Annotated in this window: 39 protein-coding genes, 1 tRNA gene and 1 pseudogene; 22 read left to right on the top strand and 19 right to left on the bottom strand. The window is 38.2% G+C overall.

Features of this window, described 5'->3' with window-relative positions:
• From DV63_RS12970 to DV63_RS12960, 3 genes are all read left to right on the top strand, one after another.
• Positions 1–965 (top strand): DNA adenine methylase (locus tag DV63_RS12970; protein ID WP_020982412.1); only part of this gene is annotated, 965 nt, incomplete at its 5' end.
• Positions 962–1,861: a Dam family site-specific DNA-(adenine-N6)-methyltransferase gene (locus DV63_RS12965; protein WP_000715382.1), complete on the top strand. Its 900-nt coding sequence runs from the start codon at positions 962–964 to the stop codon at positions 1,859–1,861. The genes DV63_RS12970 and DV63_RS12965, both read left to right, overlap by 4 nt.
• Positions 1,862–1,867: 6 nt before the next feature.
• Positions 1,868–3,484 carry an AlwI family type II restriction endonuclease gene (locus DV63_RS12960; RefSeq protein ID WP_000162927.1) on the top strand — a complete coding sequence of 539 codons (1,617 nt, stop codon included), beginning with the start codon at positions 1,868–1,870 and terminating at the stop codon, positions 3,482–3,484.
• A 62-nt stretch (positions 3,485–3,546) separates the two neighbouring features.
• Here the strand turns inward: DV63_RS12960 and DV63_RS12955 are convergent, their stop codons facing one another.
• Positions 3,547–4,704 (bottom strand): outer membrane protein, encoded by a 1,158-nt coding sequence (locus DV63_RS12955; protein WP_031202337.1) that lies wholly within the window; start codon positions 4,702–4,704, stop codon positions 3,547–3,549.
• A 181-nt stretch (positions 4,705–4,885) separates the two neighbouring features.
• Here DV63_RS12955 and DV63_RS12950 point away from each other — a divergent pair, with 181 nt between their 5' ends.
• Entirely contained in the window at positions 4,886–5,323 is a 438-nt protein-coding gene (locus DV63_RS12950) for a CopD family copper resistance protein (protein ID WP_000338864.1), read from the top strand.
• On the opposite strand, the gene DV63_RS12945 is transcribed toward DV63_RS12950, so the two are convergent.
• Genes DV63_RS12945 through gltS form a run of 4 tightly spaced genes read right to left on the bottom strand, consistent with a single transcriptional unit; the run spans position 5,320 to position 10,651 of the window.
• Positions 5,320–7,671 carry a heavy metal translocating P-type ATPase gene (locus DV63_RS12945; RefSeq protein ID WP_000650212.1) on the bottom strand — a complete coding sequence of 784 codons (2,352 nt, stop codon included), beginning with the start codon at positions 7,669–7,671 and terminating at the stop codon, positions 5,320–5,322. The two genes, DV63_RS12950 and DV63_RS12945, sit on opposite strands and share 4 nt — an antisense overlap.
• Positions 7,672–7,695: 24 nt before the next feature.
• Complete coding sequence (locus tag DV63_RS12940) at positions 7,696–8,412, bottom strand: tRNA1(Val) (adenine(37)-N6)-methyltransferase (protein WP_020982411.1); 717 nt, start codon at positions 8,410–8,412, stop codon at positions 7,696–7,698.
• Positions 8,394–9,428: a bifunctional diaminohydroxyphosphoribosylaminopyrimidine deaminase/5-amino-6-(5-phosphoribosylamino)uracil reductase gene (locus DV63_RS12935; RefSeq protein WP_001242019.1), complete on the bottom strand. Its 1,035-nt coding sequence runs from the start codon at positions 9,426–9,428 to the stop codon at positions 8,394–8,396. The genes DV63_RS12940 and DV63_RS12935 overlap by 19 nt, the downstream gene beginning before the upstream one ends.
• Entirely contained in the window at positions 9,425–10,651 is a 1,227-nt protein-coding gene (gene gltS, locus DV63_RS12930; protein WP_001155969.1) for a sodium/glutamate symporter, read from the bottom strand. The genes DV63_RS12935 and gltS overlap by 4 nt, the downstream gene beginning before the upstream one ends.
• 85 nt (positions 10,652–10,736) lie before the next feature.
• Between gltS and DV63_RS12925 the strand changes: the two genes are divergently transcribed.
• Positions 10,737–11,936, top strand: coding sequence for a saccharopine dehydrogenase family protein (locus DV63_RS12925; RefSeq protein WP_020982410.1), 1,200 nt, complete (start codon positions 10,737–10,739; stop codon positions 11,934–11,936).
• A 9-nt stretch (positions 11,937–11,945) separates the two neighbouring features.
• On the opposite strand, the gene ccoG is transcribed toward DV63_RS12925, so the two are convergent.
• Entirely contained in the window at positions 11,946–13,322 is a 1,377-nt protein-coding gene (gene ccoG, locus DV63_RS12920; RefSeq protein WP_000894215.1) for a cytochrome c oxidase accessory protein CcoG, read from the bottom strand.
• A 105-nt stretch (positions 13,323–13,427) separates the two neighbouring features.
• Between ccoG and plsY the strand changes: the two genes are divergently transcribed.
• The 6 genes from plsY to nusA all read left to right on the top strand — a co-directional run bounded on the left by plsY (position 13,428) and on the right by nusA (position 20,232).
• A complete protein-coding gene (gene plsY / locus DV63_RS12915) occupies positions 13,428–14,090 on the top strand; it encodes a glycerol-3-phosphate 1-O-acyltransferase PlsY (protein WP_031202336.1) in 663 nt (220 codons plus the stop codon).
• Positions 14,087–14,440, top strand: coding sequence for a FolB domain-containing protein (locus DV63_RS12910; protein WP_000850871.1), 354 nt, complete (start codon positions 14,087–14,089; stop codon positions 14,438–14,440). Before plsY ends, DV63_RS12910 begins: the two co-directional genes overlap by 4 nt.
• The gene (locus DV63_RS12905; protein WP_000848495.1) at positions 14,424–14,723 is read left to right on the top strand and encodes a hypothetical protein; all 300 of its coding nucleotides are present in this window, start codon (positions 14,424–14,426) and stop codon (positions 14,721–14,723) included. The genes DV63_RS12910 and DV63_RS12905 overlap by 17 nt, the downstream gene beginning before the upstream one ends.
• Positions 14,724–14,928: 205 nt before the next feature.
• On the top strand, positions 14,929–17,568 hold the full coding sequence (locus DV63_RS12900; protein ID WP_020982409.1) for a TonB-dependent receptor: 2,640 nt from the start codon (positions 14,929–14,931) through the stop codon (positions 17,566–17,568).
• Positions 17,569–17,787: 219 nt separating this feature from the next.
• A complete protein-coding gene (locus DV63_RS12895) occupies positions 17,788–18,948 on the top strand; it encodes an L-seryl-tRNA(Sec) selenium transferase (protein WP_000807136.1) in 1,161 nt (386 codons plus the stop codon).
• A 96-nt stretch (positions 18,949–19,044) separates the two neighbouring features.
• The gene (nusA, locus tag DV63_RS12890; RefSeq protein ID WP_000411622.1) at positions 19,045–20,232 is read left to right on the top strand and encodes a transcription termination factor NusA; all 1,188 of its coding nucleotides are present in this window, start codon (positions 19,045–19,047) and stop codon (positions 20,230–20,232) included.
• An 809-nt stretch (positions 20,233–21,041) separates the two neighbouring features.
• On the opposite strand, the pseudogene DV63_RS12885 reads toward nusA, so the two are convergent.
• The 5 genes and pseudogenes from DV63_RS12885 to recG form a co-directional block, all read right to left on the bottom strand.
• Positions 21,042–24,798 (bottom strand): annotated as a pseudogene (locus tag DV63_RS12885) (type IIG restriction enzyme/methyltransferase).
• A 106-nt stretch (positions 24,799–24,904) separates the two neighbouring features.
• Positions 24,905–27,814: a type III restriction-modification system endonuclease gene (locus DV63_RS12880; RefSeq protein WP_000693699.1), complete on the bottom strand. Its 2,910-nt coding sequence runs from the start codon at positions 27,812–27,814 to the stop codon at positions 24,905–24,907.
• 2 nt (positions 27,815–27,816) lie between these two features.
• Positions 27,817–28,404 (bottom strand): site-specific DNA-methyltransferase, encoded by a 588-nt coding sequence (locus tag DV63_RS12875; protein ID WP_000990482.1) that lies wholly within the window; start codon positions 28,402–28,404, stop codon positions 27,817–27,819.
• Positions 28,401–29,792, bottom strand: a complete 1,392-nt coding sequence (locus DV63_RS12870; protein ID WP_020982408.1) for a site-specific DNA-methyltransferase — start codon at positions 29,790–29,792, stop codon at positions 28,401–28,403. The genes DV63_RS12875 and DV63_RS12870 overlap by 4 nt, the downstream gene beginning before the upstream one ends.
• Before the next feature lie 48 nt (positions 29,793–29,840).
• Complete coding sequence (gene recG, locus DV63_RS12865) at positions 29,841–31,706, bottom strand: ATP-dependent DNA helicase RecG (protein ID WP_001158415.1); 1,866 nt, start codon at positions 31,704–31,706, stop codon at positions 29,841–29,843.
• Positions 31,707–31,787: 81 nt separating this feature from the next.
• On the opposite strand from recG, the gene DV63_RS12860 reads away from it, so the two are divergent.
• Both DV63_RS12860 and DV63_RS12855 read left to right on the top strand, forming a co-directional pair.
• On the top strand, positions 31,788–32,135 hold the full coding sequence (locus tag DV63_RS12860; protein ID WP_000837026.1) for a hypothetical protein: 348 nt from the start codon (positions 31,788–31,790) through the stop codon (positions 32,133–32,135).
• A 3-nt stretch (positions 32,136–32,138) separates the two neighbouring features.
• Positions 32,139–32,774: an outer membrane protein gene (locus DV63_RS12855; RefSeq protein ID WP_000668034.1), complete on the top strand. Its 636-nt coding sequence runs from the start codon at positions 32,139–32,141 to the stop codon at positions 32,772–32,774.
• Here DV63_RS12855 and DV63_RS12850 read toward each other — a convergent pair.
• On the bottom strand, positions 32,771–33,523 hold the full coding sequence (locus tag DV63_RS12850) for an exodeoxyribonuclease III (protein ID WP_000780322.1): 753 nt from the start codon (positions 33,521–33,523) through the stop codon (positions 32,771–32,773). The two genes, DV63_RS12855 and DV63_RS12850, sit on opposite strands and share 4 nt — an antisense overlap.
• A gap of 101 nt (positions 33,524–33,624) precedes the next feature.
• On the opposite strand from DV63_RS12850, the gene DV63_RS12845 reads away from it, so the two are divergent.
• Positions 33,625–33,700 (top strand) — tRNA-Phe (locus DV63_RS12845).
• A 2-nt stretch (positions 33,701–33,702) separates the two neighbouring features.
• Here the strand turns inward: DV63_RS12845 and DV63_RS12840 are convergent.
• Both DV63_RS12840 and dnaA read right to left on the bottom strand, forming a co-directional pair.
• Positions 33,703–35,142, bottom strand: a complete 1,440-nt coding sequence (locus tag DV63_RS12840) for a hypothetical protein (protein ID WP_000751658.1) — start codon at positions 35,140–35,142, stop codon at positions 33,703–33,705.
• 229 nt (positions 35,143–35,371) lie between these two features.
• A complete protein-coding gene (dnaA, locus tag DV63_RS12835; protein ID WP_000380560.1) occupies positions 35,372–36,739 on the bottom strand; it encodes a chromosomal replication initiator protein DnaA in 1,368 nt (455 codons plus the stop codon).
• Between the two features lie 152 nt (positions 36,740–36,891).
• Here dnaA and DV63_RS12830 point away from each other — a divergent pair, with 152 nt between their 5' ends.
• The 5 genes from DV63_RS12830 to aapA3 all read left to right on the top strand — a co-directional run bounded on the left by DV63_RS12830 (position 36,892) and on the right by aapA3 (position 40,404).
• Positions 36,892–37,434: a nucleoside phosphorylase-I family protein gene (locus tag DV63_RS12830; RefSeq protein ID WP_031202335.1), complete on the top strand. Its 543-nt coding sequence runs from the start codon at positions 36,892–36,894 to the stop codon at positions 37,432–37,434.
• Between the two features lie 35 nt (positions 37,435–37,469).
• On the top strand, positions 37,470–37,709 hold the full coding sequence (locus tag DV63_RS12825) for a DUF2443 domain-containing protein (RefSeq protein WP_000462049.1): 240 nt from the start codon (positions 37,470–37,472) through the stop codon (positions 37,707–37,709).
• On the top strand, positions 37,710–39,503 hold the full coding sequence (glmS, locus tag DV63_RS12820; RefSeq protein ID WP_000334425.1) for a glutamine--fructose-6-phosphate transaminase (isomerizing): 1,794 nt from the start codon (positions 37,710–37,712) through the stop codon (positions 39,501–39,503).
• Positions 39,504–39,526: 23 nt separating this feature from the next.
• Positions 39,527–40,153 (top strand): FAD-dependent thymidylate synthase, encoded by a 627-nt coding sequence (thyX, locus tag DV63_RS12815; RefSeq protein WP_000451946.1) that lies wholly within the window; start codon positions 39,527–39,529, stop codon positions 40,151–40,153.
• A gap of 158 nt (positions 40,154–40,311) precedes the next feature.
• Positions 40,312–40,404, top strand: a complete 93-nt coding sequence (gene aapA3, locus DV63_RS18755) for a hypothetical protein (RefSeq protein ID WP_001126950.1) — start codon at positions 40,312–40,314, stop codon at positions 40,402–40,404.
• A 233-nt stretch (positions 40,405–40,637) separates the two neighbouring features.
• Here the strand turns inward: aapA3 and DV63_RS12810 are convergent, their stop codons facing one another.
• From DV63_RS12810 to DV63_RS12800, 3 genes are all read right to left on the bottom strand, one after another.
• Positions 40,638–41,771 carry a restriction endonuclease subunit S gene (locus DV63_RS12810; RefSeq protein WP_000339332.1) on the bottom strand — a complete coding sequence of 378 codons (1,134 nt, stop codon included), beginning with the start codon at positions 41,769–41,771 and terminating at the stop codon, positions 40,638–40,640.
• Entirely contained in the window at positions 41,759–42,535 is a 777-nt protein-coding gene (locus DV63_RS12805; protein ID WP_000418213.1) for a hypothetical protein, read from the bottom strand. Before DV63_RS12805 ends, DV63_RS12810 begins: the two co-directional genes overlap by 13 nt.
• An 86-nt stretch (positions 42,536–42,621) precedes the next feature.
• Entirely contained in the window at positions 42,622–45,087 is a 2,466-nt protein-coding gene (locus DV63_RS12800) for a type I restriction-modification system subunit M (protein ID WP_000985392.1), read from the bottom strand.
• 66 nt (positions 45,088–45,153) lie between these two features.
• Between DV63_RS12800 and DV63_RS12795 the strand changes: the two genes are divergently transcribed.
• The gene (locus DV63_RS12795) at positions 45,154–48,135 is read left to right on the top strand and encodes a type I restriction endonuclease subunit R (protein ID WP_000241124.1); all 2,982 of its coding nucleotides are present in this window, start codon (positions 45,154–45,156) and stop codon (positions 48,133–48,135) included.
• Entirely contained in the window at positions 48,135–48,842 is a 708-nt protein-coding gene (locus tag DV63_RS12790; RefSeq protein ID WP_000995222.1) for a YgjP family zinc-dependent metalloprotease, read from the top strand. The genes DV63_RS12795 and DV63_RS12790 overlap by 1 nt, the downstream gene beginning before the upstream one ends.
• Before the next feature lie 89 nt (positions 48,843–48,931).
• Here DV63_RS12790 and DV63_RS12785 read toward each other — a convergent pair whose 3' ends face one another.
• Together DV63_RS12785 and rocF are read right to left on the bottom strand one after the other, a co-directional pair.
• Complete coding sequence (locus tag DV63_RS12785; protein WP_031202332.1) at positions 48,932–51,457, bottom strand: TonB-dependent receptor family protein; 2,526 nt, start codon at positions 51,455–51,457, stop codon at positions 48,932–48,934.
• Positions 51,458–51,818: 361 nt separating this feature from the next.
• On the bottom strand, positions 51,819–52,787 hold the full coding sequence (rocF, locus tag DV63_RS12780; protein ID WP_000604380.1) for an arginase: 969 nt from the start codon (positions 52,785–52,787) through the stop codon (positions 51,819–51,821).
• A 204-nt stretch (positions 52,788–52,991) separates the two neighbouring features.
• Between rocF and DV63_RS12775 the strand changes: the two genes are divergently transcribed.
• A partial coding sequence (locus DV63_RS12775) for an NAD-binding protein (RefSeq protein WP_020982406.1) occupies positions 52,992–53,805 on the top strand: 814 nt, incomplete at its 3' end.

The following is a 53,805-nucleotide window of genomic DNA, read 5'->3' as shown; positions in this document are numbered from 1 at the left end:
GCTCGAAAACCAAGCTTATAGAGTGGGTATTTGGGAATTTAAAATTAAATAATATCAAAAGCGTGTGCGATATTTTTGCCGGAAGTGGGGTAGTGGCTGGTCAATTTGCCACTATTCCTAACATTAAAAACATTATTATAAACGATATTTTATTTTCTAATGAAATCATTTATCATGCTTTTTTTATGGGGCAAGACGCTGATTTTAAGGTGCTTAAAGAGCTGAAAGAATATTATACTCAAGCTTTAAAGCTAGAAGAAAATTATTTTAGCCAACATTTTAGCGACAAATTTTTCAGCTATAAAGATTGCGTCAAAATCGGTAGCATTAGAGAGCATATAGAAAGCTTGAATTTAGATAAATTAAATAAAGATATTTTATTAACAAGCTTGATTTATTCAATGGATAAAATAGCTAACACAGTAGGGCATTATGAAGCTTATAGGAAAAAAGAGATTTTGCAAGATAGATTTATTTTTGAGCTTATTAGCCCTATAAAACATGATAAAAACATCATGATAGAGAGAAAAAACGCTAACGAATTGGCTAAAACCTTAAAAATAGACTTAGTCTTTATTGATCCTCCATACAATTCAAGGCAATACAGCCGATTTTATCATCTCTACGAAAACTTGGTGCAGTGGAAAAAACCCAAACTCTATGGAACAGCTTTAAAGCCATCATGCGAGAACATGAGCGAATATTGTCGCTCTAATGCCAAGAAAGAATTGAGCGATTTGATTGAAAAACTAGATTGTAAAAGGATTGCTTTAACTTATAATAATACCTATAATTCTAAGTCTAGCTCTTCGCAAAATAAAATAGGTTTTAAAGATTTAGTGGAAATTTTGAGTCAAAAAGGAAAATTAAGCGTTAAAGAAAAGGCTCATGGTTTTTTTAATTCAGGAAAAACTGATTTTAAAGAGCATAAAGAATTTTTATTTATAGTGGAAGTGAAACCTTGAAAAAAGGTATTCGTTCTCCCTTTTTCTATGTAGGGGATAAATATAAACTTATGCCACAACTCAGTAAGCTATTCCCCAATAACATTAATCAATTTATTGAGCCTTTTGTGGGTGGGGGTAGCGTGTTTTTAAACACTAAGGCTAAAAGATACTTAGCTAATGACATAGATACTAATATTATCAATTTACATAAAACTTTAAGCAAGTTCAATACTTGTGAGCTTTTTGATGAATTGTCTAAAATCATCATTCATTATGGTTTGTCTTTCTCTTTTAAGGGGATTACGGCCCCTGATGAATTAAAAAAACAATATATAAAAACTTACTACGCCAAATACAATAAAATAGCTTATGAAAAACTAAGGGCTGATTTTAACTCCAATCAAAACAACATGCTCTATTTGTATTTACTTTTAATTTATGGGTTTAATCACATGATTAGATTTAATTCTAAAGGGCTTTTTAATTTACCTGTGGGTAATGTGGATTTCAATGAAAATGTTTATAATGCCCTAAAAAACTACATAGATTTTATACAGCAAAACACCATTATTTTTCACAATGATGATTATATTGATTTCCTTAACCACACCACTTATTTAAAAGATGATTATGTTTATTTTGACCCCCCTTATTTAATCTCCAATAGTGAATACAACAAGTTATGGGATAGCGATAATGAGATAGCCTTATATGGCGTTTTAGATAGCCTAGATAAAAAGGGAGTTTTATTTGGTATAACTAATCTTATTTATCACAAGGGAGAGACTAATTTTATTTTAAAAGAATGGGCTAAAAAATATTATATTTTTAATATCAAAAGTAATTATATCAGTTATAATGACAACACTATTAAAGAAGATAGTCAAGAAATCTTTGTAACTAATTATAGGTGATTAATTATGACTAAAAAACCGGCACGAAAAATTTTAAGCTTTTCAACCACTATGCGAAACCCTAAAAGAATAGGACAATTTTTAGCTGTTTTAGGAAAATTTGAAAATCAAATCCTTAAATCTTCAACAATCATGCAAATTGTCAAATCCGTTTTGGCTCATAGGCTTTATAGACCTACTTCTATCAATCAAAATAAAGAATTGAAAGAAAAATTTGACTCCAATGAATATGTCTTTAGCGATGAAGAATTAGAACGCATTATAGAAATATCCCCACAGCAACATAAAGAAATGGGCTTTGAGCATGGATGGGAAAGTCGGTTTGACACTTGGTATAAGCTTATGTGTGAGTTTGGTTTTTGCTACTATGCAAAATATGAGAAAATACTCATCAGCGATAGCGCTAAGATGCTTATTCTTGCTTATTACGATAAAGAAAACGATACTTTTAAAGAAAGCGTTGATGGAAGCGTAGTTGGGGCTATATTTTTAAACGCTCTGTCTAAATATGAAGTAGGAAACCCTTACAAAAAGAATTTAAACCATAACAACCCTTTCAAACTATTGCTCTCGCTTTTAAAACGACTCAAAAATGCCCATCTAACTCCCCTATCTGTCAAAGAAATCCCTATTTTACTTTGTTGGAAAGATGATAACGCCAATGGGCTTTATGACTACATTATTCATTTAAGACAAGAAGTCGTTACTATCAATAAAACAGAATTCAGCTACTCAGATGAATTTATCTATGAAAAATGCCTAAATCTTTTAGAAAGCACCAATAAAACACGATTTAAAATGAGCCAAATCACTAATGAAGCCGTTGATGAATACATTAGAAAAATGCGTATTACAGGACTTATTTCATTGCGTGGTAATGGTAGGTTTATTGATATTAATACTAATGAAAATAATAAAATAGATTACATTTTACAAACTCATAAGGCTTTTAAAGGGGATTATTCAAACGACACTCAAGCTAACAAACTCGCTTTTTTTAACTACATGGCGATCGTGGATAGCTTTCTTGTTAGTGTTACTCCAATCAGCGCTGATGAGAGCGTTAAATCAAGCAAATTGAATGAACTAGCAAACACTTATACTAAAGATTTTATCAAGCAAGAATTACTCATTACTTGTAACAAGCAAGAATCAAAAGATATTTTTTTAAGACTCATTGATAAACCTTTACGCTTGGAATTTTTAAGCGCTATTTTCTTGAAACAACATTTTGAAAATTTAAGCGTGATACCCAATTATAAAAGCGATGATGAAGGCTTGCCCGTATACACAGCAAGCGGTAACAAACCTGATATTGTAGCTATGGACACAAAAGCCCAAAGTTATATAGAAGTGAGCTTGATTAGAGATAGAAGTCAAAGTACCTTGGAAATGATACCTATTGCCAGGCATTTAAAAGAATTGATTAAAAATAGCACTGATATTAGAGAGAAATTTAGTGTTTTTGTAGCTCCAAATATCCATGATGACGCCAAAGAATATGCGGAATTTGCCCAATTCAAAGACAATATTAATATATGCTGTTATGCTATTAATGATTTTATCAAAAAAGTAGAAAACAGCATAGAGTTATTACAGCTCAATGACAACCCTAAAGCTTGACAAATCAAGCTTTCATATATCCATATATAAGCTATAAGCCCTGCCTAAAAACCCTACCAAACTTAAAAAGTATAAACGTAGCGCAAATACATAGAATACTGACGGCGTAAGGTTTGGGTTAAGCTGAAATTGGTTTCTACTCCGGTGATAGTGGTCGGTTGGCCATTCTCTAGCGGGCCTTGTTTTTTCGCTCTTATAGTAGTAGAGCCTTTGAAAAAGTGATTAGGGAGCGTGGGGATTTTGATACCAAACTCAATGCCATGGTGTTCAAAAATATTAGTCCTAACGCCCACATTCACTAAAAATTGGAAAATCGTGTGGTTCACTTTAGCGTTTAATTTTCCTGTGGTATAGACACTATTAGGGTTAATCCCCACATTGCAACTCGCCGGCGTCGTGTCCCCGCAAGTGATTGTGCCATCAGCGTTAGTCATGTAAGCGTCAGCGTCCGTATTGACGCCATAAACATACCCGTTCTTAAAATACCCCACACGATTATTAGTCCAAGTGTTACCCGCAAAATTCACGCCTAGAAAAAACCCGGCCGTGGCTTTAGGCTTATCTATAATGTTAAAAAGCATGTCTGTGCCAAAACCATAAGTATACATGTCCGCTTTTTGATCGCTCAAATAAAAAGGCGATATAGCGTTAGCGGCTCTGGAGTTAGAGAAATTGGTATGCCCATAATCAAAAAAGCCGTAATAACGCAACCCAAACCACCTTTTTTTACCGACAAAATGCTTATAGCCTGTCATCACGCCTAGCCCATACATCGGCTGGTTACGGCCAGGAATGTTTTTATTGGTGCTAAGCATGGTGCGAGAAGTCCAATTGACCACGCAGTTAGCTTTAGTGTAGCCTGGCGTTCCTGGCGTCCCTGAAGCTGGCTGACAGCCACCGGTCTGCCCGTCAGGAACTTTGCCATCATCATTAGCCGAAACATCGCCAAAAGGCACTTGAAACAACTCGCCGTTTTTATAAGCGTTTGTCTTTTGATCAGCCCTACCCACTTCCAAGCTAATCCCCACAAACGCGCCATTCTTTTCATGGGCATTTAAGGGGTTTGTCAGCCATAACGAACTCAAAAGAGCGCCTAAAATTACCGAGCCTTTTTTAGAGACAGATTGAGCCATCAAAACAGATTCCTTACGATTAAAATTTTTACAAACCATTTTGCAATCTTGCATTCTATTTTTCTTCTTTGTCATAAAATTGAGCATCACTCTCTAGGGTCTCCGCTTAAGTATTACTTTTTTAATTATTTTATTATAGCTAATTGCAATCTTAAAAGTCAAACAAAAACCACCCCTAAAATTCCCATAATAGTGGGATACTTGACAATAAAATCCTTTTATAGTAGATTAAAAACTCTTTAATTTTCCCATGAATAAAGGATTTTAAATGGATGCGATTTATCCTTATGTGTTGGTTGTTCATTTATTGTGCGCCATTATTTTTATTGGCTACTTGTTTTTTGATGGGGTAATTTTCCCTAATGTGAAGAAAATGTTTGGCGAAGAGTTTGCCAATAAAGCGAATACAGGAATCGCTCAAAGAGCGATCAAAATCATGCCCTTATGCGTTTTAGGGCTTGTCTTAACAGGGGGCATGATGCTTAGTCAATACATGGGGGGCGATAAAGGCTGGTGTGAAACCCCTTTTCAAAAAATACTCATGCTTAAAGTGATCTTAGCGTTAAGCATTTTTCTTTTGGTGCTTTTTTCTTTATCGTGTAAGTTTTTGGGCAAGAAAAACCCTATTGGTAAATATATCCACCCTATCGCTCTAACTTTTGGCTTTTTAATCGCCATTTTAGCCAAAACGATGTGGTTTGTTTAAGAGCGTTTCAACCTCAAAGAATTTAAAACCACCAAGAGTGAGCTAGCGCTCATGCTCAAACTCGCTATTAAAGGGTTGATGTATCCTAGCATAGCGACTGGGATTAAAACAGCGTTATAAATCAAGCTCAAAACAATGTTTTGCAACACCACTTGATAGACTTTTTGAGCGTTATGAAACGCTTTTTCTAGCAAACTCAAATCCTCTTCTAAAAGCAAAATATCGCATGCGCTTTTACTCAAAGCGCTTTTTTCAAACCCTAAAGAAACGCTCGCTTGTTTTAAGGCTAGCGCGTCATTATTGCCATCGCCTACCATCGCGCACACGCCCTTATAAGATCTGATGGTTTGAGCCTTATCTTCAGGGGTCAAATTGGCATGATATTTAGAAATCCCTAATTTTTTCGCGCACTCCTTAACCGAGTTTTCATTATCCCCGCTTAAAATCTCTAATTCTAATCCTTTATTGTGTAAAGCCTGAATGACTTCTTTAGCGTTAGCTTTCAAACGCTCTTCTAAAATGAATAACGCGCATAAGGTCTTATTTTTCGCAAAGCCTACCATGATATTAGCGTTCTCTTTAGCCCTTATATCAACCCCCATAGCGTTTAAAAATTTCAAACTCCCCACTAGCAGGGTTTCATTGTGATAGCTCGCTTTCAGGCCATGAGTGAAAAACTCTATCGTTTCTAAATTAACCTCATCGCTATCTAATGTTTTAAGAATCGCGCTATGGGCTAAATGCTCCCTAGTTTTTAAAAGACTCTTTAAAAGCCTTTCATCAAATTCTTTATAAATGATTTTTTCTTTTAAAAGGACTTCTTTTTGCGTGAGCGTGCCGGTTTTGTCTATAAAGATTTTTTTCACTTTAGCCAGAGTTTCTAAAAACAACGCTTCTTTAAACACGATTAAAGGGTTTTTAAACACCCCTATCACTAACGCAATGGGCGTAGCTAAAGCGAACGCGCAAGGGCAGCTGATGACTAACACGCTAATACACACCATTAAGGCTTTTTCAAAATTACCCCCCAAACCAAATTGCCATAATAAAAAGCTTACAAAGGCTAAAAACAACACCGCTTTAGAAAAAATATCCGCAATTTGATTCGCGCTGCTCTCAATCAAGGGCTTTTCTAAAAAACTCTTTTTTAAAGTTTCTAACAAACTAGAAAGGCGTGAGTTTTGAAAAGTCGCGCTCACTTGATAGCTAAAAGGCACGCCCACATTCACATAACCCCCTAAAATTGGATCATTAACCCCCAATTCCAAAGGCTTAAACTCCCCGCTGATCAAAGATGCATCCACGCTCGCGTTATTTAAAAGCACGCCATCTAGTGCGATTTTAGCCCCGCTTGGCACCCAAACAACAGAGCCTATCGCCACATCTTTAGGGTGTTTTTCTATCTGTTTGTCCTTTTCTACAATAATCACGCTATGGATTTCATGCGATTCTAGGGCCAAACATTTTTCATTCGCAAACAGCCTAGCTTTTAATTCCAAAAACTTAGAGCCAAAAACAAGCGTTAAAATCGTGCTGCTCGCTTCAAAATAAGTCTCTTGGGACACCAACATGGCATAAAGAGAATAAACAAACGCCGATAACGCCCCAAAAGACACGCTCAAATCCATGCCCAAAACGCCATTTTTTAGCCCATAAAACGCCCCCTTAATGAAAAAACGCCCCACCACCACTAGCACCAACAAGCTTAAAAAGAGCGATACGAGATCCAAATTCCTTTGCATGAGCTTATCCATACCGCTACCATAACTCGCGCCACCATAACTTGCGTATTTGGCAATGGCAATAAACATCAAATTCATAGTAGCAAAAAACCCCACGCTTAAAGTGAGCAAGTAGGAGCGCTGCTCTTTTTGGGCTTTTAGAGCGTAATTTTTTGCGTTATAGATTTTAGCCCCATAACCCAAACTTTCAATTTTTTGAATAATCTCTTTAGGGTCTAAGGACTTCTCAAACACGATTTGCAAGTGGTGGGTGGTGAAATTCACGCTCACTTTTTTAACCCCCTTTAAGCGCTCTAAAACCTTTTGATTGAGCCACAAGCAAGCGTTACAATGCGTTTTTTCTAGCAAAAGATTAAGGATAAAATCGCTTTTATTGTTTTCTTCAAGGGCTTGTTCTAATTCCAAAGCGCTCATTGAATCTTGGGGCGTTACGGGGGCTAAAGTGGAATCGTTTAATTTGTCATAAAAGCTCTCTAAATTCAAATCTAGTAATAACGCATACACCCTAGCGCACCCCGTGCAGCAAAAATATAATTCCTTATGATGGATCACCTCTTTAAAAAGCTCACTTTCTTTAAACTCCAACTGGCAATGCGAACATTTCATTTTTTAATCCTTAATTTAAGGGTGCTAATTGAGAAGCGCTTTGATAGAATAAGTGTTACAAATTTGATAGATGCTTAAAACTTCTTTGGTGTTGTCGCTTTGGTTTTTGGAATTATGCGTGATTAAAGGGGGTAAGACTTTTAGAGCGCTTTTGGAATTATTCCTAGCCGCTCCAAGCATCAAATGGGCGTTTTTGTCTTTAAAACTTTGGACAAACCTTAAAGCCTCTAGCGTGAGCTTAACGCTTTTTAAACTCTCTATCACCAAGCAAAGCGACAAGGCTTCATAGCAAAAAATAAAATACCCTTTAGGTTTTAAGCATTTTTTCACTTTAGCCACTAAAGAAGCGAAGTCTAATTCGCTCTGGTGCCTCGCATGCCCTTTAATTTTAGATTTGATAGAGTCTAATGCGTAAAAAGGAGGGTTGCACACAATCGCATCATACAAAATCGGGGGGTTGAAATCTAAAAAATCGCTTTCAAACACTTGAGCGTTAGGGAATTTAAGGGCGTTTTTTTGGGAGCAAAACGCCATTTTGTTATCCTTTTCCACCAAATGAACGCTCGCTAGCGGGTTATCTCTTGCGCAGAGCAAGCCTAAGATTCCACACCCTGATCCTATGTCTAAAATCGCGCCGCTATTTTTGATAAAAGGGCGTGAAAAATCGTATAAAAAAAGCGAATCGCTATTGTAAGCATAAGCGTTTAAAGGCTGGTATAATCTTAAGAGTTTTCTATCCATAAAAGGGCTTCATTTTCTAAGATTTGCGCATGCAACAACCGCCCCTTAAAAGGGGTTTTTAAAGCGATCACACTAAACGCTTCGCCAATCATAGACGCATGCGAATGCAAAAGCAATACATCAATTTTGTCCCTCAAGCTCTCAAACAATCCCCACCCCCCTTCAATGAAATTAAACCCTTTCTCTAGGGGTAAATCTTTAGGGTTGTTGAAAATATTAACCAAACGATTGGGTGCAAAAAAAACTTTTGAATTAGGATTAATTGAGCGCTTGGATAAAATAGCGATATTAGGGTTTTTATGTTGATAAAAGCTATCGCAAAAGCGAGAGTCTAATAAGGGGTTGTCCGTTCTTATGGTTTTCCCAGAAATAATAAGAGTGTTGCATACCGCTCGCTGGTTGTGCGTGAAAATAACGCTTTTTTGCCCGGTGATCTTGCCATGGTAATAATCCCCATTCATCCTTAAAGCGAGTTTGAACAAATTAAAACGCCCCTTTTGTTCCATTACCCTAAAAGGCAAGAGCAAGTCTTTAGCCTTGTTTTCTAAATTGCGGCAAATCATTGTTTCAATGTGAGCCTTTTGTAGCCTTGCTAAGCCCCCTTTTTTAGCTTCGTTTTCTTCTGCGGCAATGACCACCCTTTTAGGCTTTAAATTTTCTAACAATCCGCTGCATGCCGGGGTTTTGCCATAAGAATTGCATGGCTCTAGGGTGATTAAAAAAACGCAGTCTTTAAAAGCGTTATCGTGGCGTGTTTTTAAAAAATCGCTTAAAATTTTAGGATCTTCTAATTTTTCTAAATCGCTTTTTAAATGGGGGCGTAAAATCTTTAGCGCTGATTGGGCGGCTAAGACTTCTGCATGCGGGGTTTTGGCTTTTTTGTGGGTTTCTAAACTCAAGATCTCATGGTTTTTATCTAACACCATGCAAGCCACGCTTGGGTTTTCTAATGCTAGGGTTTGATGCTCCCACGCCTTATTCAAGCACATTTCTAATAAACTTTCATAAAGTCTCATGACGGGAAAAAAGGCAAGAGCAAAAAGCCTTTAATCGCTAAAGCGTTAATAATATCAACAAAAAACGCTCCCACTAAAGGCACGACGATAAACGCTACATGCGATGGCCCGTAGTGGTTGGTGATGGTTTGCATATTCACCATAGCCGTTGGAGTCGCTCCAAGCCCAAAACCGCAATGCCCCGCGCACAACACCGCCGCATCATAATCCTTCCCGCATACCCTAAAGGTTACAAGCACCACATAAAGGATCATAACCACCACTTGAACGCTCAAAATAACCGCTAACGGCACAGCGAGTTTTAACAATTCCAATAAATTCACGCTCATTAAAGCGTAGGCTAAAAACAGGCTCAAACTCACATTCCCTATGACTGAAACCTCTCTGTCAAACACGCTATGGATTTTAAAAAACGACAAAGCGTTTCTTAAAATAACCCCCACAAACAAGCACCACACAAAAGTCGGCAAGGTGAAACTTTTAGGCATCAAGTGCGATAAAAAAGTCCCCACTAATAAAGCGATCGCAATCAAAGCTAAAGTTTCTACAAAACTGGATGCGGTGATTAGGCGTTGCTCTTTAGGGGTTTCAAAGCCTTTAGACACTACGCCCTCTAAAGTGTCTTTTTCTTTAGTGTCTTTAGGTTCTAGTTTGTATTTAGAAATCAAATATTTAGCGACAGGCCCTCCAATAATCCCCCCGCTCACCAAGCCAAAAGTCGCGCACGCCATGCCCACTTCTAGACTAGAGCTAAAATTATAAGGCGCTTGGGTGAAAAAATTAGCCCATGCTGCGCTAGTGCCATGCCCTCCCACTAAAGCGATAGACCCTCCTAAAAGCCCCATTAAAGGGTTGACCCCTAAAAGGCTAGCGATAGAAATCCCCACTGCATTTTGACACACCACAAACCCCGCCACAGCCAGCAAAAAAACCGCGAGCATTTTCCCGCCTTTTTGTAAAGATTTGAAATCCGCGCTCAAACCAATGGTGATAAAAAAAGTCAGCATTAAAGGATCTTTTAAAGAAGAATCAAATTGCAAGCCAAAATTGTAAAACTGACGCGCTAACATGATAGCAAAAGCGACTAAAACCCCGCCCACAACAGGCTCTGGAATATCATAATCGCGTAAAAACTTGACTTTAGAAATCACATAACGCCCCAAGAGTAACACTAAAACCATGCACACCAAAGTGGCATAAATATCCAACTTAATTTCTTGCAAGCTTGCATCCTTATTAATCAAATTTATCTTATTATAATATAATACCCCCCTAAAAGAACGAGATTAGTTAGAAAGTAGGTGTTCCTTGCATACAGTATTACAAATTGGAGCTGGTGGCGTAGGCAGTGTGGTAGCGCACAAAATGGGCATGAACAGAGATGTGTTTAAAAACATCATTTTAGCGAGCAGGAGCTTAGACAAATGCTATACGATTAAAGAAAGCATGCTCAAAAAGGGTTTGGGGGAAATCAGCGTTGAGCAAGTGGATGCAGACGATACGCAAGCCTTAGTCGCTTTAATCCAAAAATACAAGCCTAAAGTCGTTATCAATGTGGCTTTACCCTATCAAGATTTAACGATCATGCAAGCATGCTTAGAGACTAAAACGCATTACATTGATACCGCCAATTACGAACATCCGGATTTAGCGAAATTTGAATACAAAGAGCAATGGGCGTTTGATAGGGCCTATAAAGAAGCAAGGATTTTAGGGGTTTTAGGGGCTGGGTTTGATCCGGGCGTGACTAACGCTTATGTCGCTCATGCTCAAAGACACCATTTTGACACTATCCACACTTTAGATATTCTAGATTGCAACGCTGGGGATCACAAACGCCCTTTTGCGACGAATTTTAACCCTGAAATCAATTTGAGGGAAGTCAGCTCTAAAGGGCGTTATTATGAAAATGGCAAATGGATTGAAACAAAGCCTTTAGAAATCAAGCAAGTGTGGGCTTACCCGCAGATTGGCGAAATGGATTCGTATCTTTTATACCATGAAGAATTGGAATCGTTAGTCAAAAACATTAAAGGCTTAAGGAGGGCGAGGTTTTTTATGACTTTCTCTCAAAATTATTTAACCCACATGAAATGCTTGGAAAATGTCGGCATGCTAGGCATTAAAGAAATAGAGCATCAAGGCGTAAAAATCGTGCCGATACAATTTTTAAAAACCCTGCTTCCGGATCCGGCCACTCTAGCCAAAGACACCACCGGCAAAACCAACATCGGGTGCTACATGACCGGCATTAAAAACAACCAAGACAAAACGCTCTACATTTACAACGTGTGCGATCATAAAAAATGCTATGAAGAAGTGGGTTCGCAAGCCATAAGCTACACCACCGGCGTTCCAGCGATGTGCGCGGCTAAAATGATTTGCAATGACACTTGGAGCGCGGATCATTTTAGGGCCGGGGTGTTTAACATAGAAGAATTAAACACCGATCCTTTCATGGAAGAATTGATCAAACAAGGCTTGCCTTACGAAGTGATTGAACGCTAGTTTTAGGCTTCAATCCTCACTTGGCACAATAAACACCGATTCCCTTTCTATCGTAATATTTTCATCGTCTGCGCTATAAGCTTGTATGGTAATAGGGATTAGAGCGTCTTTAGCGTTCTTGTATGCTGTGGCGTTACTCTTTAAGGGTTTTCTTAAAATCACTACCGCTTTAATCTTTTGCCCGGCTTTAATGGCGATAGGATTTAAAGGCTTTTTGATTTGAATGCCTTTTTGCCCTAAAATTTTGAAATAAAACTCATGGTCTTTATTGTCCGTGTTGTGGAATAAAAACACGTAATCGTTATCCACATACCCACTAGAGCGCAATTCATACAGATCGCTGTTGCGGTTAATGTCTAAGAGCATGCGTTCTTTTTTAAACGAAGTGATGGCTAAAAGAGCTACCACAATAGCGATAACCCCCATGTAAGCGATCGTTTTTAAACGCACCAGGTGCACTTTTTGGCGCGTATTAATAGCGTTAGTTGAAGACCATTGGATGAGTGAAGGGCGGTTGAATTTAGCCATGGTAATCGCGCATGCATCCACGCATTCTAAGCAATTGATGCATTCTAATTGCAAGCCCTTCCTGATATCAATATGCGTGGGGCAAACTTGCACGCAATGCAAACAATTCACGCATTCGTTTTCTGGGTTGCGTTTTTTGGGGGGTAAGGGGAAGAGATGACCCTGATTGTCATAAAGCGCTCCGCCGCGCTTTTCATCATAAATGGGGTTTAAGGTGTCATTGTCATACAACACCGATTGCACCCTAGCGTAAGGGCATAAATAGATGCAAAAACGCTCCGCAACCACCACTATATCAAACAGCACCACAGCCGTGCTAAAAAGCCAAAAACCCATAGCAATAGGGTGATCGCTAGGGTTTTTAAGATATATAAAAAAATCTTCTGGGGCGATGAAATAAAAGAAAAATAACATCATTAGCCCCGCCACAACAGGAGCGAACAATAAAACGCTCAATACCTTACGGATCTTATAGCTTGGGGTGTTTTTAGGGCTTTCTTGCTTGTTAGTGATCTTTTTATGGAGTTTGAAAATCTTTGTTTCAATCACATCTCTATAAAGCACCCTTAAAAAGGTTTGCGGGCAAGCCCACCCGCACCACACACGCCCAAGGCTAGTGGTGATGAAAAAAATCCCTATAAAAAGCAAAATAACCATAAAAGGCATGACTTGCAATTCTTCAGCGCTAAAGATCTTGCCTAAAAAATGCAGTTGCTTATGCTCAAAGGAGATCAAAAACAAATGCGCCCCATCAATGCGAATGAAGGGCGTGATTAACAGCGCTAAAGAAATCAATAAAAACCCTATATAACGCTTCAAGCGGAACGATTTTAAAAAATGGCTAGAAGATTCAAGCATTCTCAATATCCTAAAATTTTTAAGCCACTATACCCTAACAACTTAACGCTTTCACTTAAAAAGCAACATGTTATAATGATCGCTATTTTATTTGAAAGGGTATTTATGGAAAGCGTTTTAAATTTCCTAACCAATATCAATGTGATTTTCACCCTTTTGGGTTATCTTATTGGGGGGATTCCTTTTGGCTATGCGTTAATGAAAATCTTTTACGGCATGGATATTACTAAAATCGGATCGGGGGGTATTGGCGCGACGAATGTCTTGCGCGCTTTACAAAGTAAGGGCGTGAGTAACGCTAAACAAATGGCCTTATTAGTCTTAATCTTAGATCTATTCAAAGGCATGTTTGCGGTGTTTTTAAGCAAATTGTTTGGGTTGGATTATAGTTTGCAATGGATGGTCGCTATCGCTAGCATTTTAGGGCATTGCTATTCGCCTTTTTTGAATTTCAATGGAGGTAAGGGCGTTTCTACGATCATGGGCTCTGTGGTGTTGCTCATTCCTATTGAAAGCCTGATCGGCTTAACGGTGTGGTTTTTTGTGGGTAAGGTGCTTAAAATCTCTTCACTCGCCAGCATTCTAGGGGTAGGCACAGCGACTGTTCTTATCTTTTTTGTACCTTATATGCCTATCCCAGACAGAGTTAATATCCTTAAAGAAGTCGGCACGCAAACGCCTATGGTGCTTATTTTTATTTTTACCCTTATCAAGCATGCGGGCAATATTTTTAATTTATTAGCCGGCAAGGAAAAGAAAGTCTTATGAAAACTAAACAAGGCGTTCATATCCATAACTTCGTGTTTGAAACGATTTTGGGGATTTTAGAATTTGAACGCTTAAAACCCCAAAAAATAAGCGTGGATTTGGATCTTTTCTACACGGAATTACCCCATAGGGCTTATTTAGACTACATAAAAATCCAAGAGATCATTCAAAAGATGATGCAAGAAAAACAATACCTTCTCATTGAAGACGCCCTGAAAGATTTGAGCCATGTTTTAAAAACGCGCTACAATGAAATCTCTGAGCTTTATTTAAAAATCAGCAAGTTAGAAATTTCTCCAAATTCTCAAGTGGGAGCGAGCGTGAAAATCCGCTATGAAAACGATCTTTAGCCTCTTTTTCCTCCTTATTGTTTTAAAAGCAAACCCCATAAACCCTTTATTAGAGCCGTTATATTTCCCGAGTTACGCGCAATTTTTAAATTTAGAACCTCATTTTGTCATTAAAAAAAAGCGCGCTTATAGACCCTTTCAATGGGGGAATACCATCATTATCAAACGCCATGACTTAGAAGAACGCCAAAGCAACCAGCCAAGCGATATTTTCCGCCAAAACGCTGAAATCAATGTGTCTTCTCAAACTTTTTTAAGAGGAATGAGTAGCGCTTCTTCATAAATGGCGCTTCAGCCACTCAGTAATCAGCCGCTCAGTAATCAGCCGCTCAGTAAAATACTAAAACTTTTTTAATCATATTTTTCTTGGTATTTTCTTAATCCTAAAACAAATTTAAGATATTATTAAATAGAATAATGTAATAATAACCTTAGGTTCAAAACTTGACTACATTTTTAGAAAAAAGTAAATAAAAAGGCTAAAAGAAATGCTTAGAAATAAATTTCGTATCGTGTTTGTCTCTTGTATTGTCGCTAGCAGTTTGCAAGCTCAAGAAAAAACCCACACTTTGGGCAAGGTAACCACTAAGGGTGAAAGGACTTTTGAATACAACAATAAAATGTATATTGACAGAAAAGAGCTCCAACAACGCCAAAGCAACCAAATCCGTGATATTTTTAGGACTAGAGCGGATGTGAATGTGGCTAGTGGGGGCTTGATGGCGCAAAAAATCTATGTTAGGGGGATTGAAAGCCGTCTCTTAAGGGTAACAATAGATGGCGTCGCTCAAAATGGTAACATTTTCCACCATGACGCTAACACCGTGATCGATCCTAACATGGTTAAAGAAGTGGAAGTGATTAAGGGAGCAGCGAACGCTTCAGCAGGCCCTGGCGCGGTGGCGGGTAAATTGTCTTTCACCACGATTGACGCTAACGATTTCTTAAGAAAGAATCAAACTTATGGGGCTAAAGCGGAAGCGGCCTTTTATACCAACTTCGGGTATCGCATGAACGCTACGGCAGCCTATCGTGGGAAGAATTGGGATATTCTAGCCTATTACAACCATCAAAATATTTTTTACTATAGAGATGGGAACAACGCTTTTAGGAATGTCTTCCACCCTAACTACGATTTACAAGATCCAAGCAATAGCGAAATGAGCGTAGGGACTCCGAGCGAAGTCAATAGCGTTTTAGCTAAAATTAATGGCTATATCAACGAAACCGATAGCATTAGCGTGAGCTACAACCTCACACGAGACAATTCTACAAGGCTTTTACGCCCTAACACCACTTCAGCCCTCTCCAAAGCCAACGACCCAGGAAGCCAACCAGCCCCTTTTGTGATTGACTTTGGGAAAGAATTAGCCCATACGATCAACTTCAACCACAATTTGAGCTTGAAATACAAGCATGAAGGCGGTCCTAATTTTAACCAGCCGCGCGTTGAATCCACCGCCTTTTTAGGGGTAAGGGGGGGCAATTATAACCCTGTGGTGAATCCTTTCGCTTACAATTCTAACGAGCCGGCTAACCCGGATTATATCCCTGAAGTGAGAGAGTGGTGTAATAACCCGGATAATATCAGCCAATGCACGCAGGGGGCTATTAGGCCTTCTAATGGAGGCTATCAAATAGGCTATGGCGCGCCTGACTCTATTAATTGGCAAGGGACTAGCGATTCTAGTGGGGGGGCGCAAGCAGGGTATGGGCAACTTAGCACTACCATGCTTTCTGCAAGCGCGAATGTTTATCATGGGCTTGTCCCTAAAAATCCTGATTATGACATGACCCCCCCTAACGCTCAAAACCCTAGCGCAAACGATTGGACTTTAGGGAATGCGGACGCTGAGGGGACTTTAGCCAGAAGGATTTTCTTAATCAACTCAGGCGTTAATTTTAAAGTAACCCACCCCATTAGCGAAGATTACGGGAATGTGTTTGAATACGGCATGATTTATCAAAACCTGAGCGTTTTCTCTGGACTGGATAAAGGCAAAAACGGCTATTATAAAAACAACATTGACCCTAACGACCCTAATGGGCCGGGCTTGCCTTACCGCCATTACTACACCGATCAAAGCTCCCAATACCCTCAAAATCTCAACACGCCTAACCCGCTCTATCGTAACATGCCCCAAAATTCGCATGCGATCGGGAATATCATCGGAGGGTTTATGCAAGCGAACTACAATATTTTAAGCAATGTGATCGTGGGTGCGGGAACTCGTTATGATATTTACACCTTGCTAGACAAAAACGGCCGCACGCATGTAACTTCTGGTTTCTCGCCTTCTGCAACCGTGCTTTATAACCCCATTGAAAGCATTGGCTTGAAAGTGAGCTATGCGTATGTAACTAAAGGGGCTTTGCCTGGCGATGGCGTTTTGATGCGCGATCCTACGGTGATTTATCAAAGGAACTTGCGCCCTGCGATCGGTCAAAATGTGGAATTCAATGTGGATTACAACAGCAAGTATTTCAATGTGCGTGGGGCAGCGTTCTATCAAGTCATCAATAACTTCATCAACAGCTACGGGCAAGACACTTCTAAAAACGGAGGGGGTAACGCGACCGCAAAAAACATGTCAGGGAATTTACCCGAAACCATTAATATTTATGGTTATGAAGTTTCAGGGAATGTGAGGTATAAGAATTTCTTAGGGACTTTCTCAGTGGCTCGCTCTTGGCCAACGGCTAGGGGGCATTTATTAGCGGACACTTACGCTTTAGCTGCAACGACCGGGAACGTGTTTATCCTAAAAGCCGATTATGATGTCCGCAGATGGGGGCTTACTTTAACCTGGCTCTCGCGCTTTGTAACTAACATGTATTATGAGGGCTATTCTATCTATTACCCGCAATACGGCTTGATAAAAATCCATAAACCCGGGTATGGCGTGCATAACATCTTTATCAATTGGACTCCGCCTTCTAAAAAATGGCAGGGTTTAAGGATTTCAGCCGTGTTTAACAACATCTTAAACAAGCAATATGTGGATCAAACTTCAGTGTTTCAAGCGAGCGCGGACGCTCCAGCAAGCGATATGATCCCTAAAGGTAAGCGCATGGCGCTCCCTGCTCCTGGATTTAATGCGCGTTTTGAGGTATCCTATCAGTTCTAAAATGAAAGAAATCCTAGGGTTTCTTTTTGAATTAAAACATGGAAATAAACATGAAAAAGCCCTATAGAAACCGCCAAACTCTATGGAAAAAGTTCCGCTCGCTCAATAAACTCATTAAGATACTCTTAAGGATTTTAAAAAAGTAGTTTTATCCAAAATTTAGCGAGTTTAGTTTAAGATAACGCTTTATTTTAATTCAAAAAAGGAAACGCGCTCATCATGGCTGAAGAAACGCTTGAAATAACTCCGGATCTTTTGAAAAACCCTTATCAAAAAATCATCAATGTGAGCGCGAGCGTTTTTGATGAAAACCATGGGCGATCGTTTTTTAGTGCGCAATTTTATGAAAGAATTGAACCTTATTTAAAAGAAGTTTTAACCCATCCCATTGATTTAGAATGCGATTTAAACACCGCTAAAAAAAAGAACCGCTTAACCCCTTTAAAAAAGCTTTTTAAAGCGTGTTTTAACACGGAAGAAATTTTGATTGTGAATAACAACACCAGCGCGGTATTCCTCATCGCTAACGCTTTAGTGCAAGAAAAAGAAATCATTGTTTCGTATGGCGAATTAGTGGGGGGGAATTTTAACCTTAAAGATATTTTGTTAAGTAGCGGGGCTAGGCTGCATTTAGTGGGGAACATTAATCGCGCTTATTTAAGGGATTACCGCTTAGCCTTGAATGAAAACAGCAAAATGCTCTTTAAAACCCACAACCCCCATTTTAAAAAAGACACGCCCTTTAAAGATTTGCAAACTCTGGCTAAAGAGCATGATTTGATTGATTATTACAATTTAGGGGATGTGGATTTGTTAGACAGAACGGCTTTAGAAGAAATTTTAGCTCTCAAACCATCGCTTTTAAGCTTTAGCGCGGATAAATTCTTCAACAGCGCGCAAGCGGGCATTATTATGGGGCAAAAAGAACGGGTTGAAGCGTTAAAAAACCACCCTCTTTATAGAGCCTTGAGGGTGGGTAAAATCACGCTCACCTTGCTTTTTCACAGCCTAAAAGCATGGGTGAATCATCAAGAAGAAATGACAATTTGTGCGTTATTGAACCAAACTAAAGACGCATTATTACAAAAAGCCCTCAAACTCTACGCCCTTTTAAAGCCTTTAGAATTGAATGTGAGCATAGCGTCTAGCTTTTCTAAAATAGGGAATTTGCCCGATAGAGAATTAGAATCCTTTTGCGTGAAAATCCAATCCAAAAACACCCGCGCTTTAAATAGTGAGAAACTTTATTTAAAACTTTTTCAAAAAGGCGTTATTACAAGAATTTCATGCGAATTTGTGTGCTTGGAAGTCTTTAGCTTGAATGAGAAAGATTTTGAAAAAATCGCTCTGGTTTTAGAAGAAATTCTTAATAAGGCTTAAAAATTCGCTATAATAAAATTCCTTTTAAACGCGCCATATCCCCCACAATAGAGAATGATAGAAAACGATAGAACATCAATTTAAAGGAACTTAAGAATGGAAAAAATCAGCGATCTTATAGAATGCATTGCGTATGAAAAAAATTTGCCTAAAGAGATGATTTCAAAAGTGATTCAAGGCTGTTTGTTAAAAATGGCGCAAAACGAGTTAGACCCCCTAGCGCGCTACTTGGTGGTTGAAGAAAACAAGCAGCTCCAGCTTATCCAGTTGGTAGAAGTTTTAGAAGATGATGATGAAAGATTGATTAACGACCCTTCTAAATACATCAGCTTGTCTAAAGCCAAAGAAATGGATCCAAGCGTTAAGATTAAAGACGAATTGTCTTACAGCTTGAGTTTGGAGAGCATGAAGCAAGGAGCGATCAACCGCCTTTTTAAAGATTTGCAATACCAGTTAGAAAAAGCGTTAGAAGACAGCCACTTTGAAGCGTTTCAAAAGCGTCTCAACAGCGTTTTAATGGGGCAAGTGATTTTAGTGGATCACAATCAAAACACTTTTATTGAGATTGAGCAGCAATTTCAAGGCGTTCTTTCCATGCGCCACCGCATCAAGGGCGAAAGTTTTAAAGTAGGCGATAGCATTAAAGCGGTTTTAACGCAAGTCAAACGCACAAAAAAAGGCTTACTCTTAGAACTGAGCCGCACCACTCCTAAAATGCTTGAAGCTCTGTTGGAATTGGAAGTCCCTGAAATTAAAGATAAAGAAATTGAAATCATCCATTGTGTGCGAATCCCAGGCAACAGAGCGAAAGTGAGCTTTTTTTCCCATAACTCTAGGATTGATCCCATAGGCGCGGCTGTGGGGGTTAAGGGCGTGCGCATTAATGCAATCAGTAACGAATTGAATAAAGAAAATATTGATTGCATAGAGTATTCTAATGTGCCTGAAATTTACATCACTCTCGCGCTCGCTCCAGCCAAAATTTTAAGCGTTGAAATTAAAAAAATCCCCATAGAAGAATTGAATGCTGAAGAAAAAGAGTCCGTTCAAGAGCGTTTTATTGTCAATAACCATTTGCAAAAGGCTAAAGTGCGTTTATTGGACATTGAAAAATCTAAGGCGATCGGTAAAGGCGGGGTGAATGTGTGCTTAGCGTCCATGCTTACAGGCTATCACATAGAGTTTGAAACCATTCCTAGCGTCAAAGAAAACGCAGAAAATGAAAGCGAGAAAGAAACGCAAAAAGTGGGGGTAGAAGCTTTAGAGTCTTTGTTTAAGAATTAAGGGTATCTAAAATTCAATCTCTAAAAAGCTTTTAACTAAATTCAAAAATTGGGAAGAAAGTTTTTAATACGGTTTTAAATTACACGATTTTAAATGAGTGGTTTGTAGCTTTTATCAAAATCGTTTTTATAAGATTAGGATAAAATAACGCTCACCCCCTAGTTTTTTTCGCTAGAGATTAGGGGGTAAATTACCTTCAAAGGATTACTATGTCCAAAAAACATGGTAAAAAGCCTTTGGTTGTATTATACTTAAAAATACCTTTTTTTAAGTATAGGGTTAAAATCGTTGTTAAAAAAACCCATTAAGCCAAAGGTTTCCCCTATTTAAGGGGTTTCCTTTAAGGTAAAGCGCTTTTTATTCACTGCCCGTTTTCAATGATTTTAATTTCTTTATTTATAAAGATATTTTTCAAGAAAAAAGTAAGGCCAATCACTTAAGTTCTAAAAATAAGCTTTAAGTTAAAAATTTGCGGTGTTGAACAAATATATAACTAAATTTCAAAAATTGGGAAGAAAGTTTTTAATGCGATTTTAAATGAGTGGTTTGCAGCTTTTATCAAAATCGTTTTTGTAAGATTAGGATAAAATAACGCTCACCCCCTAGTTTTTTTCGCTAGAGATTAGGGGGTAAAGTTTGTCTAGGAGACTTCTATGAGAAAAAATCATAGCAAATACTCTTGGGAAACATTATACCTAAAAATTAGTTTTTTAGGGTTTTGTTTGGAATTAAAAATCAAACGATAGTTTTTCAAGAGTCCCCCTTTTTTAAGGGGGGTGTTTCTTAGACAAAGAACAAGCGCTTTTTATTCACTGCCCGTTTTCAATGATTTTGATTTCTTCATCGGTGAGGTTATAGAGCTGATAGACTAAAGCGTCAATTTCTTTTTCTAACTTTTGGGTGTTGGCTTTAGGGTCTTTTTCTTTTACTTTTAAAATCCGCTCTGCGCCATCTGTGATTTTACGGGCTAATTCTTGGTTTTGCGGCGTGATTTTAGGAATGGGAAGCCGTTCTATAAAAGCCTTTTTATAGCGATAGCCACTCTCGCCTAGTCCTCCGCCAGCATAGAAAGTTTTGAAAGCAAAAGTAATCAATTTAGAATGCAACATTCCTAAAAGATAGTGCAAATGCTCTCCTGTGAGAATGAAGCTCGTGGCTTCTGCATAAAAATACCCTAATTGGCATTCTCTATTATCTAAATAAAATCGTGGCTCTTGCACGATCTCGCCATACACAATTTTCTCTTTTTCAAAATCCTCTAAATACGCGCAATTCCTTAAGTGATAGGGGGTGTCTCCTTGATCGCATCGTGTGGCAATAATATCATAATGAGCGTCTAAATGCGCTTTTGTTGCGGGGTATTTTTCTATATCAATGGGAGGGATTTTAGATTTGAGATTAGAAGTGTAGCCGTTATGGGTGTTAATAAGATACTCCCCCGCCCACTCATAAGAATACCTTTTAATGTCTTTCCCTCTCAAAATAGGCTTAATAAGCGCTTCTGTGCGCTCCCTTTCTTCTTGCGTCTTGCAAGCGTTCAAAATGGCGTCTCTTTTTTCAGTGGGAATAATAAAGGCTTCGTTAGCGCCGGTTTTTATCCCATAATTGATTTGAATATCCCAGTCTTTAAGCGGGGTGCCGATACTCTCCATTTTATCCCTCAAGTCTAAAAGCGTGGTGTTGGCAAAAATAAAGCTTTCTGTTGAAAGCCCGTTTTGCCTCATGGGCAAAGAATGGGCGCTTTTCAAATCGTTTCCATCGTTTGGGGTGGGTTCGTAATATTTAAAAACACTCTCTTTGGAGGGCGTTTGTTTGATGAAATTCATGATGCTGGTATCCACTGCAGCACTCTCAAAGACTTTTAAGGCGTTCAATTCCATGTAACTGACAAGGGTGGTTTTTTTGAGCAGCAATTCTCTCAATTTAGCGCCGTATTTGGCGCGCGCGTATTTGTTGGAAGTGATGAAAGCGTTAAACCCCTTTTCTTTTAAAAGGTGGAAAGCCAGGGCAAAAAAGTAGGTGTAAATGTCAGCGGTGCTGTTATAGAAATCTTGGTATTGCTTTTGTAATAAAGGCTTTAAGTCTTTGATGTGTTCTTGGCGGATATAAGGAGGGTTGCCAATGATGCAATCAAAGCCTAAAAAATCCCCCTCATCATCTAGCACTTCAGGGAATTCAAAGCGCCATTCAAACGCATTGTGATACTCTCTTACCACTTAAAGCATCATCAAGCTTTTTTCTTAAAGCTCTAATACGCCCATAAGAAGCAAAAGCCTCTTCCTCTTCTTTAGGGCTTAGTTTGGGCGTGCCAAAAAGACTTGGGATAAAGTAATTTAACCCATCTAGCAAACTCTTATCGTCTAGGGCAAAATCATTGTATTTTTTGATGTGTTTTTCAATAGTCTTTTCAAGCTCTGCTTTGGTTTTAGGGTCTTTGAGCGTGAGGGAAAAAGTGTTTTTTAAGTCTTGGATTTTGTTGATAAGATCGGCTTTATTTAAGGGATAGAGAGGGTTTGGGTCTTTGTATTGGGCGACTAGATCTTTGTATTCTTGGATTTTTTGCTTGATATTGGGGATCTTTTTGAGATCGTCATTCAAATTAAAGCGTGAGATCAAGCTGTTAGCGCACTTAATGTTAATGTCAATGTTGGGGAGGGTTTCAAGCGCGTTAGTGTTCTTGCCATTTTCAAAAATGTAATAGCTGTATTTTAAAAGCTCTATCCATAGCCTGAGCTTGGTGATTTCGCAAGAATTGGGGTTAATATCCACGCCAAAAAGGCAGTTTTCAATGATGGATTTTTTAAGCTCAAAAAGTTCTTTTTGGATTTGGTGGTGAGGGTCGTTTTCGCTATGCGGTTTTTTGTAGTTAAAGATTTCACCCGTTGGCGCGTGGTGAATGATGATTTCATCGTTTTCTAATTCAAGATCGTAGCGGTGCAAGGAAGCAATAAGCCCTAGCTTATAAGCGATCCACACCATTTCATTGAGCGCAGAAACCAAGAAATGCCCGCTCCCCACCGCCGGATCGCAAACGCGTAAAGTGAGAAGGAATTGCAAGTATTCTTTGCGTTTATCCTCTTTATAGCTATCATTTTTGAGATAATTTTTTAATTCTTCTAATTTTTCACACTCTATATTATATTTTTGATTGAATTTATCCAACACGATCTTACTGATACTCTCTTTGCACATGTAGCTTGTAATGAAGCTTGGGGTATAAAAGCTCCCCTCTTTATAGCCATTGAGTTTTTCAAAAACAAGCCCTAAAACGCTAGGGTTAATCAAAGGGCTTTCGCTGGTATTTGTATTATCTTTAATGTCTTTAGGGGTGGTGGTGAAATTATAAGCGTGCAAAAATGCAAAAAGGTATTTTAGCAAGGGTAATTCTTTTTCTTTTTGGTAGTTTTCATCTTTTTTGAGAACGGATTTAGGATGAAACTCTAAAGGATAGTTATCAAGCGATTTGATTTCATGCCTGTTTGATTCTAAAGGCGTTTTATCAAACAAACTGGAATTCAAATAAGGGATTTTTTCTAAAATCTTGTTTTGTTTTTCTAAGGAGCGCTCGTTATTTTTCTTGGCTAGGACTTCAAAAAAGAGGTTGTTTAGGGCGTTGAAAGTTGTAAAGTTGTCTGTGGTTAAGAAAGGTTCTTTAAAATGATTGAACGAGATTAAAAGGCTTTCTAAAAGCCGTAAAAACAAGATGCGGTTATTCCAAGCGATGAGTAACGCCATGACTTCTTCATCGTCTAAATTGTTGTAGCATTTTTTTAAAGCATCGCTTAGGGAGTTTTTGGTGCGGCTGGGCTTGATTAAAATTTTCCCTTTGTCATTTTGTTCTTCTAACCCTAAAATGTAAAGCAATTCTTCATAAAAATCTTTGTTAAGCGTGTTAGCGTCAAGGGTTTTCCTTTGTTTTAAAAGGACTTCTTGGCTTAAAACTTGATAAATCAAAGGAAGTTCTTTAACATCATCGCTCAAATTAAAGTGAGTGTAGCGGAGTTCGCCTTGAAAATCTGTTTTCAAATATTGTTCTAAATCTTTGTAAAATTTTGGTTTTGAATGGTCTGTGCCTTCGTTTTTAGCCCAATTTTTATAGAATTTATTGATGCGTTTATCGTTTTGAAACAAAAGCAAATCCCTACAATCAAAGAAAAAAAATTCATGCGCGTTGCAAATAATGGCGTGTTTTAGGGAGTTGTTTTCTTCTGTCTCTTTTAAAAAATACAAAACCATTTGACAAAAGGCTTTACTGAGCGGGTTTTCTCTGTCTTTAGGGAATTCTGTCTTGTTGGCTAAGGCTTTGACTTCAATAAGCACCCAAGCTTTTTCATCCACATAGATCGCGCTATCCACTTTTTCATGAGTATTGCAGTCATAGCCATAGGTATTTTTTAAAAACTTATTGATTTCATTTTTTTGAAATTCTTCATCATTTCGTTTTGGTGCGTTTTCTAATAAGCTGTTTATTTCTTTTTCAAAATTTTCTATAGTTTCTTTTGTGGGTGTTTGGGGATTGTGTTTTTTAATAAAATCTTTGAGCGAGATGTGAGCGAAACGAATCATAAAACGCCTTTGAAATGGGATAACAACGATTATAACAAAAGCACTATGAATTTTAAATAAAAACGCTTTTATTTAAAATCGTTCCATGTGAAACATTAAGATAGCTCTAATCTTTACGATTTAAAACTTCATTAACCAACGTGCTTAATTGATCTTTGTTCATTTTGGTTTTGTATTCAATATTCACGCCTTGCTTTTTTAAAGCTTCAAAAAATTTCTTAGCGGTTGAAATTTTCCGCCGCTCTTCTTCGCGCAATTCGCTTTCATTTTCAACCCCATTAGTTTCTACCACTAACAACACTTTTTTATCGTTGTTTTCAACCACATACCCAAAATCAGGGCTATAAGTTTGATTCAACCCTATCGGGATCTTAACCCTAGGGAGCTTGCCAAAAACAATGATTTTAGTGTCGTTAGATTCTTCAATCGTGTCTTTTTCAATCTTGCTTTCCACTTGCATGAAATTTTCATACAGGCATTTTTCTTGAGCGCTTGAATTTTTAATCTCGTATTTATCCCCCCTCAAATTCCCATGTAAAAATTCTCTAATTTCTCCTTTTTCATCATAAAACGCATCGTTTTTTCTGTTTTTAATCGTCGTTTCGCGCATTTGATAGGAAATTTTATCTTTAATGTTTTGATAAATGATTTCCAAAAACAGCTCTTCTAAGCGCTTTAAGCCCTCTTGTTCGTTTTTTTTAATGAGCTCAAACTTGTTTTCATCAATGTTTTCCAACACTTTAGCCACGCTTTTAAAACTCAATTTCACCTTATTGGACAAGGCGCTGATAAACTCATGCAAGCTCCACACGCATGCGCTTTCTCGCTCAAAAACCTCTGTTGTGGCGTTATTTCCCATATTTTCTACTTTTTTATGCGTCGTAACCGAAACGATTTTTGAACTGACATTAAAAGAAGTGTTGATCTTTGTTACAATCTCATCAATCAAGCTCTCGCTATCAATGGCGTAAGCGATCCTAGCTTGATGATTCAAACTTTCCCATAAGGTTTCAAATTTTTTAAAATTTTCTTTATTGATTTTGATTTTTTCAGTTTTTCGCTCGTTTTTGTTCCTCACTCTAAAATGGCCCACTAAACGATCTTTTAAAAAATCTTTTAATTTTTCAAAATCCAGGTATTTTTCATTTTTTAATTTTTCTAGTTCCGGCTCTTTTTCTAAAAATTCGTTTTGATTGAGAGTGAGTTTAAAGCTTTCATCATCTGTTTTTTCTCCAAAACCCAAACCCTCTAATGTTTCCAATAAAACCCCGTAATACCCTTTTTTAACAACGCCGCTTTTTTCTAACTCTTCTGCGCTAAATATTTGTTTAATCAAGCTGTGTTCGCTTATCTCTTGCTGGATCGCTCCCACAAAATCCCCCTCAACTTGCGGCACGATCACCACCAATTCATTGACAAAATCAAAATCAGCATGCTCTTTAGTGATGCGTTCGCCCCTATCATTCACAGCGAGCCTTAGCCTCCTACCAATTTGTTGCAATTTAGTGATATTGGAATGGCTAGGGGCTAATTTGCAAATCGTCATCACATTAGGGTTATCCCACCCCTCTTGCAACGCCCATTGCGAAAAAATAAACCTGAGATCGGAATCAAAACTCAGCAATTTTTCTTTTTCTTTTAAAATGAGCGCGATCACTTGGGCTTCATCGCCATCTTTATTGCTTTTAGCAAAATACCCTCCATGCGCTTTTTGAATATCGTCTTTGGTGCGCTCTAAATACGCTCTATAATTTTCATCTAAAGGCTTTTTTAAGACTTCTTCAAGCTTTTGTTGGTAAAGTTTTTCAAATAAAAGGGCCAATTTAGCCGGCTTTTCATTCTCGCTTAAATAGCTATTCACCCCGCTAATAAACACCATGCACAAGGCTTTAATCCCCTTTTTAAAAAGCCCTTCTTCTCTTTCAAAATGGCTTTTTATCGCTTCTTTCAGCATCACTTCTTGCTCGCCTTCTAAAAGATGAGAAAAAGGCTCTTTTTGATCCAGTAACAAATTAACGCCATTGAGAAAACGAACCTCAGTTTTAGTGATGTTTTCTACAATGTAATCTTCTAAAGCGCTGATTTGAGTTAGCACCCCTAAATTATCATGCTTTTTGACTTTGACGCTTTGGGTTTTCTTTTCTAAATCCGTGTAGTTGATTGCAGCTTCATATTCATTTCTTTTTTCAATCCCTTTAAGCTCTAAAAAATACTCTTGACTCTCCCCCACAGACGCCACGCTGATGCTTTTCACTAGGGCGCAATCAAACGCTTTTTTGCTGTCTAGCGCGTAAATCAAATTATTATAATCGTCTTTAAAAGTCGCTCCAAACCTGAGCGTGACTAAAGCGTTTAATTGTTCCAAATATTTTTTTGTTTTATCGCCTAAAAATCGGTGCGGTTCGTCCATGATTACGATAGGGCGCATACTCGCTAAAGCTTGCATGTAACTTTTTGCACCATTGAATAGATTCGTGTTTTCTAGGCATGATTTGTTGATAGTATTTTTCTCTTTATTGAAAGCAGAAAAAGTCATCACCAACACGCAGCATTTATGGTTGCTCGCTAAAATAAAGCTTCTTATCTCTTCATAGCTTTCTAAATGCGTAGAATACTCGCTTTTAAAAAATTCTCTGGTGATTTCAACGCTCTTTAAAACCCCTAATTTAATGGCGTTGCTTGGCGTTAAAACGATAAATTTTGACAAATGGTAGTTTTTGTGCAAGGCATAAACGCATTCCAAAAAGCAAAAGGTCTTCCCGGTGCCTGTTTCCATTAAAATATCGCAGTTTAACGACTTGTCAATCCCCACGCTCCCCTGGGTTATTTTTTGTTTCGATCGCAAATTCTCAATATTTTCTAATAAAACATCTTTGATCGCCCCTATTTCAAAAACAGGGTTAGAAATCCTTTGAGCGTCATTTTCTGGCTCCCTGAAATCAATCCCCTTAAACACCCCTAAAATTTGGTCCCGGCATTGCTCCTGATAGTCTAATCGTTTGAATTTGATTTTCACCTCTACCCCCTAATCTTTAAATCGCCGCTCTCTAATTTCAAATCCAACAAATTACTGCCCAATTCCAAACACAGCCTATCATTACTGATAGCGGGCATATACATGCTAATTTTTTCCACCCCTTTATCTTTCAAGCTTTCTAACACTTCGTTCATTTCTATATCCCCCACAATGAAAGCCGTATTTTTGGCCAGATACAAGGCGTTTTCAATCAAGCAAGTTATAGGGGTGGTTAGCTCTAAACCCTCACAGCATAAAAGCTTGATTAAAATCGTTTGAGTTTCCCCTTTTTTTGGGTTAGAATAAGCGAACAAATCCTTTTGATGGGCTTGACTGAGATTTTTATCATTAGCATGCGTTTCATCATCAATGATTTCAAACGCTCTAAACCCCACATCTAAATGCACACAAGCTTCTTTGATTTTAGCCCCCGCTCTTTTAATCCTTTCTTCGGTGATGTCAAAAATGCTCGGGGAGGTGGATTTTAAGGCGTTCAAACAAAAATCATAAGCGCTTTTGTTTTTCTTGGGATCGATTTTTTCATCTAACTGGACGAGAATGAAGCGCCTTTCTTTAAATGCGGCGTTCAAACCATTAAATAACCCCCCCCCTCACTTAATTTTTGATAATCGCTCTTATTACTCTCTAACACCGCATGCGCGGTTGTCCCGCTCCCGGCGAAAAAGTCTAAGATGATGTCGCCCTCGTTTGTGGATAATTCAATCAGTCGGTTGATGAGTTTTAAAGGTTTTGGGTATGAAAAAATTTTTTCTCCATTAAAAATATTTCTTACTTCATTCGCTCCTATATCGCTATAAAGATTAGTAATTAAATTAGAATACGCATTCCCACTTTTACGATAGATAATCTGTAGTTTTTTATTATCAATTGCGCATAATTCATACATTTTTCTATATGAACACCAAAAACCATCGCTCGTTTTTTGAAATTCAATAAACCCATTTTGATTACCAAAATCAAATAATTTCTTACTCCAAGTATAGCGGTATGATTTCTCTTTTTTAATATTTTGATGGTTTTTAAACCATGTGCCATCAGGTGCTTGTATTTCATAATCCAAGCTCTCAATATATTGAAAACTACTTGCAGAACATGAGTGCATTAAAGGAGTAAGCTTATAATGCCCTCTTGTTTCAAAATATTCATCTTTTAAAATATAACCCTTTTCTTCCAATTCTTCTTTTGTATTTTCATGTTTATTTGCTTTAAAATTATATCTTTGATAGCAGAAAATATATTCTGTTCTTGTATCAATCGTTTTATCTTCTGTTGTGTTGCCACTTGGCTTATTTTTAGAATGCCATATAAATTGAGCCACAAAATTCCCCTCCCCAAAAATCTCATCGCATAAAAGTTTGAGTTGGGCGCACTCGTTATCGTCAATACTGATGAAAATCACGCCGTCTTGTTTGAGCAAATCTTTAGCGAGCAACAATCTAGGATACATGAAACTAAGCCACCCGCTATGGCATTTTGACCCAAAAAGATTCTTGATGTAATCCAGCTTTTCTTTAGAATAATCCAATGCTTTTAAAATCTCTTCATTGGATTGCGAGAAATCATCACCATAGATAAAATTCTCGTTTTTCGTGTTGTAAGGCGGGTCAATGTAAATCATTTTGATTTTTTCACTATAGCTTTGTTTTAAGATTTTGAGAGCGTCTAAATTATCGCCCTTGATGAGAATGTGCTTGCTGGTGGATTCGTTTAAGGGCTTTAAAATCTTATTGTTTTTCTTAAAAGCTTGATTTAGGGCGATTTTCTTACCCACAAAATCCAACCCATAGCCCTCTTCTTTTATCTCGCTAAAATCCCCGAGTAACGCTTTTAATCTTCCCACATCCAGCGTGAGTTTATCGTCATTTTCTATACTCAAGCAACCGGGAAAATAACGATTAAAAACCTCTAAATTTTTTTCATTAACGCTTTTTTCTCCACCAATTTCTTTATTTTGCATTGCTATCCTTTTTTAAATGATTTAAATTACCCAATTCTGCCTTAATTTTCAATTTTCAAATGTTCCCCGTGAAACGCTAGCATTTTTTAAAAAATCTTGTTTCACTTCAGCGATAATGTTTTCATCTCTGGCTAAGTCAATGTATTCAAAACTATTCCCGCTCTGCTCCCCGCCCTGGAGCAAGTCCCCGCTTTTTCTGTATTCTAAATCCAATTCAGCGATTTTAAAGCCGTCCAATTCCTCAGCAAATTTTTCCAATCGTTCGTTTTCTTCTTGGATCGTGCATAAAAAACAATAGCCTTTCAAGCCGTTACGAGACACGCGCCCCCTTAACTGGTGCAAAGTCGCTAAGCCTAACCTTTCGGGCGCTAAAATCACCATCACGCTTAGTCGTGGTAAAGAAATGCCCACCTCAATGAGCGTAGTCGCTAAAAGAATGCTCCCGGACTCTCTGAATTCTTCAATCACTTCTTCTTTATTTTTATTCTGCCCTGAAGTGGTATAAACGTTTTTAAAGCGTTTTTGCCAAAAACTCGCCCCCTCACTGAGCGATAAATACGGGATTTTTTCGCTCTCATTCACCAGCGGATAAACGACAATGACTTGATGGTTTTTAGCGATTTCTTCGCTGATTTTCTCCATCACTATTTTAAAATCTCTTTTATGCAAGACTAAAGTTTCAATCTCTTTAGGGTAAGGGATTTCTCTGATCATGGTCGTTTTCACAAACGCGCTTTTGGCTAGGGCGAGCGTGCGAGGAATGGGGGTAGCGGAAAATTGCAAGGAATGGGGTTTATTGCCCTTACTGCTCGCCATTTTTTCTAATTGGTAGCGCTGTTTTGTGCCAAATCGGTGCTGCTCATCAGTGATCACTAGTGCGAATTCATTCAAATCGCGCTTATCAAACAACAACGCTTGCGTGCCGATGACCACATGAGTGATTGTTTCAAACAAATGATTTTTTTTGCGGCTCCCGCCAAGCAGTAATTCCACTTCAAAATAAGGGGGTAAAAATTTTAAGGCTTCGTTATAAAGCTGTTTAGCGAGAATGGAAGTGGGCGCCATTAAAAGGGTTTTATTAGGGTAGGCTAATACCATGCTCGCTAAAATCACCATCGTTTTCCCGCACCCCACATCGCCCACAACAAGACGCTTGCACGCTATGGGACTAGTGAGATCGCTTTGGATTTCTTTAATGGCGTTTTGCTGGTCGTTGGTGAGTTTAAAGGGTAAAGAAGCGATAAACGCTTTCAAGCGTTCGCTATTATTAGGGCATGCGATTTTAGCGTTGAATTGCAATTTTTTGCGTTCTAAATTTTTCATATAAAAAAACATTTCAATATATTTTAATGCATTTAAATGTTGTGAAGGAAAATTTTTATTCGTTTCAAAATCCTTGACAAAATGCGGCGTGGGGAAAAAGATTTCTAACAATAAATGCGCGATATTTTCTTTAATGCCTTCCTTTTTTAAATTTTCTAATGAAATGAGTTTTTGTAAATTTTCTTGTATTTTTTTATGATTTTTAACTTTTTTAAAAATTAAAGAAATTTTGCCAAATTCGGTAAGGATTTTAGGCGTGTTAATGATATAAGCTTGATTAAAAGAGCTTTGCTCTAATTTACCATAAATGAACAAACTCTCGCCGGTTTTAAACTGGCTGTGATGGAACACGCTGTAATTGAAAAAAACAAGCTCTAAATTTTTGTAAAATCGTTTGGAATAAGCAAAAATCTTTAAAACTTTGGCGTAGTTTCTTTTCTCTAAAATATCCACTTCTAAAACGCCGCTCAAGCCCATTTCAAAATGTTCTAATAAATTCAAATCTTTATAGCCTTTGGGCGTATAAACAAGCAAGGCTTCTAAAAGCGATTTCACATTCAATGTTTTTAATAAGTTCTCTGTTTCTTGCAATTTGTTCTTACCCTAGCTAATCCTTAATCATTTTTATGATAAGATAATCAAATTATACATTGACTTAAGGAAATTTAATTGATGAAATCTAAAATCACTCATTTTATCGCTATCTCTTTTGTTTTAAGCCTGTTTAGCGCATGCAAGGACGAGCCTAAAAAATCGTCTCAATCGCATCAAAACAACACTAAAACCACTAAAAACAATCCAATCAATCAAGCGAATAAGGATATAAAAAAAATTGAACATGAAGAAGAAAATGAAAAAGCCACCAAAGAAGTGAATGATTTGATCAATAACGAAAATAAAATTGATGAAATCAATAATGAAGAAAATGTTGATCCTTCGCAAAAAAGAACGAACAACGTTTTGCAACGAGCCACTAACCACCAAGACAATCTCAATTCTCCGCTTAACAGGAAGTATTAAAGTGTGAAATTTTTTTCAAAGGATTTATTTAAAAAAGTAACCCCTTTATTTTTAAGCGTTTGTTTTTTAAGCCCTACCCTTATGCAAGCCAAAAGCCGTTTTTATGTGGCTTCTCAGTATCAGGTAGGGAAAATGATCATGAAAAAATACAACGATCTCAAACGCACGATTGAAGGAGCGAGCTTTTCTTTAGGCTGGGAGATTAACCCCACTAATTATTGGTTTTATTCTCGCTATTACTTTTTTATGGATTATGGGAATGTCATTCTCAATAAAAGAACGGGCGCTCAAGCGAACATGTTCACTTACGGCTTTGGAGGGGATTTGATCGTGGAATACAATAAAAACCCCTTGTATGTATTTTCTCTTTTTTATGGCATGCAAGTTGCCGAAAACACATGGACTCTTTCCAAACACAGCGCGAATTTCATCATTGACGATTGGCGCAGCATTCAAGGGTTTTCGCTCAAAACTTCCAATTTCAGGATGCTAGGTTTAGTGGGGTTTAAATTCCAAACCGTGCTATTCCACCATGACGCTAGTATTGAAGTGGGGATCAAATGGCCTTTTGCTTTTGAATACGACTCAGCCTTTGTAAGGCTTTTTTCTGTCTTTATTTCGCACACTTTCTACCTTTAAACTAATTCCAACCCCACCGGGCAATGATCGCTCCCTAAAATATCTTTATAGATTAAAGCGTCTTTTAAGCGCGTTTTTAAAAGGTTAGAGCATAAAAAATAATCAATGCGCCAACCAATGTTTTTATCCCTTGCTTGTTGCATATAACTCCACCAGGTATAAGCCTTTTCTTTGTTAGGGTAAAAATAACGGAAAGTGTCAATGAAACCAGCGTTCAAAAGCTCGCTGAATTTTTCTCTCTCTTCATCGCTAAAGCCGGCATTTTTTCGGTTGGTTTTGGGGTTTTCTAAATCAATTTCATTGTGGGCCACATTCAAATCCCCGCACACAATGACCGGTTTTTTTAACTCTAAAGCTTTTAAAAATTTCTTAAATTCCACTTCCCAACTCATGCGATAACTAAGCCTGGATAGGGCTTGTTGGGAATTAGGGGTATAAACATTCACCAAGTAAAACGACTCAAATTCGCAAGTTATTACGCGCCCCTCTTTGTCATGCTCTTCTATATTAATACCATAGATCACGCTTAAAGGCTCTTTTTTAGTGAAAGTTACCACCCCAGAATAGCCTTTTTTAATCGCGCAATTCCAAAAATCAAAATACCCTTTAAATTCAAAAGTGTTTTGTTCTTGCTGCATTTTAGATTCTTGAATGCAAAAAACATCCGCATTTACGCTATTGAAAAAATCCATAAAGCCCTTAGTCATGCAAGCCCTTAACCCGTTCACATTCCATGAAACCAATTTCATTTTAATCCTTGTTCCCTTTTGAATGAATTATATCTTTTCAGTCATTTTTTTAAAAATTAAGCTTTATTTTACCTTTTTTATGTAATAATTGTCTTTTGCTTGGCTTGATAGCTCAGTCGGTAGAGCAGAAGACTGAAAATCTTCGTGTCGGTGGTTCGATTCCGCCTCAAGCCACCATCTCAAACTTCGTTGAATAAATAATTCCCCTTTTTGACACAAACAACACGAGAGTTTTCAATACTCAAAGGCGTGCTTTTGGCTCGTGGTTGCTCTTCTATTTCTAAAACCATGCACACCCCTTCTTTAAAGCGCACATGGTTTTTAACCCATTCTTTGTATTCACTGCTTTCTTTGACTATATCGTTTAAGTAATGCCCCTCATACACTTCCACAAATTCCATGAACTTTTCATTCAAATTCAATTCGTTATGCGTTATTTCGCTTTTTCGTGTGGAAGAATAAGCCAATTCGCTGGTTTCATAGAAAGTCGGCTCTGCTTGATCGTCTTGTTTGGGGCGCTCATAAATGGCTTTCACTAATTGCGTGGTGATTTGATACTCACTCTCCCACGCTTGTTTTAAAGGCTCTTCTATGAGGTAGCATTGTCTAATCGTGCCGTCTTTTCGTGCTCTGGCCCTTTTGCATTTTTCTGTAGAGCTTCTGGCTTGAAAAAGGGCGAAATTATTTTTAGCTTCAAAAGTTTGCGGCTCTTCTAAGGGCTCTGTTTTATGAACAGAGATTTTAGTATAGGGGGTAGTGATTTTACCGCTTTTATTTTCAGCGTTGCTGTAATCGCAAGGGGTAATGTCTGTCGCAGTTTGTTTGTCTTCATCAACGCGTTTTAAAATGCTTGGGCGGTAGGCTTGCAAGTTTTCATCGTCATAGACCCACTTCCCGCACGCAAATTCTTTAACATTAGGATCTCTAATGGCTTGTTTTTCCACATTATCTTTATTCTCATTGCTTTCATTGTTTTCACTAATATCAGCGTTAGAGGTGTTGTTAGGGAGCGTTTTTTCGGTGGGTGGCGTTATAAAGAGGTTGTTTTCTTGATCTTCTGAAGAATGCTTTAAAGGGGGTTTAGTGTCGTTTGTTGGCGTTTTAACTTCATTAGTGGGGCTTGTTTTGCTAGGAGTTATTAAAGGCTGTAAAAGGCTGTTTTTAGAGTTTTTAGAGCCTAGTTTGGGCTCTGGGTAAGAAAAGTTTTGAGAAGGTTGTTGCGATGAGCTGGGTTTATTTTGTGGTTTTTGCATGGGCGCGTTTAAAGAAGGCATTTGGTGCGCGTGCATCTCTTTCAATTCTTTTGAAGAAAAAACAATTTGGGTGTTTCTAGGGATAGTAGGGCGGTTAGGGTTTAAGGTTGTTTCTAAAGAAAGTTTTTCATCAAGGGGTTGATAGACGATTGCAGTGGATATGTGAGTGATTGTGAGCGTGAGTTTTTTGTGTGGAGAGATATTATAAACGCCTAAAACTTGTCTTGGTTCTTTAGAATCAAGGACTTTAGCCTTAAAAGTGCCTTTATGTGGCGAAGTTTTGATTTCTTCTAAAAGCTCGATTACAAGGGCTTGAAGAGGGTTAGAGAAAGTCAGAAAGAAAGACAGACAAAGGGTTTTTTTCACGCTTGTTCCTTTTTATTTTGGATTTTTTGGATTATATCTTAAAAAAAGGTTTAGTAAAAGTTATCAATAAGTTATAGATAGGTAACACTTTGATTAATAATGATTAGTAACAGTAGTAGGGGCGTGAATGAATGGAATGGAAAATTAAAAAGCTTTAGAGGCGTGCGTTTTTAGGGGGGTTGTGGGATCTGAAAAAATGTGAATGAAACGCTTTTTGATAAGCCTTTTTTCATTCACTTGAATTGAAAGCGGTTTTTTTGTCGTTCAATTCGGTCAGGCGGTTTTTGATTTCTTCTCTAAGACTTAGGATAAAAGGGCTTTTTTCTTCTTCAAGCATTTTTTTAACGCTAGAATACATTTTAGAAATGCTTGAATGATCCTTTAAATCCAAAAATTGAGCGAGCGAAAGCGTGGGGTTAGGGGTATAAAGCCTGGCGAAATACACGACTAATTTTCTCGCCAAAGCGACATTTTTTTGGCGCGAAGAGACCTTGATTTCACTGGATTTGAGATTTAAGCTTTGCGCGACAGCGAGCAAGATATTTTCCAAGCTTGAGCCTTCAGCATGATCTTTTTGCAAATCTTCTAAAACGGTTTTAGCGAGGTTCAAATCAATGGGAGCGTTCATTAAGTTCGCATTCACGCTGATTTTAATGATCGCGCCTTCCATTTGGCGGATGTTGTCGCTGATGTGTTGGGCGATGTATTCCATCACTTCTTCAGGCAAAGTGATTTTATTGAGTTGGCATTTTTGTTTGACAATGGAAAGTTTGGTTTCTAAATCAGGGGGCATGACTTTAGCGGTTATCCCCCATTCAAAGCGCGATTTTAAGCGATCTTCTAAGCCGGCGATGTTTTTAGGCGATCGGTCTGAAATCAATACGATTTGTTTGCTGTTGGCGTGCAAATCGTTAAAAGTGTGGAAAAATTCTTCTTCTAGCTTGGGTTTTCCTTGCAAAAATTGAGCGTCATCTAACAAGAAAAAGTCGCAATGGCGGTATTTTTTTTTAAAAGAGTCCATGGCTTTGTTGTCTAAATGCTTTAAAAAGTCTGTCAAAAAATCTTCCGAAGTGACTAACACGACTTTTTTACGCTTTTCTAGGGCATGGTTACCGATAGCGTTTAAAATGTGCGTTTTGCCTAACCCTGTGCCGCCATAAAAAAGCACCGGGTTATAAGGGGGGGTATCGCTTTGGGCGACTTTTTTAGCGATTTCATAAACGGTGTTATTGCATGAGCCTACGACAAAATTTTCAAAAGTGTAAGAGTCTTTGACGCTCGTTTTTATGGCTTTGTAATTGATATTAGCTTGGGCGCTAATTTGGATTTTAGGCGCTACTTCAATACGCACATCCACGCTATGGGCTAAATGCATGCCGACTTTATTCTGGCTTAAAATTTTTTTAAGCAACGCACCGTGTTTGGCCGTAATCCAATTGCATAAGAGCATGTTAGGGGCGTAAAAAAAGGCGATATCGCTCTTGCTTGCGTTAGGGTTGTATTTGAGCTGGCTCAAGCAATTTTCATACTCTATGAGACTAACTTCTTGTTTGATTAGCGCCAAGATTTCTTTTTCAATATTGTTGTTGGTATCCATGGCGTTATTATAGCGTGAATAAGTTGTGAATGAAAAAGGAATGACATGTGAATGAAATGTGAATGAAGCCTTAAAATTAAGGTGTTTCTTTTAAGGGTTTGTCTATAATGCTTACTCATAATAATCTAATGAATGCAAAAAAAAGGATTTTCATGCTGCTTTGCGCTGGAAGGAATGAAACTTTAAAAGGAGCGATGCCTATTGGCGTGGGTTTGATAGAGAGTGCGATTAATTTAACGAGAATATGCCTAAAAAACCCTGATACAGAAAGCCTTATTTTTATAGGGAGCACAGGGAGTTATAGCCCAGAAATTAAGCTTTTAAGCGTGTTTGAAAGCGTTTGTGGCTATCAAATTGAAGAGAGTTTTAGCCATTTAAACAGCTACACGCCTTTAGATAATTTCATTCAAATAGAAACCAAAGAGGAAGCTCTTTTTGAAAGGGTGTGCGTCAATAGCAGTAACTACATCCATACCAGCACAATGTTTGCTAAAAAAATGGCTCAAAAGGGCGTTTTATTAGAAAACATGGAGTTTTTTAGTGTTTTAAGCGTGGCTAAAATTTTTTCTTTGAAGGCTAAAGGGATTTTTTGCGTGAGTAACTATGTGGGACTTAACGTGCATAAGGAATTTAAAGAAAACCACGCCAAAGTCAAACAAATTTTAGAAAATGTCATTGATAGTTTAAGACTTTAGCTATCATGGAGCATTTTAAAATTAAAGGCGGTTGGATGTTTGAAAAAATGCGCAAGATTTTAGCGGATATTGAAGACTCGCAAAATGAAATTGAAATGCTTTTAAAATTAGCGAATTTGAGTTTGGGGGATTTTATTGAGATTAAAAGAGGGAGCATGGACATGCCAAAGGGCGTGAATGAAGCGTTTTTTACGCAATTAAGCGAAGAAGTGGAGCGCCTAAAGGAGCTTATTAACGCTTTAAATAAGATCAAAAAAGGGTTATTGGTGTTTTAAATGTGCGGGATTGTAGGTTATATAGGGGATAGCGAGAAAAAATCCGTTCTTTTAGAGGGCTTAAAGGAATTAGAATACAGAGGCTATGACAGCGCGGGTTTAGCTGTATTGAGTGATGGTTGTTTGGAAGTGTTTAAAACTCAAGGGAAATTAGAAAACCTTGCATCAGAGCTTAAAAATAAAGAGTTTTTGGATTTTGGCGTGAGTGTCGCTCACACCAGATGGGCCACGCATGGCAAGCCAAGCAGCGCGAACGCCCACCCGCATTTTACAGAAAATTTAGCCTTAGTGCATAATGGTATCATTGAAAATTACGCGAGCTTGAAAAAAGAGTTAGAAGAAAAAGGGCATGCGTTTTTGAGCCAAACGGACACGGAAGTCATCGCGCATTTATTAGAAGAAACGCTTAAAAGCGAGAGCGATTTGTTGAAAGCTTTTGAAAAAAGCATCAGCCTTTTAAAAGGGAGTTATGCGATTTTAATGCTCCATAAAAGGGCTAAAGAGAGCCTCTTTTACGCTAAATCTTCTTCGCCTTTAGTTGTGGGTAAGGGCAAAGAAGGGGTGTTTTTTGCGTCCAGTTTGAGCGTGTTAGCCCCTAAAGTGGATCAATTTGTCATTTTAGAAGAAAACAGCGTGGGGCAGATTTCTTTAGAAAATTTTAAAGATTTAAACAATATTGAAAACATGAAAGATTACGCTTTTGAGGATAAGGATTATTCTAAAGGGGATTTTAGGAATTATTTAGAAAAAGAGATTTATGAGCAGCATAGCAGTTTGTTAGAGTGTTTAGAGGGGCGCTTGGAAGCCTTGAGTGTGTATTGCGAGATCGATCCTGAGTTTTTGAAAAATGTGAGCGAAATCACGCTGTGTTCTTGCGGGAGCAGTTATCATGCGAGTTTGGCGAGCGTGTATCTGTTTGAAAGATTAGCCAAAATAAGAGCGAGGGCTATTTTAGCGAGCGAATACCGCTACGCCCATTTTAAAAGCAACCCTAACGAGCTTTTTATAGCGATTTCTCAAAGCGGCGAAACCGCTGACACTTTAGAGGCTTTAAAACTAGCCAAAGCCCAAGGGCTAAAAACCATTAGCTTGTGTAACGCTCCCTTTAGCATGATGAGCCGCATCAGCGATCACACGCTTTTGATTAGAGCCGGGGTAGAAAGAAGCGTGGCATCCACTAAGGCGTTTTCTTCGCAAGTGATGCTTTTGTGGCTTTTGAGCGTGTATATAGGCAAACAGCTAGGGACAATCTCTAAAGAAGAAGAAAAGATCCAGGCTAAAAACATGCTCAATAGCGTGAATGCGATGAAAGTAGAGCCTAGATTGCATGAAAAAATCAAGCGCTTATCCAAACGCTACTTGCATGGGCATGGCTTTTTTTATATCGGGCGCGATGTGTTTTACCCTCTCGCTTTAGAAGGAGCGTTGAAACTTAAAGAAATCAGCTACTTGCACGCTGAGGGGTATGCGAGCGCGGAGATGAAGCATGGCCCTATTGCGTTAGTGGATTCCAACCTTTTTACCATTGCTTTATTGTCTAAGCATCTGTTATTTGATAAAACCAAAAGCAATATTGAAGAATTGAGCGCTAGGGATTCTACGATTTGCGTGTTAAGCTCTGAAATTTTAGAGATCGCTGATGATTTTATCCAATTAGAAGAGAGCGAAAGCTACATGGAAGAATTTTTCCGCATGAATTTAGCGGTGCAGCTTTTAGCCTTAGAAATCGCTATGCGTTTAAACCATGATGTGGATCACCCAAGAAACTTAGCCAAAAGCGTTACCGTGGAATAAAAAGCGATATTAGGAGTAAGATAATGGAAGTGATTTGTAAGCATTACACCCCTTTAGACATTGCAAGCCAAGCGATCCGCACTTGCTGGCAGAGCTTTGAATACAGCGATGGCGGAGGCTGTAAAGATAAGGAGCTCATCCACAGGGTGGGGAATATTTTTAGGCATTCTTCCACTTTAGAGCATCTTTATTACAATTTTGAAATCAAGGGTTTGAGCAGGGGAGCGCTGCAAGAATTGAGCCGGCATAGAATAGCGAGCTTGAGCGTGAAATCAAGCCGTTACACTTTAAGGGAATTGAAAGAAGTGGAGAGCTTTTTACCCCTTAATGAAACGAATTTAGCGAGAGCCAAAGAGTTTTTAGTGTTTGTGGATAATGAAAAAGTGAATGCAATGAGTGTTTTAGCTTTGGAAAATCTCAGGGTTTTATTGAGCGAGCATAACATTAAAAACGATTTAGCCAAATACGCCATGCCGGAAAGCTATAAAACGCATTTAGCGTATAGCATTAACGCTAGGAGCTTGCAAAATTTATTGACTTTAAGGAGCAGTAATAAAGCCTTAAAAGAAATGCAAGATTTAGCCAAAGCCTTATTTGACGCTTTACCTGGCGAGCATCAATATTTGTTTGAAGATTGCTTGAAGCACTAGAATTAAAAAATACCGCTTTAATAACGCTCATTTTTTAATGTTTTAAAAACGCCTTGTTTTTGTGTTTGATGAGATGGTGTTTTAAGGGGTTTTGTTGTAGGATTTTACCACGCCCCATAGTTGCGATATGGGGCAAACTACCTTGTAAGGAGCATGTTATGCCTAAGACACATAACAAACGCTCTTGGAAAACATTATACTTTGAGTTTGCTTTTTTGGGGCTTAAAGTGATCGTTTCTGTGAAACGCTGATTTTTCTAAGAGCGTTCCCTTAAGCTCTTAAACTTAGGGGTTTCCTTATAAGCGGGTTTGTCCTTGAGTTTTGGGGCGTTGGTCATTTTGGTATAAAACTTATTTTTTTAAAACCCCCTAACCCCCTAAGACCGCCTTAAGAAATTATCGCTTGATTAAGATCAAGCTCTTTTATTATTTGATTGTAAAAAATGCTAAAAAGCATTTTTTAGGTTTTATTTTTGTTACAAAACTTATTTTTTTAAAACCCTGATTTTAGCGCTCATTAAATCGTGGTTTAAAGCTTTTTTGATGTTTTCAAATTGGCGTTTTTTGTTTTTAAGGCTAGCAATCTCCTTATCCAAAGTGCTTAAAATGTCAGCGATAGCGCTCTGTTCGTTTAGAGGGGGTAGGGGGATTTCAAAATCTTTTAAAGTTTGCTTAGTAATTGTTTTAATAATGCTTCCATCTGCTTTTCTTTTTTCTTCTTCAAATTTCGTAAAAAGACTTAAAACAAAAAAATATTTATTTACATCATTAAGCGTATTGTTATCAAAAATTAAAATTGTTCTATCGCAATAACAATCATATTGTGTTAAAGCAACTCTACCGATTGTCCCTTGTAGGGTAATAATCACGCTATTTTTTGGAACAAAAACGCTCATGGGTTGTGCAATTTTGCTGATTTTTTGTTTGGTTCTTTGGGTAAGCTTAAAATTTTCACCCACATCATAAACTTGCACAAATGGCATACCATTATCACTATACCATTGTGGATTGCCATAAGGTTGCGGAAAAGAACCTCGCCTATATTTATAAGTCCCAAGCCTTACTCGTTGCCAGGCTTGATTGAAGCCTTTCAAGCGTTTTCTTTGGCTCAATAGTTCAAAGCTTAAAGCTTTTTTAACGCTCTCTTTTTTAAGAATGAGAGAATCTAAAGCATGGAGATAATTATCCAAAGCGCTTAAAATGTTAGCGATAGCGATTTGTTCGTTTAGAGGGGGTAGGGGGATTTCAATGTTTGAAATTGTCATTTTAGTTAAACTAGGAACACCGGTCGCTTCGTTATAGTTTGACCATTTTATGATAGAAAAAGCATAAAATATAAATTTTGGAATGGATTTTTTAAATGAATAGCTATAAAATAGTGTATCTACTACCCAAAATTTACCATTTAGATAAATAGGCTTATCAATAGTCCCTTTTCTTCCTATGCAAACACTTTCGCCATTATGAAGGAAATTATTAATTGATAGCATATAGCCACCGCTTCCATAAACAGGAATATTTCCTAATTTAAAATTTTTGTAATCTCTACCATGCTTTAATGTTAATATATCCCCAAGCCTTACTCTTTGCCAATTTAAGGGCGTTATTAATGCGTCCATGAACTCTCCTGAATGGTCTTAAAAAAGATAGCGCGCTCTAATTTTAAGGTGTTATCAAAAGCGTTTTTAGGGTTAAAATCCAGCCTTAATAGCAAGATTTCAATGTTTTTAACTAGCGAACTTGTTTTGATTTTAGAAGGGTTGTTGTGGAATAAGTCATTCCTAGCTTTTCGTATCAAGCTGAAAGCCTTTAAAAAATGCTCCCAAGTGCCATAGGCTGGTAAAACATGATCGTTATATGTTTTGTAATCTGCAAATAAGGGTTTAAAATCGCTCCAATACATTTTGATAATGGTTTTTAAAGTGTTAAGAGTGGATAAATTTAAGATTTGAAAGCCATTGTATCCTTCTAAACTTTCTAAATGGTGGGTTTTTTTTAAGTGTTCAATCTCATGGCTGAGCTTTTTGGATAAAAACCAATCGTCAATATCCTTGCTGCTGTGTTTTTGAGCCAAAATAACCGCCATTTTAGAACGCAAAGCCGTTTCAAAAAAATGTATCCATAAAAAAAGCATGTGGTGCGTTTTAGTCCGTTTGTTGTAAAAATGCATTAAAAAATCAAAAAGGTTATTGATTTCATTTTCTTTATTGGGGTATTTTTGCAACATAATACCTAACTCCTTACTGGCGCCTATGAGATAGTCATAGTGTAACACGCTGATAGATTTTTTTAATTGATCTAAACCCTTATTTTTGAAAGCAAGGGGGTTTTTTAGGGCTAGATGCTTTAAAATACGATTAAAAATTTCATTTTCAAGTTCCATTAAATTTCCTGTGCTATAATCGCTTTCAGTTTGGAGGTCTCATAGCGAGGATACGCTAGTCAAAAGGCACTCCAAACTTTTTAATATCAAACTACAACCCCCAAATCTTTCAAATGCTCTAAAACCTTTGATTCGCTCTCTTTGACTTCTTTATCTAATTCTAACAAGCTGTTAGAGTAGTTTGAAACGATTTCATCAAGGGCGCTGCTAAAAGCGTTGATGCGTTTAAAAATTTTGTTTTCTAGGGCGTTTTTCAAGCTCTTAAGCCATTTGTCTTTGATGATGAGATCCTTAATTTCATTTAATTTTAAGTTTTTATATTGGTGGAACGCTTTTAATTCCAGCTCCTCATGGGCTTTATTTTTCATTTTTAGCGCCTTATTTTTAGCTTCTAGCAATTCTAAAGCGGTTTTTAGGATTTTCTTATCTTCTGAATCGGTGGCGTTTTTTAGCTCTTTTTTCAAAGCGCTTTCATTGATTTTCAATTCATAAAAAAGCCCTTCTTCGTTAGAATGCTCTTCTATAAATTCTTCAAAATCAGCCTCTTTTTCATTAAGGGCGTTTTCTAATTCTTCTAATTCTTTTGCTTCTTGTTCAAAAAAGCGTTGTTTGATTAAATGTTTAGGGATTAGATCGCTTTTATAGTAGGTTTTTTGAATGACAAAATCCGGCTCCTCTAAATAATTGGCTTTTTTGTTTTTGTCTTTTAGGGGGTTTAATTTCCTTAATTCTTTAGCGCTCAAAAAACCATTGAATGAAAGAAGGAACCAATCGTCTTGTAAAACTTCATTGTAGTAATCTTTAAAGAGCTGATACACGCCGTATTTGTCTAAAATTTCACCCTTTTCAAATTCTTTTAAAACCTTTGAGCAAACGCTCTCTATGAGGGTTTTTGGGTTAAAACCTGGCTCTAAATGATCAAAAGTTTCCAATAGTTCCAAGCGCTCAAAAGCGTTTAAAACAGAAGCGTGGAAGGTTTGGAATTCTTGGCTTTGGGTGATTAGATCTTTAATGTTTTGGCATTCTGTTTTTAAAGCGTAATAACCCTCTTTATCGCTCTTTTTAAAAAGCGTGTTTTTTAGCTCTTTAAACACTCTAAAATAAGGGTCGTAGATTTCAATTTCGTTTTGGGGCAAATAGCTCGCCTTGTGGCTGTTGATTAAAGCGAACAAGTCTTTTTCTGATTCTTGTTTGGCGGTAATGTAGCGTGCGATATTCAAGTTATAGTCATTAGCGCTAATTTCTTCTAGGCTTACCATTTTGGAATAATAAGGGATTTCTTTTAAAGCGTTAAAAGTGTCTATCATTTTTTGGACATCTTGCTCTCTCAAGCGGTTTTTATTGCCGTCTTTTTTAAAATCCTTGCTCGCATCTATCAAAAAAACGCCCTTTCTGGCGTGTGCGTTTTCTTTGTCTAAAACAATCACGCATGCAGGAATGGAAGTGCCGTAAAAAAGATTAGGGGCTAGGCCTATCACGCTTTTAATATAGCCTTTTGTTAAAAGATTTTTCCTGATTGCGCCCTCAGCATTCCCCCTAAACAGCACCCCATGAGGTAAAATCACTGCCCCTTTGCCTGTGTCTTTTAAGGATTTGATGATGTGGAGCAAAAAAGCAAAATCGCCATTTTTTTCAGGGGGCGTGCCGTCTTCAAAACGATTGAAGTTATCGTTGATGACTTGCTTGCTTTTATAGTCTATGCTTAGCCCGTCAGTCCAGTTTTTCAAGCTAAAGGGAGGGTTAGCCACGACATAATCAAAGGTTTTTAGCATGCCATTTTCAGTAGTAAAAAGGGGGTTAGAAAGGGTGCTAGAACCCCCTTTAGCAATATCAGCAGTAGTGCTATTGTGTAAGATCATATTCATTTTACAAAGGGCTGTGGTGGAAATGTCTTTTTCTTGACCATAAATAGTTAAACCTTTTTCACCGGCCAAACTAGAAGCTTTTAATAATAACGAACCGCTCCCGCAAGTGGGATCATAGATGCTTTTATCCTGTCTGGTGTTTTCATCAATGCCAAGCAAAAGGGACAATAAAAGCGAAACTTCGCTAGGGGTGTAAAACTGCCCTTTGGATTTACCGGATTCGCTGGCAAAATGGCGCATTAAATATTCGTAAGCGTCGCCCAATAAATCATCGTCTAAAGCCCCATGCGCGCCTAAACTCAAATCAGCAAAGATTTTAACCAGATTAGAAAGGGTGTCTATCATCGCTTTACCCTCTCCAAGCTTGGTGTTATCGTTAAAATCCACGCTGTCAATCACGCCTTCTAATTGGTTTTTCTTTGCGATCTCGGCGATGATTTTATTGAGTTTGTCGCCTATTTCTTTATCGCCCTCTAAAGCGAGAATGTCTTCATAAAAGCACCCTTGCGGCACTTCTATGGCGCTCTCAATATGGTTTTTAGCATCGTTTCTGGCTTTATCGCTGATGTATTTTAAAAAAAGCAGGTTCAAAACATAGTTTTTATACTCGCTCGCATCCATTCCGCCCCTTAAACTATCCGCTCCAGCCCATAAAGAGCTATACAATTCGCTTTTTTTGATCGCCATTTTAACCGCCCTATTTTGTTTTTAGGATTATAATATAAAGCGGTGAAAAGCGTTCTTAAGGGGTTTATGGTGAAAACGGAAAAAGAAGTTCAAAAACAAGTCATAGAAACTTTTAAAACCATGGGCTATGCGTATTTAGGGGATTTAACAAAGAGCGATAGTGAAAACATTAATAAAGAAAGCTTGAAGGCATGGCTAATTAAAAATCAAAAAATTGAGCCTGAAAGGTGGCCTAAAATTGAGCAGAAAATCCATAACGCTTTAAAAAACGATTTATACGAAGCGAATCAAACATTTTACGAGCTTTTGATTTATGGCGTGGGAACTAAAATAAGCCAGAATGAAAACACTCAAACGACTTGGCTCATTGATTGGAAAGATGTTTCTAAAAATGAATTTAGCGTGGCTGAAGAAGTGAGCGTTAAAGGGGCAAACACGAAACGGCCAGACATGGTGCTTTATGTTAATGGGATTGCTTTAGGGGTGTTGGAATTAAAAAAATCCAGCGTGAGCGTAGAAAGCGGTATTAGGCAAAATTTAGACAACCAAAAGAAAGAATTTATTAGAGATTTTTTTAAAACGATCCAATTGGTTATGGCGGGCAATGAAAGTCAAGGGTTAAGATATGGCGTCATAGAAACTAAAGAAAAACACTACCTTTCTTGGAAAGAAGAGGGCGTTTTAAAAAATTTGTTTGAGACGATTGAATGCTTTTTAAAAAAAGAAAGGTTTTTAGAATTTATCCATGATTTTTTGATTTTTGATAAGGGGCAAAAGAAATGCGCCAGGTTCCATCAGTATTTTGCAATTAAAAAAACGCAAGAATTTATCACCAAAAGAAAAGAAGGGGGGATTATCTGGCACACGCAAGGCAGCGGTAAGAGCCTTACTATGGTGTGGCTCACTAAATGGCTAAGAAGGAATAGAAAACAAGCGAGGATTTTAATCGTTACAGACCGGAGGGAATTGGACGCTCAAATTCAAGGCGTGTTTGAAGGAATAGGCGAGGCTATTTATCGCGCAGACAGCAAGAAGGATTTGTTGGGCGCGCTGTTTGAAAATAAGCAATTTTTGGTTGGAGCGCTTGTCCATAAATTTGATGACAATGACTTAGAAGACTTAAAAAAGCAACCTGTTTTAAAAGAATGGATTGTTTTAGTGGATGAATGCCACAGAACCCACAGCGGTAAATTGCACAACGCCATGAAAAGCCTGCTCCCTAATGCGATTTTTATAGCCTTTAGTGGCACGCCTTTGTTGAAACAAGATAAAAAGACAAGCCAGGAAGTGTTTGGGAATTATATCCATTGCTATAAATTCAATGAAGCCGTTAGCGATAAAGTGGTGTTGGATTTGAATTATGAAGCCAGGAGCGTGGAACAATATGTCAGTAACCCTGAAAAGCTGGACGAATATTTTGAATTAAAAACCCAAAACTTGAATGATGCGGCTAAAACGGAGCTTAAAAAGAAATGGGTTAATTTGCAAAAAGTTTTTTCCACTAAAGACAGATTGGAACATATTGCGCAAGATATTGTGTTGGATATGGCAAAACTCCCAAGATTAAAGAATGGAAAAGGGAATGCCATGCTGGTGGCTGGAAGCGTGTATAACGCATGCCGGTATTTTGAACTCTTTTTAGAAACGGAATTAAAGGATAAGGTGGCTGTGATCACAAGCTATGAACCCAATATCGCTGATCTGAAAGATTGCGGGAGCGATGAGAGCGAAGAGAGTTATAAATACCGCGCTTATTGCAAAATGCTGCAAAACTTTTTCAATGAAAAAGATGAGAAAAAAGCCCTCAATAAAATTAAAGAGTTTGAAGAAGAAGTGAAAAAGCGTTTTATTAATGAGCCTGCTAGAATGAAGCTGTTGATCGTGGTGGATAAGCTATTGACCGGTTTTGATGCGTCAAGCCTCACTTATTTATATATTGATCAGAAAATGCAAGATCACAAGCTTTTTCAAGCGGTGTGCAGGGTGAATAGATTAGATAGCGAAGATAAGGATTTTGGCTGCATCATAGACTATAGCGACTTGTTTGACAGCTTGCAAGAAGCGCACAGCGATTACACTAATAAAGCGTTTGAAAACTATGAAAGAGAAGACATTCAAGGGCTCATCTCTGACAAAGCCCAAAAGATTAAGAAAAAATTAGAAGAGGCTAGAGGGCAATTAGGATCGCTTTGTGAAAGCGTGAAAGAGCCAAAAGATGAAAGGGATTATACCGCTTATTTTTGCGGGAGCGATTTGGAAAAAAACGCTCAAAAAAGGCGGTTATTTTATCAGCTTGTGGGCGCGTTTTTAAGAATGTTTGTGGAATTGAATAACTTAGAAAAGCCCGTTTATTCTAAAGAAGAAATGCACAAAATCAAACAAGAAGCGGAATTTTATAGGCATTTACAAAAGATGATTGGCTTAAGCAGTGGGGATAGCGTGGATTTAAAAAGCTATAGCGAAGACATGCGCAGGATCTTAGACGCTTACATTAAAGTCACGGACAGCAAGACGCTCATTAAAATAGAAGATCAAGGGCTGTGCGAAGTTTTAGCCCAAATGGATATTAATGATTTTAATAAGGAGCTGTCTCAAGCGTTTAAAAATGAAAGCTCTATGGCAGAATGCATCGCTAACAACACTAGAAAACGCATTATAGAAAAAGAAGCGAGCGATCCTAAGTATTACGAAAAATTATCTTCGCTTTTAAACGATTTGATCAACCAGTTTAGGGAAAAGAAATTAACTTATTTAGAATACTTGCAACAAATCCAGAATTTAGCCAAACAAGTTATCCATAAAGAAAATAAAAATTACCCTAGAAAGATCAACACCAACGCTTTAAAAACCCTCTATGATAATTTAGATGAAAATGAAGCCTTAGCCCTAGAAATAGACGCATGCATAAGGGGTAATAAAAGAGATGGTTGGGTGGGGCACCATCAAAAAGAAAAAAACCTTAAAATCGCTTTAAGTAAAATCATAAACGATGAGGTTTTGTTAGAAAATATTTTTAATTTAGCCAAACACATAAAGGAGTATCACTAATGAACGCTTATTGTTTGACTTTAAATAATACCAACATCGCCATAGAAAAAAAGGATATTAAGCATTTACACATTAGCGTTTGCCCGCCTGATGGCTCTGTGCATGTGTCTTGCCCCCTAGCTCTAAACGATGAGAGCCTTAGGCTTTCTTTGATTAAAAGACTCCCTTGGATAAAAGAACAGCAACAAAATTTTTTAAACCAAAACAGACAGGGCCAAAGAGGAATGCTAGAAAGAGAAAGCCATTATCTTTTTGGGAAACGCTATTTGTTAAAGATTGAATACACTATAAAAAAACACTTCGTCCTCCAAAGCCCTAAATATTTAATCTTGCATGTCCATCAAAGAACAAGCTTAAAAAACCGCTTAAAAGTGTTGGAAAACTATTACAGGCAAGTCTTAAGAGAAAAAATACAAACCTACATCAACCAGTATGAAAAGATTTTAAACGAAAGCATACAAAGCTTTAAAATCCAAAAAATGAAACGGATATGGGGGAGTTGCAACATCGCTAAACGCGCCTTGCTTTTTAATTTGGAATTGGTTAAAGCGCCTAGCGAGGGCATTGAATATGTGGTCGTGCATGAATTATTGCATTTAAAAGTGCACCACCATAACGAATATTTTAGGGATTTGCTGAGTTTGTATTTGCCTAATTGGCAAAGGGCTAAGGCCAGCCTCAAAGAGACTTATTTGGAATATTCTTAAATGAATGTTTCATTATCTCAATAAAATCGCTAAGCGACTCATTTGAGTGGCTCATCACAACGCAACAATCCCCCTCCTTTTTAAAGCCTTTAGAAAGTGTAGTTCAAATACGCTGTAACTGACCTTCCAGGTCCAGGTTGCAAGCCTGCAGGGCTAGAGCCAATCCCTGTAAAATAATACTTCATGTTGAAGATGTTATTGATTTGCAAACTCCCTGTAACTCTGTGTCTCCCGTTTTCCCAGAAAATTTGGCTCACTTGGATATTCCACACCCAATACCAAGGCAAGAGCCCTTCATGTTGGGTCATACACCAAGCCTCGCATTGATAACCGCTATTGAGAACGCTTTCGTAGTTGTTCCCCCCACTATAATATTGCATCCCATAATAGCCTCCTGCTGTGCTGTTGCTGATCCCGCTATAAGCACGGCTATAAAAATAGCTAGAAATACCAATGGTGGTTTTGTGCCAATTGTAACGAGCGTCAAAAATGAACTGGAAAGGGCTTACAAAAGGGAAATGCTTGTTATAGCTAGTCCCTTTTAGCACATCCCCGTTCAAGTCTGTTAAAGGGCCATGGCTGGTTACACGAGTGTCAATGTAGTTGAAAGCGGCATGGAATTGCAACCCTCTAATAGGCCTGTAATACAATTCCAGCTCCACGCCTTGAGAATAGCCATTAATGGGGCGCACATTACCTTTCATAGGGCCGCTTGTATAGACTGAATACTGCCCGGTGGCAAAATCGCGCGCCCAAATCCTGAAGTAGTCCGCATTAAAGCTAAACTTATCCTTATAGGTGTAGCGTGCTCCTGCTTCCACCGTGTCAAAGTGTTGGGTAAAATACTCCGCTCCTCCATAGCTCAAAACGTCTAATTGAGGCGGGACAAAAGAGCGTTGGTAGTTGAAGTAGGTAAGCACATTGTGATCGCCTTGCACAGGGATAAAGCCAATGTTGGTTGAGGGCATCCAATTGTTCATGTGCTTGATTTTTCTTAAATCCTTCTCAGGGATTTGCGCCCAATTAGCCGCATTTTCGTTGTTGTATTGCACAAAAGCGTAGCGCAAACCAGGCACGATGAAAAAGCGCCCGTCCCAAGCTTCAATGCGATCGCTCAAATAAACCGCTGTGTAATTGTTATGCCAGTTATTCCAGTTTCTATAAACGCCATGCTTGATGTGGGGTTTCCAACCGCTCATCACATTAGCGCCCTCACACAAGAATCCTGCCCCCTCACCGCTCGTTTTGGTGGCGCATTCATTGGTGTTTAAGTATTGGCGTTGTAAAAAGGTGGTGGTCATGAAACGCAAGCCCATGATAAAGGTTTGCTTGACTTTCCCGGTATTGACGATCAAATTCACTTTAGGCTCAAAAGCGTTGTTAATGGAGCGCACAGGGTTTTCTACTTCTGCCCAACCATTGTAGTTGGTGGCATAATAAGGCACAGCCAAGTTATACCCTGCCGGAAGTCCCGCCGCCCTGCATGCCGCTTCGCTAAAACAAGTAACCATGTTAGCGCTATTGTAGCTAGAGCTCACTTGAAAGTCCCTAGTCATCAACTGCCCGTAGTAAGTGAAGCTGAAAGTCCCGCCCACTTTGTCTAAATCCCCGAAGCGGTTTTCATACACGGCCCCAAAGCGTTGTGAGCGTCCGCCTTTTTGGTTTAAGGGGCGCAAATTAGCGAAGCGGTTTATTTTGTAATCTTGCTCGCTGAGCGATCCCGGTTGAGCGATAGCAAAATCGTAGTATTGGTAATAGGCTTTAATCCCGTTGTTCTCGTTGATGTCATAGATCCCATCCAGCCAATAGTTTGAAATATTAGAGGGGCTGTTGTCCCTAAAGCCTTGTCCTCTAACCCAGTTAGCTTGCGCTTGGATACCCACATGCTTATTGATCATCCCTCCACTCCTCACATAAGTGTTATAGAGGAGGTTATTGCCTAAAGACTTTATAAAGGAAGGATCACCGGTTTTATCAGGGGGAGCGGCAAACCCGGCGTTTCTAGCCTTAGCCCAATAAGTGATCCTTTCAGCCGCTTGGTTTTCCCATTGGTTAGGGATAGGTTTAGTGATGATATTGACAATACCCCCATAAGTGTTAGGTCCGTATTGCACGCTGCCCCCACCTTTAATCACATCAATGCGATCAATGGCTTGAAAGGTAACGGGGAAAATGTCTAGCTCAATGTGAGCGTAGGGAGCCATATAAACAGGAATACCATTAACCAACATAAGCGTCGCATCGCTATGCCCTGAACCCCCAGCTCCAAAGCCACGGATTTGGATAGTAGGCATAGCCCCTACGCCTGTCGCATTCCTAATTTGCAGACCGGGGACATTCTGTAAAGCTTCTTCAATGCTTTGGTTAGCTTGTTGGGTGAGCGCTTTATTAGAGATCACCGTGCGGCTTCCTGTGTATTTTTTCACTTCTTCATCTTGCCAACTCTTAGGTGCGGTAATCCCGCTATAACCCAAATTGACCTGCCCAGAATAATCAGATCTATCCTTTTTGCCGGCAGTAGAAACCTTGCCCAAAGTGTAGTCTTTTTCCTTAGCGAACAAAGATTCTTGACAAATCAAGCTAGCGGTTAAAGCCAACAGAACTTTTTTATGCAACGCAAACTCCTTGATGTTTTGAGAGATTAAAAAATGGTTTAAATTTTTCAAGTAAAATCGCACCAACAACAAACGCCTATTAAGTAATAAAAACAAAAAAAACTTAATAATGCGCGGAATTTTATCATAAAATTCTTAAAATTTTATTAATCCCATGAAAATCTTTTTTTTTTTTTTTTTGATTTTGCTGATTTTGCTCAATCTCTAGTAAAAATCCCCATTTTTGACACGCAACGAGCCTACATGCGTTCTCAAAACACACAAGACATTTTGACGCTAAAAGCGGGTTAATTTTTCATCTAAACACTGCCCCATTGTTGGTTTCATTTTCCAACTTTTTATCGTTTTGTTTAAAAAGCGATCAGTGACTCCTTGCAAAAGATGGCTTCTTATCTTTGATTTTACAGCTATTGATGATGAGATCTAAGATCTCTAAAACCTGCTTTTCTTCTTCGTTGGTGTGTTTGGCGCTCACCGTGGGGTTGTATTCGGTTACTTCAAGTGCTCCTAATCGGTCCTTAAAACTTTCTAAAAGCAAGCCTAATAATTGCTTTAATTCATCAAAACTCAGCCCGTTATTTTCACGCACGCCGGTAGAAGTGAAAAGCTTGCCATCCATAATGTCTAAATCCAAACTGAGATAAATAATATCCACCGCTTTTAATGATTCTTTGGTTTTTTGAACCACTTCTTGCATGCTTTCTCTTATCGCATCCACGCTAAATAAAGGGATTTGTAATTCCTTAATCACATCTCTTTCGCTCTGTTCGGTGCTTCTTACCCCAAAATACACCAAACATTTAGGATCCATTTCTAACCCTCCCTTTTCTAACCCCAACGAACAAAGCTTTTGCCATGCCTTTTCTTCGCTCTCGCTCATGCGGTTAAACCCGCTACGGACACGATTTAAAACCATGCCTAAAGGCATGCCGTGGATATGCTTTGAATCGCTGTCATAAGCCGTGTGAATATCCGCATGCGCGTCTAAATACAAAATCCCTATTTTTTTGTCCTTATGAACGCTCCTAAAGGCTTGGAAAATCCCAAACATGTTCGCATGCTCTGAGCTTAAAATCAAAGGAAATTCTTTTTTCTCAAACACTTCTTTCATGCAAGGGATCAAATTTTCCTTACAAAAAAGGTAGTAATCTTCAAAATTCTTAGCGTATCTGAACTCTTTATAAAGCACGCACCGCTCTTGAGTGATCGTTTGCATGCCTTTAATCAAGTCGCCATGCGTGGCGCTCAAAGCTTCTCTCAAACGCCTAACCCCTTTATCGGTGCCTCTTTTTGACGCTCCTAATTCCGCTTCCAATCCTACTAAAATCATTTTATAACTCCTTTAAATCCCCTCTAATGATCTCTATTCTAAACCAAAATTAACAACCAATTATTAATAAGCAAATGGATAATAAATATAACAATTTCATTGTGTAAAAGAGTAAAACCATTCAAGTTTTTGATTAGGAAAACACTCAAATCGTCTTATTGAGCGAATATAATCATAACTGACACTACTATTTAAAGGATTAACATGACTATTGGGCTAGTCAAAGAAAGCATGGATTTGGAATCACGAGTGGCTTTGGTGCCTGATGATGTGGCGCTAATCATTCAAAAGGGCGTGGGGGTTTTGGTGGAAAATAGTGCCGGCGCTAATAGCGGTTATAGTAACGAAGCGTATGAGAGCGTGGGGGCTAAAATCGTGGATTCTCAAACAGCGTGGGGGCAGGATTTGGTGGTCAAATGCAAAGAGCCTTTAGAGCATGAATACCCTTTGTTAAAAGAAAAAGCCACGCTGTTTAGTTATTTGGATTTAGCGTATCAAAAAAGCTTGTGTGAAATGTTTATAGATAAAAAAATCACTTCCATTTGCACTGAAATCATTGCCGGGCCTAAAAACGATTACCCCATTTTAGCGCCTATGAGCGTGGTGGCTGGGAGGTTGGCCGCACATTTAATCCAGCATTATTTACTGGCTTTAGAGCATGTTAAGGGGTTTATGGGTAAGGGGGTCATGCTAGGGGGTTTATCCGGTGCGCAAAGGGCTAAAATTGTCGTAGTTGGGGGCGGTGTGGTTGGCATGGAGAGCGCGAAAGTCTTAAGCCAAATGGGGGCTAAAGTAACGATTTTAGAATTAGACTACGCTAAATTACAAAACCACCCCTATTACCATTTGTATGATTTAGAAGTTTTAAGCGTGAATGAAGCCAATATCATTCAAGCTTTAAATGGGGCGGTGGGGCTAGTGGGAGCGGTGCTAGTTACAGCGAGCCAAACCCCTAAAGTGATCTTAAGAAGGCATTTAAAACGCATGCAAAAACAAGGGGTAGTGATAGATGTGGCTT

This window comes from Helicobacter pylori FD535, from assembly GCF_000296015.2.
Lineage (GTDB): Bacteria > Campylobacterota > Campylobacteria > Campylobacterales > Helicobacteraceae > Helicobacter > Helicobacter pylori_CT.
This window is presented reverse-complemented; position numbering and strand designations above follow the sequence as displayed.

Bases quoted from the DNA above. Each gene is read 5' to 3' on its own strand.
- DV63_RS12960 (WP_000162927.1), top strand. From the start codon at position 1,868: ATGACTAAAAAACCGGCACGAAAAATTTTAAGCTTTTCAACCACTATG.
- DV63_RS12955 (WP_031202337.1), bottom strand. From the start codon at position 4,704: ATGCTCAATTTTATGACAAAGAAGAAAAATAGAATGCAAGATTGCAAA.
- DV63_RS12950 (WP_000338864.1), top strand. From the start codon at position 4,886: ATGGATGCGATTTATCCTTATGTGTTGGTTGTTCATTTATTGTGCGCC.
- DV63_RS12945 (WP_000650212.1), bottom strand. From the start codon at position 7,671: ATGAAATGTTCGCATTGCCAGTTGGAGTTTAAAGAAAGTGAGCTTTTT.
- DV63_RS12940 (WP_020982411.1), bottom strand. From the start codon at position 8,412: ATGGATAGAAAACTCTTAAGATTATACCAGCCTTTAAACGCTTATGCT.
- DV63_RS12935 (WP_001242019.1), bottom strand. From the start codon at position 9,428: ATGAGACTTTATGAAAGTTTATTAGAAATGTGCTTGAATAAGGCGTGG.
- ccoG (WP_000894215.1), bottom strand. From the start codon at position 13,322: ATGCTTGAATCTTCTAGCCATTTTTTAAAATCGTTCCGCTTGAAGCGT.
- plsY (WP_031202336.1), top strand. From the start codon at position 13,428: ATGGAAAGCGTTTTAAATTTCCTAACCAATATCAATGTGATTTTCACC.
- DV63_RS12910 (WP_000850871.1), top strand. From the start codon at position 14,087: ATGAAAACTAAACAAGGCGTTCATATCCATAACTTCGTGTTTGAAACG.
- DV63_RS12905 (WP_000848495.1), top strand. From the start codon at position 14,424: ATGAAAACGATCTTTAGCCTCTTTTTCCTCCTTATTGTTTTAAAAGCA.
- DV63_RS12900 (WP_020982409.1), top strand. From the start codon at position 14,929: ATGCTTAGAAATAAATTTCGTATCGTGTTTGTCTCTTGTATTGTCGCT.
- DV63_RS12895 (WP_000807136.1), top strand. From the start codon at position 17,788: ATGGCTGAAGAAACGCTTGAAATAACTCCGGATCTTTTGAAAAACCCT.
- nusA (WP_000411622.1), top strand. From the start codon at position 19,045: ATGGAAAAAATCAGCGATCTTATAGAATGCATTGCGTATGAAAAAAAT.
- DV63_RS12870 (WP_020982408.1), bottom strand. From the start codon at position 29,792: ATGCAAAATAAAGAAATTGGTGGAGAAAAAAGCGTTAATGAAAAAAAT.
- DV63_RS12860 (WP_000837026.1), top strand. From the start codon at position 31,788: ATGAAATCTAAAATCACTCATTTTATCGCTATCTCTTTTGTTTTAAGC.
- DV63_RS12850 (WP_000780322.1), bottom strand. From the start codon at position 33,523: ATGAAATTGGTTTCATGGAATGTGAACGGGTTAAGGGCTTGCATGACT.
- dnaA (WP_000380560.1), bottom strand. From the start codon at position 36,739: ATGGATACCAACAACAATATTGAAAAAGAAATCTTGGCGCTAATCAAA.
- DV63_RS12830 (WP_031202335.1), top strand. From the start codon at position 36,892: ATGCTGCTTTGCGCTGGAAGGAATGAAACTTTAAAAGGAGCGATGCCT.
- DV63_RS12825 (WP_000462049.1), top strand. From the start codon at position 37,470: ATGTTTGAAAAAATGCGCAAGATTTTAGCGGATATTGAAGACTCGCAA.
- glmS (WP_000334425.1), top strand. From the start codon at position 37,710: ATGTGCGGGATTGTAGGTTATATAGGGGATAGCGAGAAAAAATCCGTT.
- thyX (WP_000451946.1), top strand. From the start codon at position 39,527: ATGGAAGTGATTTGTAAGCATTACACCCCTTTAGACATTGCAAGCCAA.
- aapA3 (WP_001126950.1), top strand. From the start codon at position 40,312: ATGCCTAAGACACATAACAAACGCTCTTGGAAAACATTATACTTTGAG.
- DV63_RS12810 (WP_000339332.1), bottom strand. From the start codon at position 41,771: ATGGACGCATTAATAACGCCCTTAAATTGGCAAAGAGTAAGGCTTGGG.
- DV63_RS12805 (WP_000418213.1), bottom strand. From the start codon at position 42,535: ATGGAACTTGAAAATGAAATTTTTAATCGTATTTTAAAGCATCTAGCC.
- DV63_RS12800 (WP_000985392.1), bottom strand. From the start codon at position 45,087: ATGGCGATCAAAAAAAGCGAATTGTATAGCTCTTTATGGGCTGGAGCG.
- DV63_RS12795 (WP_000241124.1), top strand. From the start codon at position 45,154: ATGGTGAAAACGGAAAAAGAAGTTCAAAAACAAGTCATAGAAACTTTT.
- DV63_RS12790 (WP_000995222.1), top strand. From the start codon at position 48,135: ATGAACGCTTATTGTTTGACTTTAAATAATACCAACATCGCCATAGAA.
- rocF (WP_000604380.1), bottom strand. From the start codon at position 52,787: ATGATTTTAGTAGGATTGGAAGCGGAATTAGGAGCGTCAAAAAGAGGC.